The organism is Vibrio sp. QJM3NY_39, assembly GCF_057785895.1.
Genome location: NZ_CM173506.1, coordinates 1557131 through 1614801 on the forward strand (window position 1 = coordinate 1557131; position 57671 = coordinate 1614801).

Annotated in this window: 50 protein-coding genes and 1 pseudogene (1 of these 51 cut by a window edge); 33 read left to right on the forward strand and 18 right to left on the reverse strand. The window is 43.4% G+C overall.

Going from position 1 to position 57671, the window contains the following annotated elements; translation table 11 throughout:
- Positions 1 to 91 precede the first annotated feature (91 nt).
- The gene (locus AC3CHU_RS22820; RefSeq protein WP_017079269.1) at positions 92 to 427 is read left to right on the forward strand and encodes a winged helix-turn-helix domain-containing protein; all 336 of its coding nucleotides are present in this window, start codon (positions 92 to 94) and stop codon (positions 425 to 427) included.
- 158 nt (positions 428 to 585) lie between these two features.
- Here the strand turns inward: AC3CHU_RS22820 and AC3CHU_RS22825 are convergent, their stop codons facing one another.
- Together AC3CHU_RS22825 and AC3CHU_RS22830 are read right to left on the reverse strand one after the other, a co-directional pair.
- Positions 586 to 1737: an MFS transporter gene (locus AC3CHU_RS22825; RefSeq protein ID WP_017079268.1), complete on the reverse strand. Its 1152-nt coding sequence runs from the start codon at positions 1735 to 1737 to the stop codon at positions 586 to 588.
- A 270-nt stretch (positions 1738 to 2007) separates the two neighbouring features.
- The gene (locus AC3CHU_RS22830; RefSeq protein ID WP_488525754.1) at positions 2008 to 3033 is read right to left on the reverse strand and encodes an AraC family transcriptional regulator; all 1026 of its coding nucleotides are present in this window, start codon (positions 3031 to 3033) and stop codon (positions 2008 to 2010) included.
- A 303-nt stretch (positions 3034 to 3336) separates the two neighbouring features.
- Here AC3CHU_RS22830 and AC3CHU_RS22835 point away from each other — a divergent pair, with 303 nt between their 5' ends.
- Positions 3337 to 4941, forward strand: coding sequence for a long-chain-fatty-acid--CoA ligase (locus tag AC3CHU_RS22835; protein WP_488525755.1), 1605 nt, complete (start codon positions 3337 to 3339; stop codon positions 4939 to 4941).
- Positions 4934 to 6583 carry a GMC family oxidoreductase gene (locus tag AC3CHU_RS22840; protein ID WP_488519111.1) on the forward strand — a complete coding sequence of 550 codons (1650 nt, stop codon included), beginning with the start codon at positions 4934 to 4936 and terminating at the stop codon, positions 6581 to 6583. Before AC3CHU_RS22835 ends, AC3CHU_RS22840 begins: the two co-directional genes overlap by 8 nt.
- A gap of 145 nt (positions 6584 to 6728) precedes the next feature.
- On the opposite strand, the gene trxC is transcribed toward AC3CHU_RS22840, so the two are convergent.
- Complete coding sequence (gene trxC / locus AC3CHU_RS22845; protein ID WP_488525756.1) at positions 6729 to 7163, reverse strand: thioredoxin TrxC; 435 nt, start codon at positions 7161 to 7163, stop codon at positions 6729 to 6731.
- Between the two features lie 122 nt (positions 7164 to 7285).
- Between trxC and AC3CHU_RS22850 the strand changes: the two genes are divergently transcribed.
- From AC3CHU_RS22850 to AC3CHU_RS22870, 5 genes are all read left to right on the forward strand, one after another.
- Entirely contained in the window at positions 7286 to 8383 is a 1098-nt protein-coding gene (locus AC3CHU_RS22850; protein WP_114635312.1) for a ketoacyl-ACP synthase III, read from the forward strand.
- Positions 8384 to 8415: 32 nt separating this feature from the next.
- Positions 8416 to 8880, forward strand: a complete 465-nt coding sequence (locus tag AC3CHU_RS22855) for a GNAT family N-acetyltransferase (protein ID WP_488519112.1) — start codon at positions 8416 to 8418, stop codon at positions 8878 to 8880.
- Between the two features lie 99 nt (positions 8881 to 8979).
- Positions 8980 to 10212 (forward strand): glycosyltransferase, encoded by a 1233-nt coding sequence (locus AC3CHU_RS22860; RefSeq protein ID WP_488519113.1) that lies wholly within the window; start codon positions 8980 to 8982, stop codon positions 10210 to 10212.
- A 202-nt stretch (positions 10213 to 10414) separates the two neighbouring features.
- Positions 10415 to 10891: a YeeE/YedE family protein gene (locus AC3CHU_RS22865; RefSeq protein WP_488519656.1), complete on the forward strand. Its 477-nt coding sequence runs from the start codon at positions 10415 to 10417 to the stop codon at positions 10889 to 10891.
- A complete protein-coding gene (locus AC3CHU_RS22870) occupies positions 10891 to 11322 on the forward strand; it encodes a DUF6691 family protein (protein ID WP_488519114.1) in 432 nt (143 codons plus the stop codon). The genes AC3CHU_RS22865 and AC3CHU_RS22870 overlap by 1 nt, the downstream gene beginning before the upstream one ends.
- Before the next feature lie 159 nt (positions 11323 to 11481).
- Here the strand turns inward: AC3CHU_RS22870 and AC3CHU_RS22875 are convergent, their stop codons facing one another.
- Positions 11482 to 12357 carry an endonuclease/exonuclease/phosphatase family protein gene (locus AC3CHU_RS22875; protein ID WP_171312806.1) on the reverse strand — a complete coding sequence of 292 codons (876 nt, stop codon included), beginning with the start codon at positions 12355 to 12357 and terminating at the stop codon, positions 11482 to 11484.
- Positions 12358 to 12660: 303 nt separating this feature from the next.
- On the opposite strand from AC3CHU_RS22875, the gene nrdD reads away from it, so the two are divergent.
- On the forward strand, positions 12661 to 14781 hold the full coding sequence (gene nrdD, locus AC3CHU_RS22880; protein ID WP_017081069.1) for an anaerobic ribonucleoside-triphosphate reductase: 2121 nt from the start codon (positions 12661 to 12663) through the stop codon (positions 14779 to 14781).
- 172 nt (positions 14782 to 14953) lie between these two features.
- Positions 14954 to 15424: an anaerobic ribonucleoside-triphosphate reductase-activating protein gene (gene nrdG, locus AC3CHU_RS22885; RefSeq protein WP_108209193.1), complete on the forward strand. Its 471-nt coding sequence runs from the start codon at positions 14954 to 14956 to the stop codon at positions 15422 to 15424.
- 152 nt (positions 15425 to 15576) lie between these two features.
- Here the strand turns inward: nrdG and AC3CHU_RS22890 are convergent, their stop codons facing one another.
- Positions 15577 to 17004, reverse strand: a complete 1428-nt coding sequence (locus AC3CHU_RS22890; protein ID WP_488525757.1) for an MATE family efflux transporter — start codon at positions 17002 to 17004, stop codon at positions 15577 to 15579.
- Positions 17005 to 17124: 120 nt separating this feature from the next.
- Here AC3CHU_RS22890 and AC3CHU_RS22895 point away from each other — a divergent pair, with 120 nt between their 5' ends.
- From AC3CHU_RS22895 to AC3CHU_RS22910, 4 genes are all read left to right on the forward strand, one after another.
- Complete coding sequence (locus AC3CHU_RS22895) at positions 17125 to 17961, forward strand: AraC family transcriptional regulator (RefSeq protein WP_488525758.1); 837 nt, start codon at positions 17125 to 17127, stop codon at positions 17959 to 17961.
- Between the two features lie 210 nt (positions 17962 to 18171).
- Positions 18172 to 19356, forward strand: a complete 1185-nt coding sequence (locus AC3CHU_RS22900) for an amino acid aminotransferase (RefSeq protein WP_488525759.1) — start codon at positions 18172 to 18174, stop codon at positions 19354 to 19356.
- A gap of 11 nt (positions 19357 to 19367) precedes the next feature.
- Positions 19368 to 20054: a putative ATP-dependent zinc protease gene (locus AC3CHU_RS22905; RefSeq protein WP_054546836.1), complete on the forward strand. Its 687-nt coding sequence runs from the start codon at positions 19368 to 19370 to the stop codon at positions 20052 to 20054.
- Positions 20055 to 20378: 324 nt separating this feature from the next.
- Positions 20379 to 21986, forward strand: coding sequence for an ABC-F family ATPase (locus AC3CHU_RS22910; RefSeq protein WP_108209197.1), 1608 nt, complete (start codon positions 20379 to 20381; stop codon positions 21984 to 21986).
- Between the two features lie 205 nt (positions 21987 to 22191).
- Here the strand turns inward: AC3CHU_RS22910 and AC3CHU_RS22915 are convergent, their stop codons facing one another.
- Both AC3CHU_RS22915 and AC3CHU_RS22920 read right to left on the reverse strand, forming a co-directional pair.
- Positions 22192 to 22716: a hypothetical protein gene (locus AC3CHU_RS22915; RefSeq protein ID WP_017087055.1), complete on the reverse strand. Its 525-nt coding sequence runs from the start codon at positions 22714 to 22716 to the stop codon at positions 22192 to 22194.
- A gap of 99 nt (positions 22717 to 22815) precedes the next feature.
- Positions 22816 to 23214, reverse strand: a complete 399-nt coding sequence (locus AC3CHU_RS22920; protein ID WP_108209198.1) for a YgiW/YdeI family stress tolerance OB fold protein — start codon at positions 23212 to 23214, stop codon at positions 22816 to 22818.
- Positions 23215 to 23502: 288 nt separating this feature from the next.
- On the opposite strand from AC3CHU_RS22920, the gene AC3CHU_RS22925 reads away from it, so the two are divergent.
- From AC3CHU_RS22925 to modC, 4 genes are all read left to right on the forward strand, one after another.
- The gene (locus AC3CHU_RS22925; RefSeq protein WP_237298141.1) at positions 23503 to 24975 is read left to right on the forward strand and encodes a cobyric acid synthase; all 1473 of its coding nucleotides are present in this window, start codon (positions 23503 to 23505) and stop codon (positions 24973 to 24975) included.
- A gap of 208 nt (positions 24976 to 25183) precedes the next feature.
- Complete coding sequence (gene modA, locus AC3CHU_RS22930) at positions 25184 to 25942, forward strand: molybdate ABC transporter substrate-binding protein (protein WP_237298140.1); 759 nt, start codon at positions 25184 to 25186, stop codon at positions 25940 to 25942.
- A complete protein-coding gene (modB, locus tag AC3CHU_RS22935) occupies positions 25943 to 26641 on the forward strand; it encodes a molybdate ABC transporter permease subunit (RefSeq protein WP_004731040.1) in 699 nt (232 codons plus the stop codon).
- On the forward strand, positions 26638 to 27744 hold the full coding sequence (gene modC, locus AC3CHU_RS22940; RefSeq protein WP_004731038.1) for a molybdenum ABC transporter ATP-binding protein ModC: 1107 nt from the start codon (positions 26638 to 26640) through the stop codon (positions 27742 to 27744). The genes modB and modC overlap by 4 nt, the downstream gene beginning before the upstream one ends.
- A gap of 451 nt (positions 27745 to 28195) precedes the next feature.
- On the opposite strand, the gene AC3CHU_RS22945 is transcribed toward modC, so the two are convergent.
- The gene (locus AC3CHU_RS22945; RefSeq protein ID WP_004731036.1) at positions 28196 to 28633 is read right to left on the reverse strand and encodes a DUF3069 domain-containing protein; all 438 of its coding nucleotides are present in this window, start codon (positions 28631 to 28633) and stop codon (positions 28196 to 28198) included.
- A gap of 152 nt (positions 28634 to 28785) precedes the next feature.
- Between AC3CHU_RS22945 and AC3CHU_RS22950 the strand changes: the two genes are divergently transcribed.
- Both AC3CHU_RS22950 and AC3CHU_RS22955 read left to right on the forward strand, forming a co-directional pair.
- Positions 28786 to 29736 (forward strand): GGDEF domain-containing response regulator, encoded by a 951-nt coding sequence (locus tag AC3CHU_RS22950; protein WP_488525760.1) that lies wholly within the window; start codon positions 28786 to 28788, stop codon positions 29734 to 29736.
- 77 nt (positions 29737 to 29813) lie between these two features.
- Positions 29814 to 30824 carry a Solitary outer membrane autotransporter beta-barrel domain gene (locus tag AC3CHU_RS22955; RefSeq protein WP_171308634.1) on the forward strand — a complete coding sequence of 337 codons (1011 nt, stop codon included), beginning with the start codon at positions 29814 to 29816 and terminating at the stop codon, positions 30822 to 30824.
- 32 nt (positions 30825 to 30856) lie between these two features.
- Here the strand turns inward: AC3CHU_RS22955 and AC3CHU_RS22960 are convergent, their stop codons facing one another.
- Complete coding sequence (locus tag AC3CHU_RS22960) at positions 30857 to 32098, reverse strand: GGDEF domain-containing protein (protein ID WP_488525761.1); 1242 nt, start codon at positions 32096 to 32098, stop codon at positions 30857 to 30859.
- Positions 32099 to 32436: 338 nt separating this feature from the next.
- Here AC3CHU_RS22960 and AC3CHU_RS22965 point away from each other — a divergent pair, with 338 nt between their 5' ends.
- The 9 genes from AC3CHU_RS22965 to AC3CHU_RS23005 all read left to right on the forward strand — a co-directional run bounded on the left by AC3CHU_RS22965 (position 32437) and on the right by AC3CHU_RS23005 (position 41099).
- Positions 32437 to 32805 (forward strand): late competence development ComFB family protein, encoded by a 369-nt coding sequence (locus tag AC3CHU_RS22965; RefSeq protein WP_004731025.1) that lies wholly within the window; start codon positions 32437 to 32439, stop codon positions 32803 to 32805.
- 39 nt (positions 32806 to 32844) lie between these two features.
- Positions 32845 to 33126 carry an HlyU domain-containing protein gene (locus AC3CHU_RS22970; RefSeq protein ID WP_488525762.1) on the forward strand — a complete coding sequence of 94 codons (282 nt, stop codon included), beginning with the start codon at positions 32845 to 32847 and terminating at the stop codon, positions 33124 to 33126.
- A gap of 300 nt (positions 33127 to 33426) precedes the next feature.
- Positions 33427 to 34977: a Re/Si-specific NAD(P)(+) transhydrogenase subunit alpha gene (gene pntA / locus AC3CHU_RS22975; protein ID WP_004731020.1), complete on the forward strand. Its 1551-nt coding sequence runs from the start codon at positions 33427 to 33429 to the stop codon at positions 34975 to 34977.
- 10 nt (positions 34978 to 34987) lie between these two features.
- Positions 34988 to 36367: a Re/Si-specific NAD(P)(+) transhydrogenase subunit beta gene (pntB, locus tag AC3CHU_RS22980; protein WP_017079246.1), complete on the forward strand. Its 1380-nt coding sequence runs from the start codon at positions 34988 to 34990 to the stop codon at positions 36365 to 36367.
- Between the two features lie 345 nt (positions 36368 to 36712).
- Positions 36713 to 38185, forward strand: a complete 1473-nt coding sequence (gene vxrA, locus AC3CHU_RS22985) for a sensor histidine kinase VxrA (RefSeq protein WP_102462008.1) — start codon at positions 36713 to 36715, stop codon at positions 38183 to 38185.
- Positions 38160 to 38819: a response regulator transcription factor VxrB gene (gene vxrB / locus AC3CHU_RS22990; protein WP_488525763.1), complete on the forward strand. Its 660-nt coding sequence runs from the start codon at positions 38160 to 38162 to the stop codon at positions 38817 to 38819. The genes vxrA and vxrB overlap by 26 nt, the downstream gene beginning before the upstream one ends.
- Entirely contained in the window at positions 38819 to 39706 is an 888-nt protein-coding gene (locus tag AC3CHU_RS22995; RefSeq protein ID WP_488525764.1) for a DUF2861 family protein, read from the forward strand. The genes vxrB and AC3CHU_RS22995 overlap by 1 nt, the downstream gene beginning before the upstream one ends.
- Before the next feature lie 50 nt (positions 39707 to 39756).
- The gene (locus AC3CHU_RS23000; RefSeq protein ID WP_017079243.1) at positions 39757 to 40905 is read left to right on the forward strand and encodes a conjugal transfer protein TraF; all 1149 of its coding nucleotides are present in this window, start codon (positions 39757 to 39759) and stop codon (positions 40903 to 40905) included.
- 41 nt (positions 40906 to 40946) lie between these two features.
- Positions 40947 to 41099 (forward strand): YoaH family protein, encoded by a 153-nt coding sequence (locus AC3CHU_RS23005; protein ID WP_004731009.1) that lies wholly within the window; start codon positions 40947 to 40949, stop codon positions 41097 to 41099.
- Between the two features lie 793 nt (positions 41100 to 41892).
- Here the strand turns inward: AC3CHU_RS23005 and AC3CHU_RS23010 are convergent.
- A pseudogene (locus AC3CHU_RS23010) lies at positions 41893 to 42648 on the reverse strand (GGDEF domain-containing protein); the annotation flags it as partial.
- A gap of 1295 nt (positions 42649 to 43943) precedes the next feature.
- Between AC3CHU_RS23010 and AC3CHU_RS23015 the strand changes: the two are divergent.
- On the forward strand, positions 43944 to 44225 hold the full coding sequence (locus AC3CHU_RS23015) for a hypothetical protein (protein WP_488524360.1): 282 nt from the start codon (positions 43944 to 43946) through the stop codon (positions 44223 to 44225).
- A gap of 287 nt (positions 44226 to 44512) precedes the next feature.
- Here the strand turns inward: AC3CHU_RS23015 and yciH are convergent, their stop codons facing one another.
- Both yciH and AC3CHU_RS23025 read right to left on the reverse strand, forming a co-directional pair.
- Entirely contained in the window at positions 44513 to 44824 is a 312-nt protein-coding gene (yciH, locus tag AC3CHU_RS23020) for a stress response translation initiation inhibitor YciH (RefSeq protein ID WP_488525765.1), read from the reverse strand.
- 3 nt (positions 44825 to 44827) lie between these two features.
- Complete coding sequence (locus AC3CHU_RS23025) at positions 44828 to 45196, reverse strand: DUF3319 domain-containing protein (protein WP_108192982.1); 369 nt, start codon at positions 45194 to 45196, stop codon at positions 44828 to 44830.
- A gap of 100 nt (positions 45197 to 45296) precedes the next feature.
- On the opposite strand from AC3CHU_RS23025, the gene AC3CHU_RS23030 reads away from it, so the two are divergent.
- On the forward strand, positions 45297 to 46265 hold the full coding sequence (locus tag AC3CHU_RS23030) for a tyrosine-type recombinase/integrase (protein ID WP_237298130.1): 969 nt from the start codon (positions 45297 to 45299) through the stop codon (positions 46263 to 46265).
- A gap of 63 nt (positions 46266 to 46328) precedes the next feature.
- Here the strand turns inward: AC3CHU_RS23030 and AC3CHU_RS23035 are convergent, their stop codons facing one another.
- Positions 46329 to 47324, reverse strand: coding sequence for a D-alanine--D-alanine ligase (locus AC3CHU_RS23035; protein ID WP_488525766.1), 996 nt, complete (start codon positions 47322 to 47324; stop codon positions 46329 to 46331).
- 179 nt (positions 47325 to 47503) lie between these two features.
- Complete coding sequence (locus AC3CHU_RS23040) at positions 47504 to 48067, reverse strand: SPOR domain-containing protein (RefSeq protein ID WP_004730988.1); 564 nt, start codon at positions 48065 to 48067, stop codon at positions 47504 to 47506.
- A gap of 216 nt (positions 48068 to 48283) precedes the next feature.
- On the opposite strand from AC3CHU_RS23040, the gene AC3CHU_RS23045 reads away from it, so the two are divergent.
- Positions 48284 to 50965, forward strand: a complete 2682-nt coding sequence (locus tag AC3CHU_RS23045) for a bifunctional acetate--CoA ligase family protein/GNAT family N-acetyltransferase (protein ID WP_488525767.1) — start codon at positions 48284 to 48286, stop codon at positions 50963 to 50965.
- Here the strand turns inward: AC3CHU_RS23045 and AC3CHU_RS23050 are convergent.
- On the reverse strand, positions 50957 to 51844 hold the full coding sequence (locus AC3CHU_RS23050) for a LysR family transcriptional regulator (RefSeq protein WP_479275276.1): 888 nt from the start codon (positions 51842 to 51844) through the stop codon (positions 50957 to 50959). The genes AC3CHU_RS23045 and AC3CHU_RS23050 overlap by 9 nt on opposite strands.
- Positions 51845 to 52068: 224 nt before the next feature.
- Here AC3CHU_RS23050 and AC3CHU_RS23055 point away from each other — a divergent pair, with 224 nt between their 5' ends.
- Positions 52069 to 54204, forward strand: coding sequence for a TonB-dependent hemoglobin/transferrin/lactoferrin family receptor (locus AC3CHU_RS23055; protein ID WP_488525768.1), 2136 nt, complete (start codon positions 52069 to 52071; stop codon positions 54202 to 54204).
- A 355-nt stretch (positions 54205 to 54559) separates the two neighbouring features.
- Here AC3CHU_RS23055 and galE read toward each other — a convergent pair whose 3' ends face one another.
- From galE to AC3CHU_RS23070, 3 genes are all read right to left on the reverse strand, one after another.
- Positions 54560 to 55573 carry a UDP-glucose 4-epimerase GalE gene (gene galE / locus AC3CHU_RS23060; protein WP_171308644.1) on the reverse strand — a complete coding sequence of 338 codons (1014 nt, stop codon included), beginning with the start codon at positions 55571 to 55573 and terminating at the stop codon, positions 54560 to 54562.
- A gap of 85 nt (positions 55574 to 55658) precedes the next feature.
- Positions 55659 to 57632 carry a diguanylate cyclase domain-containing protein gene (locus tag AC3CHU_RS23065; RefSeq protein WP_488525769.1) on the reverse strand — a complete coding sequence of 658 codons (1974 nt, stop codon included), beginning with the start codon at positions 57630 to 57632 and terminating at the stop codon, positions 55659 to 55661.
- Positions 57632 to 57671 carry the 3' portion of a YfiR family protein gene (locus AC3CHU_RS23070; protein ID WP_488525770.1) on the reverse strand. The gene runs 497 nt beyond the window's last position, so 40 of the gene's 537 nt are visible here — the last part of the coding sequence; the start codon falls outside the window, past its right edge — the gene reads right to left on this strand; it ends in the stop codon at positions 57632 to 57634. Before AC3CHU_RS23070 ends, AC3CHU_RS23065 begins: the two co-directional genes overlap by 1 nt.

Sequence of the window (57671 nt, forward strand, 5' to 3'; positions counted from 1 at the left end):
AAATCTAAAACGTCCACTTATAAGCGACGTTATATAAATACGATCGAATCTGACTTTGTCGCTGGCTATATAGTAAGGGAATGATATAAAAATGGACTCTTATCCTGCAATAGAAACGAACCACTCTGAAAACAACGTAGTACTTGAACTAAACGGTAAAATTGTTGAACTCAACACCAAACTCATTCGCAATGTTGAAAATGGTTACGTACTGGCTACCATGCCTTTGGCGTACCGAAAGATCATTTTATTTATGAATCGACATCGAGGTGAACTGTTCAGTGTTGGCCAATTAAAGAAGATTGGCTGGGAAAGTGAGAAAGTGACCAACTCATCTGTGATTGTTGCGATATCCGAAATTAGATCATTATTCGGAGACGGATTAATCATCACGATTACTGGTGAAGGTTACGTATTTCAACCTTAACCTTTTGAAATAATAGATTTTATTGCTATTTGCTATTTGCTATTGGTTTTTTGTCGATCTTTCCTCCAGACGACATAAAACAAAAAGGGCTCTTAATTTAGATGGGAAGTCATAACTAAGAGCCCTAGTGATACAGTTCTTGTGCCTATCTATTTGATTTACTCGCCTGCAATCTGTAGAGGAGAACGCTTTAGGCTAGCAATTAGCATGTAGATGGTTGTAGCGAGTAGAGACGCGAACAGGTAAGTGAATAATCCTGCTTGTGAATCCATAAAGCTATCTGCAACCAATGGCCCTGCTACAGAGCCGATGCTGTAACACAACAACATAACTTGAGTCACTGAAACTAAGTAGCTCGGGTCTAAATTGCGACAACCCAAGTTAATCGCAATTGGGTAAAGTGCAAATGTCGCCATACCTAACACAAACAAGCTCATACCAAGAACGTAAAAATCATGGTTGATAGTGAGCACACCAATGCTTGCAACCCCTAGCAGGCAGAACAGAGCCATTAATAACACTTGTCCTATGTGATGAGATAACCACGTCACCATCGGTTGAACGGCCATACCACCCATAATCACTAACGCCATCAAACCGCCAATGTCTTGGTGTGCGATGTTGCGCTGAGCGAGTTCTACAGGCATCAATCCGTAAATAGACCCAAGTGTTAACCCAGAAACAATACAGCCAATCAAAGCGCTGTGACTTAGCTTGCTGATTTGTTTCAGTGATAAAGACTGCGCATCGTGAATTTGTGGTGCTGTTGCTTGTCCGTACATCAATACAATGATTGCTCCAAACAGCAAGGTGAACATTGCGATGAAAGGCACGCCACCCGTAATACCAAGGTATCCAATGCCAAGTTGACCAACGGCCGAACCGCCATACAACGAACACATGTAAACCCCTAAACGTTTCGCACGTTGAGATTCTTCACCGCTCATTAGCCAAGATTCCACAATCACAAAGATCCCAGCGACTGAGACACCCGCGACGAAACGAGCCAACAACCAAACTGATTGATGTGGCGCCAACGGTAATACAAGAATCGTGGCGATAAATACGCTAAGTGCAATGACGAACGCGTCTTTGTGACCAACGCGAGCGATCGCACGCTCAATCAATAACGTACCCGCTAAAAGACCTGCATAAAAGGCACTCGCCAACCAACTCGATAGATTACTGTCTAAGCCATACTCAGACAGCATTAATGGTAATGAACTCATTAAGTAGCCTGAAGCGATCGCGTAAAAAGACAATGCAATAACAGGAACAGTTATGCGAGTTGTTGGTTGGATGTTGTCCAATGCAGGAGCCTCTAAATAGTAAAAGAAACGATGAATTTTCCGCGACTATGGGGGAGAAACCGAATTGGGTAAAACGAATAAAAATGGTCGTTAAGATAAAAGAAATCTATCGTGTTTGTTGGCTAAAATACCGTTGTGATATTTCATGTTTTCGCGATATTTTCTGCGGTTAAATAGCCGATAAAGCGTTGTTCAAACGACTATTTAATTTGAAAGACGGAGAGAGATTCGTTGTATTCATCAGATTTTAATTTAGGGCGTTTAATCGTGTTAGACCACTTCTTTTCGGTATTGTCTGGGCGAGCTTCCACTCCACTTACGAAAGGCATGTCGAAAGTTCGCACTGTCTGAAAATCCGACTCTATCGGAGATCTCTTCAATACTCATATGCGTCGATGAAAGATAGTGCCTAGAGAGGTGAAATCGCACGTGATCCAATATTTTCTGATAGCTCGTGTCTGCAGCTTTGAGGTGTCTACGCAGTGTTCTAGAAGACATTCCCAATTCTGTGGATAGCGCTTCAATGGAAGGGTAACAGCCAGGCCTTTCAATAAACATCTGTGAGATCTTCTCTTTTAGGCTGGTGGGCGCGCTGACTCTAGCCAACATGTCGTCACAAGATTTTAAACACATTTGTAAGGTGATTGGGTTAGCCGTTGGTAAAGGTGAATATAGGCTTGTTGCATCGAACTGCCACTCAAGCTGCTCGCAATCAAACTCTACACGGCAACGGAAAATCTCCTGATAGAGATCTCCATAAGTTGGTTTAGGGTAAGGGAAGCGGATCACAAGAGAGGGAAACGGCTGTTGTAGCACTTCTTCACACAAACTTTGAATAGCGGAAAACCAATACTCACAACAGAAAGGCAACAAAGAGTCGAGCTCGATAAGTTGCTCAGCGCGAAAGTATCCGATTTGATGTTCAACGGACATGGTCTTCTTGAGAACAGGGCCCGCAAGACGCAGATATTTGAAGCCCATTAAAAGAGCGTCTAACAGTGTCTCACTGCTGAACACTGCGTAACCCAACACACCAAAATCACTGAATCGGGCTTCCTGTCCAACTTTTAGCCCTAACCCCTCTACGTTGGAACTCTCAAGCGCGTTACTGAACACCGCTAATTTTTGTGCGAGCGTGATGTGGGTATCGGGCGTATTAAGCTGGAACTCATCGATGTTACTGCCTTTCAATAACGTATCGACCGTCAAGGATGATGAAAAATAGCGAGACAATAGTTGAAGATCAAGAATACCAAATGCCTGCATATCCGGTTCGTAAACTGCGGTGTATTCCATAATATGCCTCTTGTTGAGTGTTCTTATTCTATCTTAACCACGAACATCTTTTCGTCGGCTGTGTTGCAATTATGTCCGAATATCACCGTTTTTTGTCTTTTTGCAACCTTTGCGGAATGTTATCGAAATGTTGTAATTTAATAAATAATACACGGACACGTGTGCATAGGGTCGAAATAACAATAGATTAGAAACGAAAGCAAAGAGTAAATGAACATAGGTTAAACACATATTCGAAACAAAACACAACAACGTCTACGGTGACCGTGACTAATAGGTCTAAGCCGAATAAGGAGATCATGGATGCACAATCTTGCTGTTAACTTGGAGCGCAGCGCTTCGCTTTTCCCAACTAAAGCCGCACTACGAATGGGGACGGATGAAGTCAGCTTCTCTCAGTTGGAACAACTTTCTGGAAACGTCGCCGCTAATTTAAAGAGGCTGGGGCTCAAGAAAGGAGATAAGGTCGCGTTGTCGTGTCCGAATGTCACGTATTTCCCGATTGCCTATTATGGAATCCTGAAAGCAGGCTGCGTCGTGGTGCCTTTAAACGTGTTATTTAAAGCAAGAGAGATCGCTTACCACCTTAATGACTCGGACGCGAAAGCCTATTTATGCTTTGAGGGCAGTGAAGAGCTGCCCATCGGTCGCTATGGCTTACAAGGTTTCGAACAGGCAAACCATTGTGAACACTTTGTCGAGATACCCATCCCAACCGGCGCAGACACGACTTCAGAAAGAAACGAGCAGCATGAATCAATCACTGACTGGTTAGAACAACCTTTGGCTTCGTTTGAGTCTGTGGCTTGCCATGGTGATGATACCGCTGTGATTCTTTATACTTCAGGTACGACAGGTCAGCCAAAAGGGGCTGAGCTTTCCCACACCAACATGCAAACCAATGCGATGTCGTCACAGTATCTAATGCGATTGGAGTACAGCGACACCACAATGGCCACACTGCCTTTATTCCATAGCTTCGGCCAAACGGTCATGATGAACGCGAGTGTGCTAACAGGGTCGACCATGGTGTTGATTCCGCGTTTCGAACCGTCACTGGTGATCGAACAGATCATTAACCATAAAGTCAGCGTGTTTGCGGGCGTTCCAACCATGTATATCGCGCTATTAAAGGCGGGAGAAGAGTCCTCTAGTAGTTTAGAAATAAGCAAACGCTCTGAACAGGTTAAACACAGCTTGAGGTTGGGTGTTTCTGGCGGTGCTTCTATGCCACTTGAGGTTATTCGACAGTTTGAGTCTCGCTTTGAGCTTCCAGTATTAGAAGGCTATGGTTTATCAGAAACAGCGCCAGTTGCGACCTTTAATCATATTGATGGTGACCGATTGTCTGGCAGTGTGGGTCAACCTTTGTGTGGTCACCTTATCAAGATCACTGATATACAAGGTAACTCTGTTGCAATGGGTGAATTGGGCGAAGTCTGCATCAAAAGTCCAAGTGTCATGAAAGGCTACTATCAAAGGCCAGAAGCTACGGCGGAAGCCATCAGAGACGGTGGTTGGTTCCTAACTGGAGATATTGGACGCACCGATGAGCACGGCAACTTGTTCATTGTCGATCGCGTTAAAGACATGATCATCCGCGGTGGTTACAACGTGTACCCGCGCGAAATCGAAGAAGTATTGATGTGTCATCCTGATGTCGAAATGGTCGCGGTGGTGGGTGAACATCATGATCGCCTAGGCGAGGAGATTCACGCCCATGTGGTGCTTCACGAACATACGCAATGTGATAGTGTAGCTCTGATAACATGGTGTCGTGAGCAATTGGCCGATTACAAATATCCGCGTAAGATATTCATTCGTAAAGCCTTACCCATGACAGCAACCGGAAAAATCTTGAAGCGCGAATTACACCCACTAGAAATAGCGGAGATGGCAAATGGATAGTTATGATTTTATTGTTGTTGGCGGTGGTTCGGCTGGGTGTGTGATGGCTTCTCGGCTGTCGGAAGATCCTAATGTCACTGTTTGCTTACTAGAAGCGGGCGGCAAAGATACGAGCCCATTCATTCATACACCGGTTGGCGTTGTGGCAATGATGCCAACCAAACTGAATAATTGGGCTTTTGAAACCGTTAAACAACCGGGTTTGAACGGCCGCAAAGGTTACCAACCGAGAGGTAAGACACTTGGCGGCTCTAGTTCTATCAATGCCATGATGTACGCTCGTGGGCACCGTTATGATTACGATATATGGGAAAGTTTGGGTAACACTGGGTGGGATTATGAATCGTGTCTGCCTTACTTTAAGAAAGCAGAAAATAACGAAGTTCACCAAGATGAGTATCACGGCCAAGGTGGTCCATTGAATGTGGCTAACCTTCGATCGCCAAGTCCAATGTTGGAACGCTATTTAACGGCGTGTGAGTCGATAGGGATTCCTCGTAATGACGACATCAACGGTGCGGCTCAGTTTGGGGCGATGCCGACTCAGGTGACTCAGATTAATGGTGAACGATGCAGTGCTGCTAAGGCTTATTTAACACCAAACCTTTCGAGACCAAATCTAACGGTCGTGACCAAGGCCACCACGCATAAGGTCTTGTTTGAAGGCAAGAAGGCGGTCGGGGTTGAATATGGCTCTAACGGGAAGCGTTATCAGATCAGAGCCAACAAAGAGGTGATTTTATCTGCGGGTGCATTTGGTTCTCCCCAATTGCTGTTACTGTCGGGTGTCGGCGTTAAAGCTGAACTAGAGACGCATGGCATCGAACAGGTTCATGAATTGCCTGGAGTAGGTAAGAACCTACAAGACCATATCGACTTAGTGCATTCGTACAAATGCAGTGAAAAGCGTGAAACCTTCGGTATCTCGTTGCAAATGGCCTCTGAAATGACCAAAGCTCTGCCGCTATGGCACAAAGAACGCCGTGGCAAGATGAGTAGCAACTTTGCTGAAGGGATAGGCTTTCTATGTTCAGAAGATCATATCGCCGTGCCGGATTTAGAGTTTGTATTTGTCGTCGCTGTGGTAGATGACCACGCCCGAAAAATACATACCAGTCATGGGTTTACCTCTCACGTCACCTTGCTACGACCGAAAAGCATAGGAACCGTAACGCTTAATAGTAGTGATCCTTATGATCCGCCTAAGATCGACCCTGCGTTTTTCAGCCATCCAGAAGACATGGAGATTATGATTAAGGGCTGGAAGAAGCAGTATCAAATGTTAGAGAGTTCGGCGTTTGATGACATCCGTGGCAATGCTTTCTACCCAGTGGACGCCAGTGATGACAAGGCTATCGAGCAAGACATTCGTAACCGTGCAGACACTCAGTATCACCCGGTCGGGACCTGTAAAATGGGCCCTAGTAGTGATTCATTAGCCGTGGTAGATAACGATCTTAAAGTTTATGGATTGGATAATTTGAGAGTCATTGATGCTTCTGTGATGCCGACATTGATTGGGGCAAACACCAACGCGCCAACCATTATGATTGCTGAAAAAATCGCAGATCAAATCAAAGAGGAATATGGGTTAGGTCAGCAAGAATCTAGTATTCAAGCGAAAGGCGAAGCTGTGGTTTAATTCAAGAAGCTAAGTGATAACCATAAATAAAACAGTAGGTTAGATAGTCTTGATTTGATAAGACTCTCTAACCTATTTTTGTGTGTTTACTTAGAACAAAGCAAAAGCTAATTCAATAGTTTAATCAATAGCTTAAACAATAGTGTTACTTGGTTAGAGCTTGATTAAGCCATTGATCAAATTGGCCTTTTGGTAACGCACCGTTAATCGTATCGACACGTTTACCGTCTTTAAAGACCATTACCGTCGGAATACTTCTGACTTGGTACATCGCGGCAAGCTGCTGCTGAGCTTCAGTATCAATCTTAACGAATCGAACATCTCCCGAGCGCTCTTTAGCAACGTCACTGAACACTGGCGCAAAACCCACACATGGGTTACACCATGTCGCCCAGAAATCGACAACCACAGGCTGTGAACTGTTCAATATAGATTGGAAATTAAGTGACGTTCCCTCGATAGGAGCGCCATCGAGCAATGCTGTTTTGCATTTACCACAAGTTGGGCTTTCTGAAATTCTTTCTGAAGGAACTCGGTTTACGCCATTACAAGAAGGGCATCGTGTGTTGAATGTAGACATAACTTTCTCTTTTTATTGTAACTCCGTTGCTAACGCGATTTACGAATCACGCACGGAGCGCTTATACTGTTTAAAACTAGAATACGATACTTAAATAGAAACAAACAATAAACAGGTAAATGATGACAAAATTTTACGCCGAAATTACTGGCTGGGGAAAGTGTCTACCACCAGCCGTGCTGTCCAATGATGATCTAAGCACTTTCATTGATACGTCTGACGAGTGGATTCGAACTCGAACTGGTATCGAAAACCGTCGTATCAGTCATGTAAATACCTCTGAGCTAGCGACTGTTGCAGCGAAACATGCCATGGCGTGTGCTGGCCTAACAGCCGAAGATATCGATCTCGTGATCATCGCGACGTGCAGCCCAGATTCCCTTATTCCAAATACCGCATCTAAGGTTCAACAGAACTTAGGCATTAAGAGTGCAGCGGCTTTCGACCTTAACGCAGCGTGTACTGGCTTCATTTACGGTGTCGAAACGGCGACTCGACTGATTCAAGCGGGTAACTACCGCAATGCGATCGTTGTAGGCGCAGAACGCCTGTCATTTTTCATTGATTGGACTAAGCGTGATACCGCGGTTCTTTTCGGTGATGGAGCCGGCGCTGTGGTTCTATCTCGCACTGAAGAACAAGTCGGCTTACAAGAAGCTCAAATCGGTTGTGACGCCGAAGGCCGCGATATTTTAGCGGTACCAAAATTCGGTACGTCTATGGATCGCTTTGCGGCTGATAACGGTTACTGGGACTTTGATTTCGTTGGTAAAGAAATCTTCAAACGCGCAGTGAAAGGCATGGGCGCAGCGGCGCACACAGTTTTGAGTCGCACAGGCATCTCAACCGACAACATTGACGTTGTGATTCCGCACCAAGCGAACATCCGAATTATTCAAACCCTTTGTGATATGGCGGGTATCGATCGCGAGAAAGCGTTTGTTAACATCCAAAATTACGGCAACACATCCGCAGCGACAGTACCAATCGCATTGTGTGAATCGCTAGAGCAAGGTTTCGTTAAGCCTAACGACAATATTCTTGTTGCAGCGTTTGGTGCGGGTTTAACGTGGGGTGCTGGCCACATTAAATGGGGTAACCGTGTTGAACCGCTAGGTCAATCAGATGCTAAGCTTCCAGAAGCTGATAAATCCGCTTTAGAGCTTCTAGAAAGAGCCATTTTACACTGTAAAACACACCCGAATTCAGCGAGCGAATAACGCTGATGGGTACAGTCGTCAAAGTACGTCTTATGACTAAAGCCGACCTTGATGAGGCGGCTTTAGTCCACCAAGCTGCATTTGTTCGACAACAGCACTCTAGAAGTTGGTTACAATGTAACTTAAATGCTGCACCGCGTTTTCTTAACTTTGTTGTGGAGAGTGAAGGCGAGATCTTGGGTTACATCATCTGGGTTCAGAAAAGCGGGTTTAGACCTGAAGCTGTTTTAGAACTAGAGCAACTTGCCGTGTTACCAAGCGTGCAAGGGCAAGGATTGGGAAAAACGCTGATTCTAGATTCCCTGCCGCAGGTAAAACAGCATTTGGCGGATCAAGGCTCGACGCTCAAACACGTGCTAGTGACCACCAGAGCAGACAACTTTGCACAAAAGCTTTATCAATCTACGTTGGGTGCAGAAGTCGAAACCACGATTTCAAACCTGTATTCTGCTGATGAAGTACTTATGATCGCTCGCAATATAGGTGAGCGAATCTGATCGCTGAGTTTTTAGAACTAATTATAATCAGCGGTATAAATCGACTTACGTTTAATTAGGGACTTCTACAGTCCCTTTTGTTATTTCTTAGGAAGTGTTTTGAAGAAAGTTTTAGCAATTGGCTACGTTTGGCCAGAACCGAATTCATCGGCGGCGGGTAGCCATATGATGTCACTTTTACGCCTGTTCAAGAGACAAGGTTGGTCAGTTGAATTTGCAACGCCAGCTCAAGAAACCGAGCACATGATCGATCTTTCTGAAGAGGGCATCACAAGCCAATCTATACAGTTGAATTGCGACAGCTTTGACCAATACATTGAAGAGCTGCAACCCGATGTCGTGATGTTCGACCGTTTTATGATGGAAGAGCAGTTTGGTTGGCGTGTTGAGAAAGTATGCCCGAATGCATTTAAGTTACTGGATACTGAAGATTTACAGTTCCTACGTAACGCGCGCCATGAAGCTGTTAAGAAAGAGACTGAACTGACCAAAGCGCATTTGTACAGTGACTTAGCGAAACGTGAAATTGCCGCGATTCTACGCTGTGATCTTTCGTTGATCATTTCAAGTTACGAGATGGAACTTCTTCAATCTGAGTTCAATATCGATCCAAAACTGCTTCATCATCTGCCTTTCATGGTTGATCTTAATACGCTACCTGAAAGCACGAAAAGCTTTGAAGAACGTAAGAATTTCATGACGATAGGCAATTTTAGACACGCACCTAACTGGGATGCTGTGCTGCAGTTACAGAAGATTTGGCCGAAGATTCGCAAACAGCTACCTGACACTGAACTTCATATTTATGGATCGTATCCGCCGCCAAAAGCGACCGCATTACACAACCCTAAAACCGGTTTCCATATCAAAGGTTGGGCTAAAGATGCTCAAGAAGTGATGGAAGATGCGCGTGTTTGTGTTGCTCCATTACGTTTTGGCGCTGGCATTAAAGGTAAGTTGCTTGATGCGATGAAGCTGCAAACTCCGAATGTAACCAGCGAGATCGGCAGTGAAGGCATGCTACCGCAAGGTGAACTGCAATGGCCGGGTGCGGTTGCTGATGATATCGACGAGTTTGTTGAACAAGCTGTCGGTCTATACAAAGATGAAGAGAAGTGGCTTAAGGCACAAAGCCAGTGTCATTCAATCCTTGAAGCGCACTACGAGCAGAATCAACTCGGCGACGCATTGATTGAGCGATTAACGGCGTTAGAGTCTGAACTTGAATCTCATCGACTAGATAACTTCTTTGGTTCGATGCTCAAGCACCACAGCATGGCGAGCACCAAGTACATGTCGCAGTGGATAGCTGAAAAGAACAAGACTAAGTAGCTGATAAAATATAACCGAATCAAATAATAAGCCCTTAGGTTAACGCCTAGGGGCTTTTTTCATGCGGGACGCTTTCTATTCCAGACTTACAAAACGAAACATACTAGCTCTACATTAGCATTGACTAATTTACATTTATTAGTAAACTCTAATTTATAGTTTGTTATGAGTTTATGATGTTTGTGGATAGGAGAGGTCGGTGATGGGTTTAATACCTTGGGATGCATTGTTCGGTGGCATGTTGTTAGGTGCTTCGGCAATTATACTTATGTTAGGCATAGGGCGAGTAGCAGGAATCAGCGGTATTGTTAGCCGACTATTGCCATCAGGTTCGAACAATAGTGCAAGCAAGGCTTCTCAATCAGGTACGGACAACAACGTTGAGAAGACCGAAAAGCACTGGCGCATCGCCTTTGTTGTGGGAATGGTCATAAGTGGTTGGCTATTAATCCCGACAGGCTATCAACTTCCACAGTTAGAAGAGATGAATTTCGTTTTAGTCATTATTGCTGGTCTTTTGGTTGGCTTTGGTACTAAAACAGCAAATGGTTGTACTAGCGGCCATGGCATTGTGGGAATGGCTCGTTTATCTAAACGTTCTATTGTTGCGACCTGCGTATTTATGGGCGTGGCAATCGTAACCGTGTTTATCAAGAATCTGATTGGCTTGGGGGCATAATGAAAAACGCTTCATTTACTATCGTTGTCGGTTTGGTCGCAGGTATTCTGTTTGGGTCAGGAATGATTATCTCAGGCATGGTTTATCCTGAGAAGGTACTCGGCTTCTTAGACATTACCGGTAACTGGGACATTAGTTTGGCATTCGTTATGGGTGGCGCGCTATTGGTCTTTGCACCGTTTTATCATTTGGTCATTAAAAAGCGCGCTAAAGCGATTAATGGCGAGCCGTTAGATAGCCGTAACAATCCGTTGATAGACAGAAAGCTGATTCTTGGCTCTACAGCGTTTGGCTTAGGCTGGGGGATTGCAGGCTTTTGCCCGGGGCCTGCAGTAACCAGCCTTAGTGGCGGTAACCCTACGGTATGGCTGTTCGTCTTAAGTATGCTGGTGGGGATGTGGCTAGCGGGTCGAACCAATAAAGGTTGCTAGCAGTACGCCTACCATTTATTGCATGGCTGAGAGGATTCGATCTTATCTGACCAAACAGAGAGGCTGGCCCGCTTTCAGTAAAAGCCAGTCAGCCTCTTTCTATATCTACTGTTTTCTATTATTTGCACTTATCTACAATCTGCCGTTATCTAAAATCTACTATTTAATAGTCGTTGAAACAGGGCAGTGGTCACTGAGTTTGTAGTCCAGAACATCTTGCGTTTCAAATACCTTTTGCTTCGCAGGAGAGGCATCCAAGGACTTGCTCACAACAATATGATCAATCACCGAACGGAACTGGTGTGTGCGATGATTGTTGCGGTTTGAGCGCACCTTACAATCTGCTCGAGTTTTTCTTGTTGCCAACTGGGCATCGGTATTTTGCGTCATATCTTTCCACATCCAATCTCTTGAATAGGATAGGTTGTGGTTGAAATCGCCTAGAATCGCGTAGTCTTCACCATTACGTTCTCTTTGCTGTATCCACTTATTCAGTTGCTTAGCTTGGTCTTTAAGTATTGAACAGTCACGGTTCGACTTGTAAGCGCCGCTGCAACCCGCCTTTAAGTGCACTGACAACATGTGAATTGGATTTGAATCCGTTTCCACAACCATATAACTGGCAAATCTGAGCTTGCTGTTAGCACTCGTTTCCAGAGGAAAGTCAGCGTAGTCAGTGAGAGCGATTCCTTTACGAACCGCGAAGCCCGTATATTGGTTCACTTCTTTGAATTGTCGGTTACTGTTTTTGGGCAATGAACGATCAGACATCAATATTTTGTATTGAGCGCCGGCGATGCGTTGAATGGCATTGATGTCATCGACTTCTTGAAAAGCGACCACATCCGCATTTAAGGATTGGAAATACTGTTCGAGTTTATCGAAATCTGCTTGGTTTCGTTTGGAAGAAAACTTATTCACAGCCTCGTTGGTTGATAACCATTCGATATTCCAACTGGATATGGTCAAAGGTTCAGCAAATGTCTGGCTACTGAGTAAGCAAGCTAACATTATCCACTTTTGAAGTCGTTTCATCCCAAATATCCCTAATTTTGGTGTCCAATATAGTTGAGCCGTTATCCTACAACACTTACCAAAAATTCAACTCTTTTTAGCAGTTTTTTTATTGTTACATTGTTTCTTTTCGACTTGAGAACTCACGTAATAATATTGGATTTATCTTGTTCAGCGTGCGCGTTTTATTGATCCAAATCAATACTCAAAGTTGGTGGTTCTCGTTAAATACGCCACAATATCTAGTGTTAGTTAAACGATAAATCGCTCTATATAGTGTGTTTGTGGATAAGTCTGTGAATACCTCAAGAGTAAGGAGAAGTGGTGAAATCAATCGTAATCAAGCGTGATGGCTCAAGAGCTCCATTCAGTAGAGATCGTATCCAAGCTGCAGTGGAAGCAGCATCAGACAAAGCCGATAAGGAAATTGCTATTTATGCTCTGAATGTGGCATTAGCAGTTGAGTTGAAGCTCGAAGACTACGATGAAGTTCATATTTCTGAAATTCAGACTTTGGTCGAGAATGAGCTAATGCAGGGACCGTATAAGTCTCTGGCTCGTGCCTACATTGAATATCGTCATGACCGAGACATCGCACGTGAAAAGCAAAGCGCTTTAACTCGTGAGATCGAAGGTTTGATCGAAGAAAGCAATGTTGATCTGATCAATGAGAATGCCAACAAAGACGGTAAAGTAATCCCAACTCAGCGTGATTTGCTGGCGGGTATCGTGGCTAAACACTATGCAAAAACTCACATTTTGCCGCGTGACATCGTACAAGCTCACGAGTGTGGTGACATTCATTACCACGATCTAGACTACGCACCGTTCTTCCCAATGTTTAACTGTATGCTTATCGACTTGAAAGGCATGTTAACGCATGGCTTCAAGATGGGTAACGCGGAGATCGACACGCCTAAGTCTATTTCTACAGCAACAGCGGTAACCGCGCAGATCATCGCGCAAGTCGCGAGCCACATCTATGGCGGTACTACGATTAACCGTATCGATGAGGTTCTAGAGCCTTACGTTATGGCGAGCTACGAGAAGCATTTATCACTAGCGAAAGAGTGGGACATTCATAGCCCAGAAGCTTTTGCTATCTCTCGTACCGAGAAAGAGTGTTACGACGCGTTCCAATCTCTGGAATACGAAGTAAACACGCTACACACGGCTAATGGCCAAACTCCATTCGTTACGTTTGGTTTTGGTCTAGGCGAAAGCTGGGGTTCGAAACTTATCCAGCAATCTATTTTGAAAAACCGCATTGCAGGTTTGGGTAAGAACCGCAAAACAGCGGTATTCCCTAAACTGGTGTTTGCAATCAAAGATGGTTTGAACCACCAGAAGCAAGATCCAAACTACGACATCAAGCAATTGGCGCTTGAGTGTGCGTCTAAGCGTATGTACCCAGACATTCTTAACTACGACAAAGTAGTAGAAGTGACAGGGTCATTTAAAACGCCTATGGGTTGCCGTAGCTTCTTGAATACTTACGAAGAAAATGGTGAGTTGATTCACGAAGGCCGTAACAACTTAGGTGTAGTTAGCCTCAACTTGCCACGTATCGCGATTAACGCGAAGCAAGATATGGTTAAGTTCTACGAACTGCTTGATGAAAAATTGAAGCTGGCTCGTCGTGCTCTAGAGACTCGTATCTCTCGTCTAGAAAACGTCAAAGCACGTGTTGCTCCAATCCTATATATGGAAGGTGCATGTGGTGTTCGCTTGAAAGCGGACGACTCTATTGCCGATATCTTCAAGAACGGCCGTGCTTCTGTTTCTCTCGGCTACATTGGTATCCACGAAGCAATGACTGCGCTTTACGGCACAGATGTTCACCTGTATGACGACGGCGAAATGCGTGCTAAAGCGCTTGAGTTAGTGGAGTACATGAAGCGTGAAGTGGAATCTTGGACCAAAGAAACAGGTTACGCGTTCAGCCTATACGGCACACCAAGTGAAAACCTATGCAGCCGTTTCTGCAGCATTGATACCAAAGAGTTTGGTGTGATTGATGGCGTGACAGACCGTGGTTACTACACAAACAGCTTCCACTTAGACGTGCAGAAGAAAGTGAACCCATACGACAAGATCGATTTCGAGATGCCTTATCCTGAAATCTCTAGTGGTGGTTTTATCTGTTACGGCGAATTCCCGAACATGCAGAAGAACATCGAAGCACTAGAAAACGTATGGGATTACAGCTACACACGTGTTCCTTACTACGGCACCAACACGCCGATTGATGAATGTTACGAGTGTGGATACAACGGAGAGTTTGACTGTACAAGTAAGGGCTTTACGTGTCCTAAGTGTGGCAACCATGACTCAACCAAAGTGTCGGTAACACGCCGTGTATGTGGTTACCTTGGTAGCCCAGATGCACGACCATTTAACTTCGGTAAGCAAGAAGAAGTTAAACGCCGCGTGAAGCATCTTTAATCTAACGAAGGATCTTAGTTAAGATCTGCGATCTTTGGCTAGCTCACTTAGAAGAGCTACGTTTCAAGACATAAGATTGGTATCGGCGCTATGTCGATACCAATTCTTTCGTTTCAGTTCTTACAGCACTTCCTTCAAACTATTAAGCAATACGAGTTTTCAATACTGCCTTATGAATTATCATCAATATCACCCAATCGACGTTGTAAACGGCCCAGGAACACGATGCACTTTGTTTGTGTCGGGTTGTGTGCACCAGTGTCGCGGGTGTTATAACCAGTCGACGCAACGATTGGACTCTGGGCATTTGTTTACTCAAGAACTGCAAGACCAAATTATTTCTGACCTCAATGATCCGAGAATTAAGCGTCGTGGTTTATCGCTTTCTGGTGGCGATCCTCTGCATCCGGCAAACGTGTCTGAAGTGCTGAGGCTTGTTCAGCGTGTAAAAGCGGAATGTGAAGGTAAAGATATTTGGATGTGGACGGGTTATGAGTTAGATGAGCTGGATGACAAACAGAAGCAAGTGCTTGAATACGTTGATACCTTGATTGACGGCCGCTTCGAGCAAGACAAAGCGGACCCAATGTTAGATTGGCGTGGTAGTTCAAACCAAATCATCCATCGATTTACTGACTTATAAACTTATAAGGTTTGTTCTGATTCAGTATTCTCGTGAACAGAAAAAGAAACAGAAAAAAGGGCTTCATCGTTAGCGTAATGCTACAAATCAGCCCTTGGGTGTGAGTTCTTTTGAATCTATCGCCCGAACGTAAGTATCGGTTTGGCGCCTGTTTAAATAGGAATGTGCTCAGGCTCATCAATTAGGTTGTTTATCCATTTCTTGGATTGAATCCTCTTACTGGTTAGAACGATTTTGGCTAGTTCTTCCAGCAGCACAATCATCAAAACCCATTCTAGCGGCCACCTCAACACCAGAGCAGTATAGTAGGCGAGGGGAATACCGATTGCCCATTGGCCAAACAGGTCGATGAAGATGCTGTAGTTGATATCGCCACCACTTTTCAGCACTCCGCCTATTCCAACCATATTGAAGACTCTTAATATCATGCCGAGTGCCATTACTAAGGTAACGTTAACTGCCGTATCTTTGAGCTCTAAGTGCGTAAGACCGATCATGTATACGATCGCGGGTTTAGCAAACCAGCACAATAAGGCTAACAGAACCGCAAGCCCACAGCTGACCAATACATATCCCCAAGCGGTATTCTCAACACGTTGATAGTTCTTTGCGCCGATCTCGTTGCCTAAAATGATCGAAGCAGCGACGGCAAAGCCCATGAACGCCGAGATCAAGATGCTTTCTACTGGTGATAATAATGAGATTATCGCAAGCTCGCCAACACCCATCTGACCAACAATAACGTTATAAATCAGAATGCCACCCGCCCAAGCCGTGTCATGAATCAACATCGGAATCGCTATCTTGAAATACTTCTTTCTATGCTTCGGTAATATCGCATCGCGCCAATTGCTTAGTGTTGGGAATAGGTGGGCGTAGTGTTTCTTTGCCATAACAAACAGGGTAATCGTTTGAAAAAATCGAGACACCGTAGTACCGATTGCCGCGCCAACCACCCCCAGTTCTGGAAATCCAAACAAGCCAAAGATCAATAAGGCATTGAGGATCGCATTGACGATGATCGCCCAGATGCTGATCTTGGTGGGCAGCCTAGCTTCGTCGACCGATCGCAGTGCGCTTTCTAGTGGCACTACGATCGCGGTACCAAAAAGGCTGGCTCCTGTTATCCAAAGGTAATCCGTTGCCAAGCGGACGTAATCAGGGTCTGAGGCCACCACAGACACCACTGATTCAGGAGCCAATGTATAAATCAACACAAACGGGATAATGGCGACAATCGACAATGCCCACGATTGCGCTAGTGTGCGTCTAATCCCGTTGAAATTACCCGCACCAAAATATTGCGAAGCTAGCACGCTGACGGCGCCGCTAATCCCCGACACCATGATCAAATTGAAGAAGAAGATGCGGTTGCCAACGCCCACAGCGGCGGTTGCAGAATCACCAAGCTGATTGACCATAAAAATATCGACCACGCCTAGTAATGAAAACAACATGGTTTGCAGTGAGACAGGTAAACCAATGTGTAATAGTTTTTGCCAAAACTCTTTGTCCAAATGACGATATGTCGAGAGCATCGCATTTCTCCTGTGGTTAATATGTGAGAAGTTTATCGGCATTTGTTTTGCCTGTATTGTTCCTGTTCATCACAAACTTTTGCCAAACTCTCTATTTTCCAAAACTATCGAACTACTTACAGGCGACTCAGTTGCAGGCAAACCCAATGAGTGAAAAGAGAAATGAGTGAGAAGCAAGAACGGTATGAGATTTCTGAAAACACGCATCAAGAGTTTGTCGACCAAAGCCATGTATTGGCATTCGAAGAGCTAGGTATCGTTCAGTGTGGGACGGCGTCGTGTCGTGATTTCTTTTCGGTGTATCGGAAAAACCAACAAAAACACATGTTGCTGTATACCGTGAGAGGAAAGGGTTGGTTAGAAAGTGGGGCGTGTCGCTACATTCTAGAGCCAGGGTCGTGTATTACCGTGCCTGCGGGCATTGAGAATGGATTCGGGATTGAAGAAGAAACATGGCAAATCGCATGGATCTTTCTCTCACCCGATAAACAATGGGAAAATGTCGTCAGTGATGAAGTGAGTTATACGCTGTCTCCCGCAGCAGAAGTCGTCTCGTCGTGCATTCATACTCTGTTGAGAAGCATTGCCTTACCGATCGATTTGGGTGGAGCAATTGCTAATCATAGTGTGGCTCAAATAGAACACATGATTAATGCTCCGGTACCTCAGCAACAATCACGCAATTTGATTCGTTTAAGACGAGTGTTCGACAACGTACAAAAGCAGCTCCACAAGGAATGGAACGTTCATGAGCTGGCAGGCTTATTCCCGTGCTCAGAGCCCCATTTCCATCGTTTGTGCCAACGTTATTATTCACATAGCCCTATGACTCATATCATGCGCATGAGGATGGAGTACGCAGCACGCTTGCTGAAGTCGAGTGATTGGTCGATTCAACATATTGGCGAGATAGTGGGTTATCCCAATGCCGCTAACTTTAGTACTCGGTTTAAGGCGTGGTCTGGAATGACACCGAGGCAATTCAAACAGAACACTTAATTGAAGTCGTCACAAAAGACTTAACAATAAGCCCGTTTATTTTGTGATTGGTCATTAAACACCCGAAATATTCACTTTATCTTGGCTTAAAATGACCAATCTCTGATTACTTATGGTAACTAAGCTCTTCTATTAAAAAATGTTTCTGATTTTAGTACGAAAATGTTAACGTGAAATTCAATACTTGAATTTCAAAGGGTTGTGACTTTCATGTTTTCACATCTACCAAAACCAACTTTAGATCCAATTTTATCTCTTTCTGTCGCTTACCGCGGCGATCCTCGTACTGACAAAGTCGATTTAGGCATTGGCGTTTACAAAAACGACCAAGGCGAAACACCGATCATGAAAGCCGTTTCTATGGCTCAAGACATTGTTGTCGATACTCAGAAAACCAAAGCTTACGTTGGCCTAGCAGGCTGTGAAGAGTTTAACCAGAGCATGGTTGATCTGCTGCTTAAAGGGACTTCTGCAATGGATCGTGTTGCCGCGATTCAAACACCGGGTGCAAGTGGTGCACTTCGTATGTTGGGTGACTTAATGAAAGTTTCTCAACCAGACACCACGGTTTGGATTTCAAACCCAAGCTACGTTAACCACAAACCGGTAATGGAAGCGGCAGGCTTAAAAGTTCGATACTACAATTACTTCAGTCCTGAAACGAAGCAAGTTGATGTTGCAAGAATGATGGAAGACCTATCAACAGCGGGTCCATCAGACGTTGTACTACTTCACGGTTGCTGCCATAACCCAACGGGTGCTGATATCAACTTTGAAGCGTGGCAGGAAATCACCAAACTATCTCAGAAAAATGGTTTCTTACCGTTCGTTGATATTGCCTATCAAGGCTTTGGTGACGGCCTAGAAGAAGATGCAAAAGGTCTTCAACACATGGCTAACAACGTTGAAGAAATGCTGATCACAACATCTTGCTCGAAGAACTTCGGTTTGTATCGTGAAAGAACGGGTGCTGCGATCGTTATCGGTAAGAACAGCGAACACGTTGGCAACGCAAGAGGCAAGCTTCTTACGCTGGCTCGTTCAACTTACACTATGCCGCCTGATCACGGTGCTGCTCTGGTTAAAACAATTCTTCAGAATCAAGAGCTAACGAAGATTTGGAAGCAAGAGTTGAGTGAAATGCAGCAACGTTTGTTAAATCTGCGCCAAAGTTTATGTGATGAATTGCGAAATACTTACAACACGTCACACTTTGACTTCATTGAAAGCCATAAAGGTATGTTTAGTGTACTAGGCTTTAAAGAAACTCAAATGAATCAATTACGTGAAGAATATGGAGTCTATGGTGTTGGTGACGGACGCATCAATATCGCAGGCCTTTCTGAATCCCATATTCTTTATGTAGCTAAAGCGATAGCTAACGTTTCGAAATAGAAGGTGACTGAATGTATAATTGGAAAGCGATTGTAGTTTTAATGCTCAGTGGTGGCCTGTTTGCTTGTTCGACGACGACTCAAGTTCCTGTCGAGCCAGAGCAAAAGCCTCAAGTAGAACAACCTGTTGTGGATGACTCTTCAAAGACTGAAGCAACTGAAGGCGAGAAAGTAACGGAACCTACAGAGAAGCCTGAAGAAGTAAAACCAACTGAGCCAGAAGTTAAACCTGAGCCAGTTGAAAAGCCACCAGCAAAACCGTTAAAAACGGATGATGGAAAACTGATTCTTGGTGAAGAAGAGTGGGTGTTTGTTCCTGGTTTGAAAGAAGCATTTAAAGCTCGTATTGATACAGGTGCAACAACATCTTCGATCAGTGCTGTAGATATCGTTGATTTTGAGCGTGACGGAAAAGACTGGGTTAAGTTTAAAATTGAGCATGACGGTATCACAACCAAAGAGATCAGTTTACCGGTAGAGCGTTGGGTTAAGATCAAGCAGTCGAGCGCGGAAGGCACACAACGACGTGCTGTTGTCGTAGCTTCAATTCAAATCGGCGATCTGAAAGACAAAACTGAGTTTACGCTAGCAGACCGAACGCATCTTTCTTTCCCTATTCTATTGGGTAGAAGCTTCTTTAGAGATGTTGCGGTAGTGGATGTAAGTCAAAAGTACGTTCAAAAGAAAATTACTAAATAACGGTTCTTCTCATAATCAAGGCTTTTAGACTTGAAGAGAGATAGCTTTAAAAGCGATCAGATTAGAACATTTTTAGTATCGATAAATTGAATCCCTGTCAGTTCAACTGGTGGGGATTTTTCTATTTACACGTTAATAACGTATGAAAAGCATCTAAATGGTCTATGTTTACGATTCGTTTACTGTTTGGCCTCGACAACGTGATCGAGATCTCTATATAATCCGCGCTTCGATTTTTGTTTAATCCATACTTTCGTACTTCTTATTTAGGTTCTTGAAATAGCCTAATAATTATCTGTCAGTACACGCTTAGGAATTAGTTCTTTGATATCTACCGCGAACATCACAATGCAATTTGGCGCAGAGCCGTTGTTTGAAAACATCTCTGCTAAATTTGGTAACGGCAACCGCTATGGTTTGATCGGCGCCAATGGTTGCGGCAAGTCAACGTTCATGAAAATCCTAAGTGGTGCATTAACGCCAAGCTCGGGCAACGTTTCTATCACTCCAGGAGAGAAACTGGGTGTGCTAAGCCAAGATCAGTTCGCTTTTGAACAATACAGCGTTATCGACGTTGTGATCATGGGTGACAGAAAACTGTGGGAAGTAAAACAAGAACGTGACCGTATTTACTCTTTGCCAGAAATGAGCGAAGACGATGGTATGAAAGTCGCTGAACTTGAAAGTGAATTCGCTGAAATGGATGGCTACACAGCAGAAAGCCGTGCAGGTGACATCCTAATTCAAGCGGGTATCGAAGAAGAGTTCCATTTCGGCCTGATGCAGCAAGTTGCTCCAGGTTGGAAACTGCGTGTGCTTCTGGCACAGGCTCTATTTGCAAACCCAGATATTCTGCTTCTTGATGAACCGACCAACAACTTGGACATTCATACGATCAACTGGCTTGCTGAAGAGCTAAACCAGCGTAAATGTACAATGATCATCATTTCGCATGATAGACACTTCCTGAACTCTGTGTGTACGCACATGGCTGATATCGACTACGGTGAGCTACGTGTTTACCCTGGCAACTACGAATACTTCCTAGAAGCGTCTGGTTTGATTCGCGAGCAACTTCTAGCAAACAACGCTAAGAAAGCGGCTGAAATTAGCGAACTTCAAGATTTCGTTAACCGTTTTGGTGCAAACGCATCTAAAGCGAAGCAAGCAAGTTCACGTGCTAAGAAAATGGACAAAATCACGCTTGATGAAGTGAAATCATCGAGCCGTATGAGCCCATCAATTGATTTTGGTGAGGGCAAGAAATTACACCGTCAAGCGCTTGAACTTAAAGAGCTTAGTCACGGCTTCGATGGCGAAACACTGTTTGCTGGTGGTAACTTGCTGCTTGAAGCGGGTACACGCCTTGCTGTTATCGGTGAGAACGGTGTGGGTAAAACCACGCTGCTACGTTGCCTAGTTCAAGAACTAGAGCAAAACGAAGGTATCGTTAAATGGTCTGAAAACGCATCGGTAGGCTACTGCCCACAAGATAGCACGACTGACTTTGACAACGACCTGAGCATCTTCGATTGGATCTCTCAATGGCGTACAGTGAAGCACGATGACCTTATGGTACGTGGCATTCTAGGTCGTTTATTGTTTACCGCTGATGACGCGAACAAGAAAGCGCGTAATTGTTCAGGTGGTGAGAAGAACCGTCTGTTATTCGGCAAGCTAATGATGCAAGACATCAACGTGCTTGTAATGGACGAACCAACGAACCACATGGACATGGAAGCAATTCAAGCGCTTAACGATGCGTTGAAGGTTTACACTGGCACACTTATCTTCGTAAGCCATGACCGTGAGTTCGTTTCTTCTTTGGCGACACACGTTATTGATGTGAAAGACAAGCAATTGGTTAGTTTCCAAGGTACTTATGAAGAGTACTTAGATCATCAGAAAAAGATGCTGATGGTTGCTCTATAGATGCAAATTGCTCGCGAAGCCTTAATGTGGCTAAAGCGAGCGATAACAGCGAATAATAAAAAGCCCCGAGCATGATTGTGCTCGGGGCTTTTTAAATAGTATCTCTGTATCACTACTTAGAAAGGGAATTTAGCTTAAAAGTCGACCCTAGCTTAGAAACAGAACTTAACTAAGGCAACTAATTCAGTTTAGCAGCCGATTCAGTTTAGAAGCCGAATCGAGCAGACATTAAGATTTGGTGGCCATAAGTACCATTGTTCCGCAGATCTACACCAACAGAAAGTTGATCGGTTGAGTGAAAACGAGCACCAAAACCAACAATTGAGTTGCTGTTATCGTTATCAATCAGTTGACCAAGGCGAGCGTTGACTTCAACATTTGCAATGATCCAGGCTTTTACGCCGATGTTTACTTCCGTTTTAATGTCGTTTTCATCGTTTCGCTCGATGTTGTGTAATAGCATCTGGCCATAGATATCGGCAAACTGTCCAATCGGACCATTAAAGCCAACACCAGCTGCAGCATCCCAGTCACTTTCGAAACCACTATCAATACGACCGATAAAATGAGCATTTTGAGTAAATAGTGTTGTGAACTCACCACCAAACGTACTAGGGCTAGCCCCCATGCGTAGCTCGAATGTGTTGTAGTTAAAGTTGTTTGCAGACGCAGAGAATGAACACAGTGCAGCTAGTCCTAAAAGGACAGTCTTATTCGTGCAACCTAGCATGGTGACTCCATATAAATTGTATTTTTCGGCAGTATAATACAAAAAAGCCTGCAATATGCAGGCCAATTACTTGAAGTCAGTATGTTTTGTATTTATCGCTTATAGAACTTGGATATGATCCACTTCGATTTCCGGTGTCTTGCCGCCTTCATATTCGCCGAAGATGCGTACTTTAGTATCAGCAGTTAGCGGTTGTGCTAGGCGGATATCATCATCCAATTCGATTTGAATTTCACTCTGCCCATCAGAGAAGACAAATGTATCATTCTTTAGTTGACGAACAATCTTGCCATCTACAATCGCTTCTTGCTCTGCGAACATGCTTGTGTCGGCAAGTAGTGTCGCAACAGAAACGGTTTCAATCGGCCCTGTGTAAGCGATAGCGCTCTCGTGCTTGCTATTGCTGTTGTGGGTATTGCTGCTGTTGTGGTCACTAGCCATTGCGAAAGTAGGGGCAAGGATAATAGTAGATGCGATAGCTAATACAGTTTTTTTCATGGTGAATCCCTTAATGTTGTTTTTAGTAGAAACGTTTTTCTGAATTTGAAACGTTTCTTTTCGTTAGTACGTTTTATTTGTTGATGCGCTGCTTATTGTTCATAAGCTTCGTTTCGATGGAGCCATTAAACAACACCGGGGTTGAATCCAGAGTGAGTAACACATTCATTTTCCATTCATTTTATTGAGCATCTACTCGGCAATGACGTTAAGATGGAGGCAGAGAAATATTGCGTACAGCTATAAATTGAACATTAAGAAATTAAGAAATTAAGGATTTAAGTACAGATGCGATCACCGTTAAACGCCCTTATGGTTCAAGGGACAACGTCAGATGCCGGAAAAAGTGTTTTGGTGGCAGGTTTATGCCGTGTTTTGGCAAGGAAAGGAATCAAAGTGGCACCTTTTAAGCCACAAAACATGGCGTTAAACAGTGCGGTGACAAAAGATGGCGGCGAAATTGGTCGCGCTCAAGCCGTTCAGGCGCAAGCTTGTAACATTGAACCCACTGTTCACATGAATCCGGTATTGCTAAAACCCAATTCAGATACTGGCGCACAAGTGATTCTGCAAGGCCGAGCGATCAGTAACATGGAAGCTACGGGCTATCACGATTACAAGAAAGTGGCGATGGATACCGTTATTGACTCATTTGACCGACTTTCTGACGAATACGAAAGCGTGATGATTGAAGGGGCGGGTAGCCCAGCAGAAATTAACCTCCGCGAAAATGATATTGCGAACATGGGATTTGCTGAAAAGGCGGATATCCCTGTGATCATTGTTGCTGACATTGACCGTGGTGGCGTTTTTGCACACCTCTACGGCACATTAGAGTTGTTATCTGAATCTGAACAAGCTCGCGTAAAAGGCTTTGTGATAAACCGCTTTAGAGGCGATATCGCGCTACTTCAATCTGGACTTGATTGGCTAGAAGAGAAAACCGGCAAGCCAGTGATTGGTGTATTGCCATATCTCCATGGTTTTAACCTAGAAGCGGAAGATGCCATTACCTCAGCTCAAGAGTCTGACGGAGAAGCTAAGCTTAAGGTGGTGGTGCCAGTGCTAACCCGAATCAGCAACCATACGGACTTCGACGCGTTAAGACTTAATCCTTCCATTGATTTACGTTATGTCGGTAAAGGTGAACGTATAAACAATGCAGATTTGATTATCTTGCCGGGTACAAAATCGGTAAGAGCTGATTTGGATTACCTAAAACAACAAGGCTGGGATAAAGATATTCAGCGTCATTTACGCTTGGGCGGCAAAGTGATGGGTATTTGTGGTGGTTACCAGATGCTAGGAAATATCATCCACGATCCAGATGGCGTTGAAGGTGAGCCAGGAAGCAGCGAAGGGTTAGGATATCTCGATACTGAAACGACGCTAACACAACAGAAAACCTTAACAAACATGCGCGGCACCATGACACTTGATGGTAAAACAGCACAAGTAAAAGGGTATGAGATCCACGTAGGTAGGACTGATGTCAAAGAAATAGCATTACCGGTTCAGTTAGAATCAGGCAGCCTTGATGGCGCTGTGAATCAAGATAACTCAATTTTTGGTACTTACCTGCATGGCGTATTCGATAACAGCGATGCGTTGTCGCTTATTTGCGAATGGGCAGGAGCCAACGATGTAACAGCGATTGACCATGAACAGCTTAAAGAGCTGGGTATTAATCGAATCGCTGATGCCATCGAAGAGCATTTAAATCTTGATTTGCTTTGGCCGGAATTAACCATTTCGGTCTGAATTAAAAGCTTTAGCCTGAATTCAAAAGCTTATGTCTGACTCATTAGCTTATGTCTGACCTAATAGCTTCAAGCTTTAGCTTGCGTTAATAGCTTTAGCTTTCGTTAATAGCTTTAGCTTTCGTTAATAGCTTTAGCTTTCGTTAAACCGTTGAGTCTGTCTTAAAACGAGCTCAAGAACTGAAACGAACAATAGATAAGTGATCACAATGAAAAAGCGAGTCATCCTTTTAACCATCGCCTTAACTTCGGCATTGAGTTCTAGTCATCTTTTGGCTGCGGAAAAGCTACGAGTTTACGCTGCATCGTCGATGACGAATGCGGTTAACTTGTTGGTCGAAGAGTTTGAGAAAGATCATTCTGTCGATGTTATTCCAGTCTATGCGAGCACGTCATCTTTGGTACGCCAAATCGAAAGAGGCGCGCCAGCAGACATATTTATCTCGGCAAACGAAAAATGGATGACGCATTTAGTCGATCGTCAATTGGTTTCTAGTGACAATGTCACAAACTTGTGCGAAAACGAATTGGTGCTAATTTCCCCGAAAGAGACGCCAATATCGTTGGATCTCTCAAACGGTGACCAATGGGCTAAACTACTAACGAATGAAAGACTTGCGGTTGGTAACACCATGTCGGTTCCTGCGGGTATCTATGCGAAAGAAGCGCTAGAAACGTTAGGTGTATGGGACGATGTGAAGACTCGATTGGCACTAAGTAACAATGTTCGTATGGCATTGGCTTTGGTAGAGCGTAGTGAAGCTAAGCTTGGCATTGTCTACAAAACAGATGCGTTGCTTTCTAAAGAAGTGAACCTAGTGTCGACGTTCCCATCAAATTTACATACGCCAATACGTTACCCTGTAGCGAAATTGAGCGATAAAGTCGTCGCAGAAGAGTTTTATACTTTCCTAAATAGCGGAAAAGCGAAGGACACCTTGAACAGTTTTGGATTTGAAGTGCGTTAAATGATGTATTTATCGGAATACGAATACCAAGCCTTAATGCTGAGCTTGAAAGTCGCTGGTTTTGCCATCTTGTGGCTTATTCCTATCGGCATCGGCTTAGCATGGTTGCTTGCTAAGAAACAATTTGTGGGTAAAAGCATTGTAGAAAGTATTGTCCATTTGCCTTTGGTACTTCCACCTGTGGTCATCGGTTATTTGCTGCTAGTGATGATGGGCAGGCAAGGCGTTATTGGCTCTTGGCTTAATGACGTGTTTGGTATCGTATTCAGTTTTAGCTGGAAGGGCGCGGCACTCGCGTGTGTTGTTGTCGCGCTGCCATTGATGGTTCGCTCTATTCGCCTGAGCCTAGAAACCGTAGACAGTAAACTGGAAGAGGCCGCAGCCACATTGGGCGCTTCACCTCTTCGTGTGTTTTTCACCATCACTTTACCTTTAATGATCCCAGGGATCATTACTGGCACCATGCTTTCATTCGCAAGAAGCCTAGGTGAGTTTGGTGCGACCATCAGCTTCGTTTCAAATATTCCCGGTGAAACTCAAACCATTCCATTGGCCATGTATACCTTTATTGAAACCCCTGGCGCGGAAATGGAAGCGGCGCGTTTGTGTGTCATTTCAATTGTGATAGCGCTTGGTTCATTAATGCTATCTGAGTGGCTCAACAAAAAGTCAGCAAAACGCTTGGGAGGAAATGCATGAGTGCTTTGATCCTTCAATATCAGCAGCAGCTTGGTGAAACCTTTTTTGATATCGATTTAGAGTTACCGAGTAGCGGGATTACGGCGATTTTTGGTCGTTCTGGTGCGGGTAAAACTTCCCTTATCAATGCGATCAGTGGCCTTAAACAGCCAGACAAAGGCTTGATCAGCGTATCTGGAACCACTCTGTTTGATAGTCGTAATGGCATTAATTTGCCAACCCATAAACGCAACGTTGGTTATGTGTTCCAAGAATCGCGATTGTTCCCGCACATGAAAGTCGCGGCGAATCTTAAGTACGGTATGAAAGGTGCGGACAAAGCGCACTTTGAGCAAATAGTTTCGCTATTGTCTTTGGACTCATTGCTTGATCGCTATCCAGCTCGCCTGTCTGGCGGTGAGAAGCAACGTGTGGCAATTGGACGTGCTTTGTTGTCTAAGCCGAGTATTTTGTTGATGGATGAGCCATTGGCCTCTCTCGACTTACCTCGTAAGCGTGAAGTGATGCCGTTTCTGGAAAACCTTTCTGAAACAGTGAATATTCCAATCATCTACGTTACGCACAGCCTTAATGAGATCCTACGCTTGGCCAATCACCTAGTGATCATAGAGCAAGGCAAAGTCATTTCGTCGGGTGTGACAGAAGAAGTGTGGGCTTCAAGAGCCATGCAACCGTGGCAATCATTCTCAGAACAAAGTTCATTGTTTGAGGGGACGCTGGCTGAGCACAATGACGATTACGCGTTATCTCGACTGAAGCTTGGTAAATCGACATCGTTGTGGGTTCAGAAGGTGTCGAGCGACATTGGAGCTGCGGTAAGGTTACAAGTTAGGGCAAATGATGTCTCTATCACGCTAGAACAGCCGCAAGGCACTTCTATACGTAATATCCTCCCTGTGACCATTAAAAGCGTAGAGACGCACCAGCAAGGCTCAAACAAGCAGAGTGTTGCAGTAGAACTGGAGCTAGAGCCTGGTTGTTACTTGTGGGCCACCATAACCTTGTGGGCTCTGGACGAGTTGAGTTTGGAAATCGGTCAGCAAGTCTACGCTCAAATTAAAGGCGTGAGTGTCGCCCAGCGAGATATTGCCGTCACGCACTGATTCAGGCGCGACTTTTGAGGCAATGAGTGAGATAAGTTCGATCATTGTCTTTTCTATGTTTACTGCTTTTCAGCGGGTTTAACGTTTGTCAGTGATGCTTACTGCTTGTTTGCGATACTTACTGTTTGTCTGCAATATGAATACTTGTCCGCGATATGAATATTGATCTTGATTCCATGAATGGATACATGCGTCATTTTTTTACGGTATAACTGCCAGCTTTACGCCACACTGTATGAGTGTTAAGGCATATTACTTATTTGTAGAATGTCAAAAGCGACACTGACAAGAGCTTCAGTGGCAAAAAACACAAAGATATTGTGAGCGAAGCTCTCAAGCAACGAACAGAAAAAGCTGCAGGCACAAAAAAGCCGCATGTTTTAAATAACATACGGCTTAATCATTAAGTTTTCGTTAAACATTCAACCTAAATTTAGGTGCGATGAATAGCTTAGCGGATGAAAACTTCTTTGAAATCACGCTTCAAGATAGCATCACGGCGCGCTTTCTTGATTTGCTTAGCCATGTCTTTTACACAGTTATGTAAAATTTGGTCAAGCAGTTGAGCTCGGTACTCTTCTTTTTCTTCATCAGACATGCCTTCTGGAAGTTTAAGAGTAGGGAACTCCTCCATCATGTTTACGCCAGCGAAAGCTTGGCTAACAGAGATTAGAGCGTGGAATTGCTCAAAGTTGTCTAAAACATTTTGTGCGCTTGCTGGAAGGCTGCTCCAAGTTTCACGCACTGCTTCTTCAGACACTTCATGAATAGAAGTAACCATGTTGTGCATCTCTTTAGGCACTTCATCAAATTCGATAACTTGGCGAAGCTCTGGTGAGATAGTGGTTAAATCGATTTCTTGTACTTCGTTGTTTGTAGCGTCTGACATAGTATTTCTCTTTAAAAAGAAACAATGCTAAAAAGATCTGTAAAAAAGTCAATATAATATAGAGATTAGGGCATGATTTAAGCCCAAATTTGAGCTACTTTGAATATTCAACACTAGATAAAGGTGATGTGATGATAGAAAAGGGATCTTCGATGCGCATATTGCTGGTTGATGATGTTCAACTCGACCGGATGCAACTTGCTATTCGACTTAAGCAATTAGGTCATATTGTTGAAGCTGTTGGCAGCGGAAAGGAAGCCCTGAATGTTTATTCTGATTTTGATCCTGAACTCGTATTGCTCGATATCAGCATGCCAGACATGGATGGTTTTGAAGTAGCTAATGAGGTTCGCAGTCGATTCCCTGAATGGGTTCCTATCATCTTTTTGAGTGGTCACGAAGAGCCAGCAATGATCGCTAAGGCGATTGATGCGGGCGGTGACGATTACCTGATTAAGCCAGTTAACAAAGTTGTTTTGAATTCCAAGCTGATCGCAATGCAGCGTATCGCGCACATGCGACGAGAATTAAAGCAGAGTACTGCCAAACTCGAAGAACTCAACATACTCCTACAGCAACAAGCAAACGAAGACGGTCTCACCAAACTGTATAATCGTCGATATATGGACACTAAGCTTGAAGAAAGTATTGCATGGCATGGAAGGCGTAATATACCCATGACAGTCATTTTATTAGATGTAGACTTCTTTAAGCCTTACAACGATAATTACGGGCATATTCAAGGGGATACCTGCTTGCAAGGCCTTGCCTCAACCTTAAAGCAACTCTTCGTTCGTGCGGGTGAGTATGTAGGGCGTTATGGCGGTGAAGAGTTTGTTTTGATTCTGAGTGATACCGACAGTGAAACGGCTAAGTTACAAGCTATCCGAGTCAAAGAAGCGCTGCATGAAATGAATTATGCACACGATCATTCAACGGCATCTGATAGGGTGACAGTGTCACAAGGTGTGTTGTCATTTGTACCCGGAGGTGATGAATCTACGGCCTCTATTTACGACAAGGTTGACCAGGCGCTTTATCAAGCAAAGCAAAGTGGTAGAAATACCTTTATACAGCGAACTATTTTGGAGCTTGCACGTTAGTTGGTGAGCTCTTTTAGATAATTGAATTTATACTTCTAATAGCATTGAGCTAGGAAGCCGATTTAGTGATAAAAGAAATGCCACATTCAAAGTTATGCTCTAGGGTTAATATAAATAGGGCAGCCATACTTCCACTGCTTTGTTTTATCTTTCCTACAATAGGTAATGCAAATTCGTTGACAGATGCATTCAGAAAGGACATCGAACGAACATTCGCGACGAGCGTACTGCTTAACGACACCGACGTGTTTACCTTTGGTATTAATAATTTTGATCCAAACAAAGTCTTTAGTTTAGATAACGAAGATATTGGTTCAAAAGACTCTGTAAGTCGCAGAAAAGATATTACTTCAATCAGCCTTCCGTATACGTTTGAACTACCTGAATATATTGAAGATAATCATCAAGAGATAACATTGCGTTTGTCTGCACTGCGTATTGAGAAGGACATTTCGTACGCGTCTACGGTGAAAAGCGATTTTCAAAAAGAATCAGTCATTTCTGGCTATGTAGAATTTGCGAATGTATCCCAATTAGATGAGCACTGGAGTTTCAGTTCTGCTATTGGTAACCACATTTCTTATTACCGTAACGACTTCGAATATCGTTCATCATTGCTTGAGACTATTAAAGATCAATTGGATAACGTTTATCTCAATACCGATGCATGGGCTTACATCATTGAACCTAAAATTAAAATGACCTTTGAAGACAAGAATGACTGGGGAAAATACAAGTTAAGTACTAGTTGGCATTACTTCAATGGTATAGGTTGGGGAGAGGCTAATAATGGCAACGTTGGATATCCCGAAGGTTGGTATATCGCCAATGAAGCCAAGATTTTCTATGACTTAATACGCTGGGATAAGAACATTACTTCTATGTACTCCAGTATAAGAAGAATTGATATCGGTGGTGATACCGTTGCTTCTATGGGTACAACGTCATACTACGAAGGCAGTGTAGGTTGGCTACTCAACCCAAATCTATTTAACGACTGGGTCGATAATGTGGGAATAGGGTTTACGATCAATTACGGAAGTAGTCTGAAAGGAGGGAGCTTAGTTATCTTCTTCAACCAAGATTAATCTCACTCTAGTCTAGTTATCGACACTTACGTTTAGCTATCAACACACAGCTTGTTTCGGCCGGTTTCTTTCGCTTTGTAGAGTGCCTTGTCAGCAAGCTTCAATACTTCTTCAGGATGCTTGGTGGTTGTGCTATCAGACAGTCCAATACTTACCGTCACGTTTACCACTTCCGATGGTTTCACGTTCTGACCACGATTTTTGATACCCACTTCATGGTCATCAGGGCGCTCGAGGCTATTTCGAATGGTCATGTCGTAGTTTTGGATCTCTGAAATCAGAACTTGAAGGTGCTCTTTCACCTGTTCCGTGTATTTGCCTTTAAAAATAATCGTGAACTCTTCTCCACCATAGCGATACGCTTTCGCACCACCGGTGGTTTCTCTAAGAATACGAGCCACCAGTTTCAGCACATCGTCGCCAATGTCGTGGCCATAGGTATCGTTAAATTTCTTGAAGTGGTCGATATCAACCATAGCCATCGAATATTTACGACCTAAGTGCTTCATATCGACTTCTAAGGCGTGTCGACCTGGGATGTTAGTCAGTTGGTCATTAAACGCCATATCGTGGCTAGCAGACATCACATAGACGATGATCAACGTGCCTGATAAGGAGAACATAGTGTTAGAGATGTACTGCACGTCAAAGAAGATGAACGTACAAGAAGACAGCAAGATAGTGCTATAAACGACAACATCAATAGAACGGTTGTACACCAGCACTAGGATGGCTGTAAGGCCAAGCAAGCAAAGGCTATACAACACCAAAACAAAAGGCAGTTTGGAGAAGTCTCTAACAATGAACAGTAGGCCTTCACTCCATGATTCAAAACCGCCAGCATGGAAATGAGAAACGATCAATTGCGCCCAAACCATAAACAGCACGAGAACGATGGCGTAGAGGAGCATCGACTTTGAATTGACACCGTTATCCGGGAAGGCATACACCAATAAGCAAGTAACCGGTACTAATGCCGCAAGTAACGACAGCTCTAATAAGGTGGTTCCGGTGTTTAAAGGGGTTTGTAAGCGAACTTGGATGATCAAATAGGCTACTAGCATGGTTAATGACACCATGGCCATGCGCCCTTGTCTGAATGTATGGCATAGCAAAACGGCAACGCTCAATAAGATATATGGAAGGTTGCTAGCAAACCCTAGGTTTGAATCCGTCACAAGAATGACGTTGTTCATACCAGCGAGTAAAATTGCCAATAAAAATAGAGGGAAGCAAAATCGAAACATGCTCGACGTTACAAAAGAAGATGCCATTTACGTGGTGAGCCTAATTATACTGATGATCTTATAATTTAATTTTATACGTAGGATACGGTTAAACAAGCGAATGCCAAGCTTTTTACTTAAATTAGAGCAAAAACATAGTCATAGGCCGCTAATGGTGCAACCATTTTTATATGTATTTGAGTTGCTATTAACCATAGAACCAACTACACAGTATATATGAGAAATTAATTAGTCGTTATAGTTAGTTAACATGCAGTTAGTAAATCTGTAGTAATGAGTAGGGTATAGTAAGGTAACAATATGTAGGTCGTTGCCAATCAGGCTAGAACTCGATCTGTCGTGATAGCTACAAATGGAGGTGTGGTATGCAAATTAGTGTTGATGTTCACAACTATATGGAAACGCTGGTGGGTCAGGTCTTGGCTACCGAGGAGTATGTGTCTAGTTATAACAACGAACAGTTGGCTGATCTCGCGTGTTTGGCTTTAGGTCAACTTAAGCCCATCTATATTCGTTTCGATATCGATTTTCTTTCGGCATTGCCAGAAGACAAATTGGTACTCTATAAACGAAATAGTGAGATCGCGGTCAAGAATGCAGAAAGTATGATCATTGACGATAGAAGACGCGAACGTGACGACAATGTGCCCGTTATCTTTAGTCAACACAATTTTGATGATGACGTAGAATTGCAGTGGTATGAAAAGCCATTGTTGAACCGTAAACAGTCGTGATAGTTTAGGGTTAATACGGTCATTTAAGGAGTAAAAAACGTGGGATTCTTTTCTAGATTATTTGGTGGCAAAGAAAAAACCGAACAAAAAGTAGAGATTGAGCCAGTCGAATATAAAGGTTTCAATATCTATCAAGATGCCATTGCAGAATCTGGTCAATACCGTGTTGCTGGGCGAATCGAGAAAGAATTCGACGGTGAAATCAAAACTCATCGTTTTATTCGTTCAGATGTTGTTTCAAACAAACAAGATGCCGATGAATTCATGCTAAAAAAATCGCAGATGTTCATCGACCAAATGGGCGACAATATATTTAGCTAACCAAATAGGGTTAGAATTGATGTTGGTCATAATTTAGAGAGCTTTCAGTGTATATGCTGAAAGCTCTTTTTAGTTTTAGGGACAAAGAACAGCTAGTAAGTTGTTATTTAAAGGATTATTTGCAAGTGGTTTGACCTCTTCGTTCGAGATGGTCGTCATTTCTTTAAATGAAGCGCTCAAATTCCATCCAAATCGTTATAAGTAATAACTTTTCCTGTTCTTTGAACAAAACGCTTGAAGTATTAGTTGTCGTTAGATACAAACGAATAAGTCATTCGTGCCAATAGTCAAGGAATAGCTATGCAAATTGGTGTACCAAGAGAAACACTCGCAGGTGAAACGCGAGTCGCTGCTTCGCCGAAATCGGTAGAACAGCTTCTAAAATTAGGATTTGAAGTTTGTGTTGAATCACAAGCAGGTGCGTTAGCAAGTTTTGAAGATGCAGCTTATGAACAAGCTGGAGCAAAAGTTGTTACCGCAGATGAAGCTTGGAAATCTGATATTATCTTTAAAGTTAACGCTCCGATCGTTGACGAGTCTAAAAACGAAATCGATCTACTTAAAGATGGCGCAACATTGGTCAGCTTTATTTGGCCTGCTCAAAATCCAGAATTAATGGAACAATTGTCCACTCGTAGCATCAACGTGATGGCGATGGATTCTGTTCCACGAATTTCGAGAGCTCAGGCGCTAGATGCATTGAGTTCTATGGCAAACATCGCCGGTTATCGTGCTGTTGTTGAAGCGGCACATGAGTTTGGTCGATTCTTCACGGGTCAAATTACGGCGGCAGGTAAAGTTCCACCAGCTAAAGTATTGGTTGCTGGTGCGGGTGTTGCTGGCCTAGCAGCGATTGGTGCTGCAGGTAGTTTGGGTGCGATCGTTCGTTCGTTCGATGTTCGTCCTGAAGTAAAAGAGCAAGTCGAATCTATGGGCGCTGAATTCTTGGAAGTTGATTTCAAGGAAGATACCAGCGCGGGTGATGGCTACGCAAAAGAGATGTCTGAAGCATTCAACAAGAAAGCGGAAGAGCTTTATGCGGCTCAAGCAAAAGATGTCGATATCATTATTACAACGGCACTGATCCCAGGTCGCCCGGCACCTAAGCTGATTACCAAAGAGATGGTAGACAGCATGAGTGCAGGTAGCGTCATTGTGGATCTTGCCGCTGCGAATGGCGGTAACTGTGAATACACGGTTGCAGACCAAGTGATCACAACCGCTAATGGCGTGAAAGTGGTAGGTTACACCGATATGGTTGGTCGACTGCCGACTCAATCATCTCAGCTATACGCGACTAACTTAGTTAACCTGCTGAAACTGCTTTGCAAAGAGAAAGATGGCAACATCAATATCGACTTTGAAGATGTTGTCTTACGTGGTGTAACGGTGGTTAAAGAGGGCGAAGTGACTTGGCCAGCTCCACCAATTCAAGTTTCTGCTCAACCACAACAACAAGCTAAGCCTAAAGCGGTGAGACCTGAACCAAAAGTTCAAGAACCTGTCTCTCCAATTAAGAAAGCGGCGGGTATGGCGGTTGCTGTTGGTGCTTTCGCTTGGATAGCTTCGGTTGCTCCTGCTGCGTTCTTATCTCACTTTACCGTTTTTGTTCTCGCTTGTGTGGTGGGTTATTACGTAGTTTGGAATGTAAGCCATTCTCTGCATACACCTCTGATGTCCGTAACTAACGCGATTTCAGGGATCATTGTAGTAGGCGCACTGTTACAGATAGGACAAGGAAGTGGCGTCGTCACATTCTTATCATTTATTGCCGTATTAATTGCAAGTATCAATATCTTTGGTGGCTTTACCGTGACCAAACGTATGCTTGAAATGTTCCGTAAAGACTAAGGAGTAACAGATGTCTGAAGGATTAGTACAAGCAGCTTATATTGTTGCTGCTGTATTCTTTATAATGAGCTTGGCCGGGTTATCGAAACAGGAATCTGCACGTGCAGGTAACTATTACGGTATCACGGGTATGGCAATCGCGTTGATCGCGACGATCTTTGGCCCTCATTCTGCAGGAATTGTGTGGATCATCATTGCTATGGTGATCGGTGGTGGTATTGGTATCCACTTCGCGAAGAAAGTAGAAATGACCGAAATGCCAGAGCTGGTAGCAATTCTGCACAGCTTCGTAGGTATGGCGGCGGTACTTGTTGGTTACAACAGCTACATTGATGCACCAGAAGCGGCAACGCATGCAGAGCACGTTATCCACTTAGTGGAAGTGTTCCTAGGCGTGTTTATCGGTGCGGTAACCTTCACCGGTTCTATTGTTGCATTTGGTAAGCTTCGCGGCGTTATCTCTTCGTCGGCACTGAACATCCCTCATAAGCACAAGTGGAACCTAGCGGCTATCGTTGCTTCTACATTGCTCATGATCATGTTCGTTAAAGCTGACGGCAGCATGTTCGCGTTAATGGTGATGACTCTTATCGCATTCGCATTCGGTTACCACCTAGTGGCATCGATTGGCGGCGCAGATATGCCAGTGGTTGTTTCTATGCTGAACTCGTACTCTGGTTGGGCAGCGGCGGCAGCAGGTTTCATGCTTGCGAACGATCTGCTTATCGTAACGGGTGCGTTAGTCGGTTCGTCAGGTGCGATTCTGTCTTACATCATGTGTAAGGCGATGAACCGTTCGTTCATTAGTGTTATCGCTGGTGGATTCGGCCAAGACGTGGTTGTGTCTGATGGCGATGAAGAGCAGGGTGAACACCGCGAAACATCAGCTGAAGATGTGGCAGACATGCTGAAAAACTCAAAGTCAGTCATTATCACTCCAGGGTACGGCATGGCAGTAGCTCAAGCTCAATACCCAGTGCATGAAATCACTGACAAGCTAAGAGCGCAGGGTATCAAAGTTCGATTTGGTATCCACCCAGTTGCTGGTAGGTTACCGGGTCACATGAATGTACTACTTGCTGAAGCAAAAGTGCCTTACGATATCGTTCTTGAAATGGACGAAATCAATGATGACTTCGATGAGACAGATACTGTATTGGTTATTGGTGCAAATGACACCGTGAACCCTGCAGCACTTGAAGATCCAAACAGCCCAATTGCTGGTATGCCAGTACTTGAAGTTTGGAATGCTCAGAATGTTATCGTATTCAAACGTTCGATGAACACAGGTTACGCCGGTGTGCAAAACCCACTGTTCTTCAAAGAGAATACGCAGATGCTGTTTGGTGATGCTAAACAGAGCTGTCTAGGCATTCTAGAACATCTATAGAAAGCACTTTCTAATCTCTTGCTAAGAAGTTTTTTAAGAAGATTTCTAAGAGTTTTCTGAGGGGTTTTCTAATAGTTTTCTAAGCACCATGTAATAATCAGACTTGGAGCTCATTTGAGCTCCTTTTTTTGATCCTCAGAACTAGTCTTAACCCAAACCCACAACAAACAGGGCAAGGAAACCCATTCGAATGATGGCTGGATTCATCAATCAGCTAGCGAGTACGCCTGTGCAACACAATCCTAATATGATGGAATTTATCGCTATAACTCACCATTCCCACTGTTTTTCATGCGGTTAAAAATTTATCTTTGATAGCGAATGGTATATATTTGTTTGATCTATATGAATTTGCGTTGGTTTGTGATCATCAAAAGAACATTTACTCTTCTTATCGCTACGTTATCTGTGTCTGCAAACGCGCTTGCTGACTCTTTACCTGAGCGTATCGATAATTTCACCAAACTCTTTGATCATGAAACCGCAATCGAATCTTATGATATTCGATTGTTGCAGGCTGATTATCCAACACGTTTGATCATGCCGTCTTCTATGCTGCCACAAACCGCAGAGTACCCATTAAAAGACATACAGCGCTTATACCAGTTATCAAAAACATGTAGCGGGAAATTACCGTTAAGCCCGTTGATCACTGAGCCTTTGGTCTTTACTCGTGCAATGTGTAAAGGAACCAAGCTTTCTGATCGTTGGTTCAGCCGCAGTGGCTTAATTCACCCTGGTGGTGGTTCCTATGCGGCGCGATACGTAGAGAAGTACCCTGACAAGTTCGACTCTTTGAAACGCTTTATGCATATTCAAGAGCGTCCAAACACTGAGCATGATGAACTGTTATCTCGTTTACAAAACATGGACAGTGAGGCCATCACGGCACTGTTAGCCGGTTCGAGCATGTTTGTCGAGCTTGACGAAATGTGGGTAAAACGCGGCGACAGATATTACCTGTACAAAGAATCAGACTGGAATGAAAACGCGACACTTGCCGGCTTATCGTTCAGTTTATCTTCAGAAGGCAAAAGCTGTTTTGTTCAGCGCGGTAATGTATGTTGGGAAATAGAAGATCATTCAGAGCTTCTGCAAGTCGCCATGTTTATCTTGGTGCTCGCCAACATCATGCTTGTTTTGGGGTGGGCGGTTTACCGTTGGAATAGCAAGAAACAAGAGATGAAGAGCCGCATGCTGGTGCTTCAAATCCTAACGCACGAATTAAGAACGCCGATTGCAAGTTTGTCATTGACGGTTGAAGGGTTCAGACGTGAGTTCGAACACTTACCAGAGTCGGTATATGATGAGTTTCGTAGGCTGTGTGAAGATACACGCCGTTTAAGACAGTTGGCAGAAGCAAGTAAAGACTATTTGCAATCAGACAACCAACCGCTCGCAACAGAGTGGGTACCAAGCGTAGAAGAGTGGCTTCAATACAAAGTTGAAGAAGAATTTGCACCGGGCATTGAACTCCGTGTAAACAAAGATATTGCTGCAAAAATAAACGTATATTGGTTAGGAACGTGCATCGACAACCTGATCAGGAACGCCGTGAAATACGGTGTCGCACCAGTGATACTAGAACTGAATACTTCTGACAAGAAGCTGACATTCAAAGTTATAGATAATGGAGACTTGTCCCGCAAAGATTGGGGGCAACTAAGAAAGCCATTCGTAAGTAAGAGTGGACTCGGTTTAGGCCTGACGATAGTGGAATCTATGGTCGGAAAAATGGGCGGTCACATGACGCTGATAGGCCCCCCAACAACATTTATTTTGGAGATACCTTGTGAAACAGACATTGCTTCTCGTTGAAGATGATAAAAATTTAGCTGACGGTTTATTAGTTAGCCTTGAGCAAGCTGGATATGAATGTTTGCATGCAGAACTGATCTCTGAAGTTGAAGGCTACTGGGAACAAGCGGACCTAGTGATTCTAGACCGTCAACTTCCGGATGGTGACTCAGTAGATTCACTTCCAGGTTGGAAGAAAAAGAAAGACATCCCAGTGATTTTGCTAACGGCTCTCGTAACAGTAAAAGACAAAGTTGCGGGCCTAGACTCAGGTGCAAACGACTACCTAACTAAGCCTTTTGCTGAAGCTGAATTGTTTGCTCGAATTCGCGCGCAGTTACGCCTGCCTGATGCTGAAGATCAAGACGCATCAAAAGTGATGGCTCAAAATCTGGTTATCGATAAAGCGACACGTGAAGTGTTTTTCAATGAACTGGAAGTCACGTTAACGCGAACTGAGTTCGACCTACTGCTATTTTTGGCAAGCAATCTTGGCCGTGTTTTCACGCGTGATGAGCTGCTTGACCATGTATGGGGTTACAACCATTTCCCAACAACACGTACGGTAGACACGCACGTTCTGCAACTAAGACAGAAACTGCTGGGTCTAGAAATCGAAACGCTGCGTGGCGTTGGTTACAAGATGAAAGCGTAATGAAAAAAGCCTTACTTCCACTATTAATGTTGTCTTGCGTGGTGAATACCGTGCAAGCTGCAGATTGGTTTAAGAGTAGCGATACTCTAACTCAAGTTCATAAACACCTGCTGGATAATGACTTACCTCAGATGTTTGATTCACTAGTGGAAGTTTGGCAAATCAACTCTTCTCAATCACGAGAAGACCACCTCAATGAGCTGTTCGATCAAGCATTGAACAAAGATTGTGGTAAAACCCTCACCAGAAAAACACTCCCAGATTGGATCAGTTCAGTCGTCGTTAAAAGACACATCATTCAAAGCCCTGGCCGAGATACTTTTCGCGTATCAATTGATGTTGAATCCGAAAACAACATTCAAGATATTACCTTCGAGAAGTGGGTCGATAAGATTGTTTCATCGGACAGTGAGCTAACCAAAGACAGTGAAGTGGTAAACAACGCATCGGTGAGCCTATACCGCAAGCGTTACAATTTAGCATCTCAACTTGAGTCAGGCCTGTATCGTTTAAGTGTGAAAGGCGATGGCGGTAATTCATGGAGTACTTGGATTATTCTTGGTGACGTTGCTTTTCGCCAGCAAGTTCGTTGGGCATCAAAAGACACGTGGCGCATCGATAAAAAAGAACTGCTGAATCCTTATTGTCCGCTTCCTAAGCTCGAAATTGGTTTGTACGATTACGTCGATGAACACTATGAGCAGGTGTGGGGCAAGAGCTATGAATCTGATTATCCAATGAACCTAACTGGCGAAGAACTTCCAAATGATCGCTACGTTTTGGCGGTTTCAATGGTGCATTCACGCTGGCAAGGTGACATAGCGATAGAACAAGCACAAACTATCAGTAAAACTTATGATATTTCTAGCGAAGAAGAGTTAAAGTAATTTAGAATTGAGCCGTTAACTATGTAAGGGATCTAACAAAGATAAACGGCATGAAAAATACGACTAAACTACTCGCAGCATCAATTGCATTCGCCAGTCTTCCTCTTTCAGCAGCAAACTACGCCATTGAAGCGCGTGGTGATGCGATGGGTGGTGTTGGTGTTGTTTCAGCAAACTTCCTAACCGCTCCATTCTATAACCCAGCACTTGTTGCCATTTATCGTCGTAACGATGATATGGGAATGATCACGCCAAGTTTTGGTGGTAGCTATAACGACCCCAACGACATGAAATCGAACATCGATAGTGTTGTTGATGCATCAAATACTGCAGAACTCGATGCGGCGCTGAATAAATTGGATGGCAACCAAGCCAATGTTGAACTGGGTGGTGTAGTCGCCTTTGCTCTTCCTAATCAGTTTATCGCGGCAAACCTTTTCGCTAAAGCCTACACAGAATCATTTGCAACACCTAACGTTTACACAACAGGTTCAGATGCAGATAAAGTGGAACTGTCTACCGTTGAAGCGGTTTCAATCGGTGTCGCAGAAGTCGGCCTTTCTTTAGCAAAATACCAAACCTTTATGGGCCAACACATCTCATTTGGTATCACACCTAAAATCCAACGTATTTACACGTACAACTATGTTGCATCGGTTGATGATTACGATTTATCTGATGTAAGAGAAAACAGTGACGGCGAAACTGCATTTAACATGGATGCTGGTGCGCTTTGGTTCTTCGGCCCATTCCGAGTGGGTGTTGCTGCAACTAACTTAATCTCTCGAGACATCGAAACCAAAGATACGACGAGAACGCTAAACAGCAGCACAAGTAGTGCGACACACCAAGTTGGCGGTAAATACACTTACCAACTTGAACCGGTATACACAGTGGGTGCCGGCATCGTATCGGATTACTTTTCTTTCAGTGTTGATTACGACCTAAACGAGACTGAGAAGTTTACTTCGTTTGCTGATAACGAACAGATGATTCGTGTTGGTACCGAAGTCGATCTTCTGCGTCAGCTTAAGTTAAGAGGAGGGTACTACAAGAACCTAGCTTACTCTGATTCGGAAGGAACAGTCACAGCCGGTATTGGTATCTCGCCACTCAACTTGTTCCAGTTAGATCTAAGTGCAAACTACACAAACGAAAATGCAATGGGTGCTTCAATCAATTTCCTTGCTAGTTACTAACAGTCCTTATATAGTTCTGCTCCTAAATAAAGGAGCAGAGCATGCTAAACGACTTACCAACCCTTTCTCACGAAGAACAACAGAAAGCTGTTGAACGAATTCAAGAAATGATGACTCAGGGCATCAGCACAGCACAAGCTATCAAAATCGTTGCTGAGCAAATTCGTGAAGAAATGAGTAATAAAGAAGAGTAGGGCATCAGCCCTTCTTTTTTAACCCCTTAGTGCACTATAACTAAATATTGTTACCCTTCGTACATCCGAACTCTTTAGTTACCCTAAATCCCAACCTACCCAAAACCCTTAAATTAAGCTTATTCAGTAAGTTACAGTGAAATAATCCACTTTATAGGCTTTTCTCGGTTTCTATTTGTAATTAAATTACATCAAGATCTGAAAGTAAAACAATTGCCACTTTAGGTGTCAGCATTTATGTCACCATACCTAAGTAGTTCAATGTGTGGCGTTTTTTAAGGCTAGTGACGTTGTGACTTCTGTTTTTAGCGGATACGAGTGAATGTTCAGAAGCAGACAAATGAGGATTTCATCTAAGAACAGTGCGAGATAAGTGACGACGGTAATGTTCAAAACCGATACCGCGAGTGACTTACCGCCGCTTAGAGCAAGCTTTACTCGCCAAATATGTGAACTTAAGAACAAGTGCTAAGGAGAAGCTTAGAGGCGTAAGGAAGAGCTGTTTATAGAGCGATTCAGGTACGATACGTATCAACCGGAGAATGCCATTGATGACGTTATTACAGATGGTTTTCTAGCAAACGGTGTTATAGCAGATGGCGACAGCGCGCTTATAGGCATACGAATCGATTTGAGTTCTGATGAGACAGCAAAGCTTATGGGCTTGTTTAGTCAGCGGTTAAAAATTTGATGGGTGCTTAAGTGGAGAGCAGATATCGACTGGGTATTAATGGCTTGTTGATTGAGTAGTGGCCTGAGTTGAATGTGTAGCTGCGGTCCAGTCTAGCGAGCCTTAGTAAAACGTAACGACTTGGTTTCGTCCGTTGTTTTTCGCTTGGTAGAGTGCTTTGTCTGCACGTTTGATGGCGGTACGTATCGATTCATGTTCCTTAAGCTGCGTTACTCCGGTCGAAGTCGTTACTTTAAGCGCTTTAGGCCAAAGGCTTTGGTCCATTGCTAGGTAAAAATTATCGATAGATTCGTTACACTGTAGCGCAGTTTGCTCGAGGCAAACGAGTAGAAACTCCTCACCACCCCAGCGATAAAGCAAGTACTGCTCACCAAGGCTCTCGTTCGCCGTTGCGACAAACTGAATAAGTACTTTGTCACCCACTTCATGGCCATGTTGATCATTGATCTGCTTAAAATGGTCTAAATCAAACAACGCGATGTGAATGGTTTTTCCTTGTTGCGCCAGCCATTCGAAATCATAGAAGGTATCTAACGCTTCGGTTCGGTTTCTACATCCGGTCAACGGATCGGTTGTTGCCTTTACCTTGAGCTCTTCAATTTCTTCGGTCAAATGGCGTTGTTGCTCTGCTGCACGCGTTCTGCTTCGCTGTGCGATGTGTAACGCACAACCTACATAACAGATGGCATACGTCACCCATAATCCAATTAAGAGTTCGCCTAACAAAGCTTTGTTGATGATTTTACCGTGGAAAACAATGCTCGAGATCTTAAGTGAATGGTGTCCATCTAGCGTGCTGGATCCAAGCCCGAGCTCAACAGACACCGCGTTTGTAATGTCTACCGCACTACTCGTAATATAAACTTTAGAGCGAGCTGTAAAGTTTGGTTTAAAAAACTCAGCATGGAAATTTACAGACGAGTTCACACGAGAAAAATTAACTGGCTTAGTGGATAACACAAAACAGAATTCAACGTGTGTAGCCAACAAGAAACACGGTGGCGTGTGTAAAATCTAAAAAAGAAACGACAGCAATGCACACAAGGTTTACACACAGCGCGGTGAATTATGAGTACAAGAAGATGTAAGTCAGACAGACGGAACAAATGTTCTCGTTGTTCGGCTTTGTGTAAACGAATCATGTAGATGTTGGCCACGCGTATAATGATTGGATTAAAAGAATGCTGGTGAACTCAATATGCTTGAGGCGCCAGTTGTATTAAGGGTTTAAGAGGAAACGATGATAAGGATAACTTTGGAAAATAGTGACATTACTATCTGGGGTTTACACACACTCAGTGCGTATTATGGGTCTAAATTATGTTGAGTGGTTTGCTTTGCTTAACTGAATAAGAACGTGGGTGAGTAACATGCTCAATGAGGAGGTCAGCTTGTCTGGCCTTTTTGATGCCCGTTAGGAAAATCGTTGTTAGAAGTTAACCCGTAACATAATTTGCACAATGCGCACTAACATTCTGAGTTTGTTATTGCATGACATACCAGTATGTTAAAAAATGACATACCACTAGTTTTTAAAATCTCTCCTTGCTTACGTTCCTAGCTTCATTAGATTCAGTTTCTCTTTTTATCTAACAGCTGTGCGCGTTTTGGGAGGGGCCCGTTTCGTCGGGAGGGACCCAAAACGCGCACAGCGTTTTGGATGGAGAGTACACTATCTTTAATAGTGTACTCTTGTACCATTTCGGTATTAACGCTTTGCATTCCTTTTATTATCAATAAGTTAGATTTCTTCGTTTTTGCCTGAAAAAAGCATTTGCGAATCTCTTGTAATTGCAAATGTCGTCTGTTATTCTTTTTGTGATTTCAATGCAATTGCAATAGGGTGCTTTATGTCAGATATACCTAGTCCTTGGGACACCAAGAAAGTGCGCCAAATTAATGAGGATAGAAACAAGTCTTACTCTGATGATTTGGATTCGAATTTTAACTTTCGTTGTAACTCTGAGCTTAAGGAGGATTTTAAAAAGCTATGTAAGCGCGATCAGTCTTCTCCGACAGTTGCTTTGAAGAGATATATGCTGTCTTGCCTAAGGAAAGGTCGTATAGATTGATTTTTTTGCTGTGAGCATTCAGGGACGTTACAGCGTCCCTGAATGTATGAAACCCCAACCACGAAAATTAGGAATAAACATATGAATACAATTATTGTAAACACTGAAAGCAATAGCAATAGCTCGGATATTTTAGAGCTATCTATGGATAAGAAAAAATCATGCGATAAATTCACTCTGGATGATATTTCAGACCAGGTTAACCGTCTGCATAGTATTTCTATGTTTTTGGAGTCTGGGGCTTATACAGATGATATTCGTGCAGGGATTACGGAGCATTTGCTTAATGAAATAGAAAGCCTGCAAGGCGTTCTTATGCATGCTCGCGTATTTTCGTTGGCTTCTGGTACTCATGATAGTTAGATTAAGCTCGCTTTCTGCTGCTATAAGCTTGCTTGTAGAGCATAAAGGAGCAACAAACGTAGTTTGTACTGTCTCACTTAATAACACGCTTAGTGCGTATTATGTACGTTATGTTAAATTGATTTTGGTGTTTATAAGGCAGGTATCTCTATGTGATGCCCTGCCTTTATTTGGTGTCGATATTCTCTGAATTATACTGTGTATTTAACCATATTGGCTATTTACCATAAAATACCTAATAACCAGTGATAATAATCTTCGATTTTACCCCTGGCATTAGTTAGAGCTTAACCGCCAGCAAATTTAACTTTGTAGCCTTTCTTTTCAAGATGCGCTTTGAGCTTGTCACGAGCGTCGCCTTGAATCTCGATGTTGCCATCTTTTACTGAGCCGCCGCAGCCACACACTTTTTTGAGTTCCGCTGCCATTAGTTTTAATGGTGCGTCATCTAGCTCTAAGCCCGTTACGATAGAAACGCCTTTGCCTTTACGGCCTTTGGTTTCTTTTTGGATTCGAACGATACCATCGCCTTTAGGACGTTGGACTTTCTCTTCTTCAGGTTTAATGCGACCTGTTTCTGTTGAATATACTAGGCTCATAAATTACTTCTTTTGTTGCTCTGCTTTTTGTTTTGCGAGTAAGTAAGCTTCTATATGACGCTGGATTGCAATCTTGCCGCCTTTGATAAGACGCCCGTTAAACATGCAATACCACGCGTTAGGCTCACCGGTGTCATTCTTGATCTGATAGCCGTTGAAGTTTTCAGTTAGGCCACCAGTTCCTCTCGACTTATTTAATGCAGTGAACTCTTTAGGGTCAATAATAGACGCCGTGTCAATCCACCAATCAATACTCTTCTTCACGGCAGCTAGGTTGCCCTGAATCACATTGTTTTTTAACTTAGCACGCCAAATGGTGTTATTCGTATCCATCGATTGCAGATGGACGCTACGGTAAATTGAATTAGCCATATCTATTAATCATCTTTTTGTTTTCACTGTATTAATCATAAGTATACTTATAATGATATCAAGCATAATATGGTAAAAACACCTGTCGAGGTACGGTAATTTGCGAAAAAAAGTCCCTATTTTAACCGACTCTGTGACAATTAATTCATTTGTTGAAAAATTGAACAGGCACGCGACAATTGAAATTATAGATGAGTTAACAGGATACCAGTACTCTCGTAACTCACTGCTGGGTATCTACAGTGATTGGAATCGCTACCATGCGTTCTGTACTAAAAACCGTATCAACACTCTCCCAGCCTCTATTACTGCTGTTCGTCGTTTTCTAGAGACGGAATCCAGTGACAGAAAATACGCATCTTTAAAACGTTACACTGCAACGCTTAGTTTGTTGCATACTGTGTTGAGCTTTGCCAACCCAATCAAGCATAGACAAGTTCGTTTTGCCCTGCTCCACTTGCAAGCTCAAATGGCTGGCGACGCTAAGCAAACCAATGCCATGACATCTGCACACCTCGCTGAGTTAAACACGTTACTTTCAAATGAGAAATCGAGCTTAAAAGAGATCAGAGACATCGCCATTTATAATGTGATGTTTGAGTGTGCTTTAAAACGATCAGAACTTAAGGCGTTATCAATGGGTAATGTCGAGTGCGTTGAAACTGATTACCTGATTACAGTAAAAGATTCAGCGTATCGGCTGTCGCAAGTAGCCAGTGCTGCACTTCAGCGTTGGTTTGCGTTTACTGGAACACAAGATGAGTTACCCGTGTTTCGAGCGATAGACAAGCATGAGAATATCAGCCTGCAACCTTTAGATGATTCGTCGATCTATAGGATACTAAGAAGTGCAAGCGACTTACTTCAACTCGCAGAAAACCACCATTTTTCAGGGAATTCGATTCGTGTGGGTGCCGCACAAGAGTTGTCAAAACAAGGTCTTAAGGTGAGGGAGATTCAGGATTTTGGTCGTTGGCTCAGCCCTGCAATGCCTGCGCAATATGTGGGTTACTCGGGGACGGCTGAGACTGAGAAGATGAAGTTTAAAACACTAGTGCCTTGGCAATAAGCTCAAGGCACTATTATGTTCTTTAGCCAGTGGTGTAAGACTCGCTAAGATATTTTGAAACAACTAAGAAATGCTTGTTCTCACACAGTTCTCTAGGAACTGGCTGAATTTGTGGCCATCATGTTCAACCATTTTAGGGAACATGGAAATTGGTGTCATACCTGGGAAGGTGTTGACTTCATTCAGGTAGATCTCGTTGTCTTGTGTTAAGAAGAAATCGATACGAGACAAGTGACGAAGCTTCATTTGGGTGAATACTTTGCGAGCACTGTCTGCAATTAACTCTAGTTGTTCATCTGTTAAGTTATTTGCTTCAACTTCTGTAATTGAGTGGCTGTCTGAGCTGTATTTCTCTTCGTAAGAGTAAAATGCGCCATTAGGTGCAATCACCTCGCCCGGTTTGCTGATGTGTAGCTCACCATCGATTTCATAAGCGGCAACTTCTAGCTCTCTAGGCACAACTGATTTCTCAACCAGCACTTGATCAGAGAAGGTAAACGCCTTATTGATCGCTTCGCTTAAGTCTTCCACTTGGTTAACTTGGTAACAACCTACAGAAGAACCTTGACGAGCCGCCTTCACGAACACTTTACCCCAATTTTCAAAAGCTTGAGTCGCTTGTGAATGAGCTTGGTCGTTGTTGTCTGATAAAAACAGATACGGCGTGTTTGGGATGCCAAGTGCGTCGTACCAAAGCTTTGAAGTGATTTTGTTGAAGCTGTTGTTGCTCGCTTCAGAACCACAACCTAAGTACGGAATCTTAGCCATTTCAAATAATGATTGAATGTCACCAGTTTCACCCGGGAAGCCGTGAATACAAGGCACAATGAAATCGACTTTAGATTCTAGGTTGTCGCCACGTAAGGTTTGATTAGTGATATCTAGATAAACCAATTCACCTGAATCAAGACACCAGCCTTCGTTTTTAATTTCAACTCTGACAACGTTAAAATCTGCAACGCTATTCAGTTGTTCAAAAAGGTAATTGGCTGAAACTAAAGATACTTCATGCTCTGAAGATCCACCGCCACAAAGTAGAAGGATGTTAATGGTGTTCATGGGTAAATTCGGTCCTTGAAACTAGGAATACTGACTTCAATGATAAACAAAAGTCGAAATAGGTACAGTGTTTTGAACGTTAAAATTGTGTTCGAAAGAACGAGCGATTAACTATTAAACAAAACTGCTGGTCTTAAAACAAAAGAAGGAGCATTTGCTCCCTCTTTATGAATTAAAACTTAGTTCAACTTGTTAAGCGTTGGGTATTCAGAGTTCTTGATGTCATCAATGCTCTTAACAAACGGCTTCAAGTTTTGGAAAGTGGTTGGCAGCGTTGAGATTGCCTTTTTAGCTTCTAAGCGTGTTGCGTAATCACCGTAAAGTACGGTAAACCACTTAGTGCCGTTAACCATTTTGTAGTTTTCCCAAACTGGTTGAGAAGTCGTAGGTAGCATTTTCACGAAAGAATCGACTTTACTCTGGCTGCCAACAGCAACAACTTGAACCGTGTAACCAAAACGCTGGTTCATATCTTGTTGTTTCTTCGTTGGGCCTGTTACTACTGCAACTGGCTTAGCTTTAGTCGTTTGAGTGACTTTCTGCTCAACAGGTTCGGTTCTGATCACGTTGACAACGTTTTCTTCAACAACGCCTGTTTGCTCAGATTGAGATACAACTGGAGCTTCAACTTTTGCCGTTTTGTACTCTTCTTGATAACTATCTGAAGTTACATTTGTAACGTAGTCGTCAGATACACATGCAGCCAAGAGCAGTGGCAAAGTCACAATTGCAAATTTTTTCATGGAAAGCTCTATATCCTTAATAATAATTACTATAAATCATGCCGATACGTCGGTTTAGAATCAAGTTAACTTTGAGATTATACACCATTAGTGGGTGACCTATTTCACAAACTTTATGCAGTGTTTGCTTATTCATCTGAATTCGGTGAATTTGCCATCAACCCGTGAGTGAAAAGTAAGTTACGATGAACTTACGTGCATTGCTAGGATATGTCTATGAATCATCTTGATCCCCTCCTTAAACCCCGTTCAATCGCTGTTGTTGGTGCTTCTCAACGAGAAACGCGCGCGGGATATATCGTCATGAACAATTTGTTGCACGGGGATTTTAAAGGTGCGGTGATGCCCGTTACGCCAAAATATGACTCGGTGGCAGGCGTACTCTCATACAAGAACATTTTGTCACTGCCTATCGTGCCTGACCTTGCGATTCTCTGTACCAATGCGACCCGTAATGTGGCCATTTTTGAAGAGCTGGCCGAGAAAGGCATAGCCTCTGTCATTGTGCTTTCTTCCGACATGCAGCAACAAAGCGATAATGGCGAAACGTATGATGCACGATGCCTAGCGATTGCTAAAAAACACAACATTCGGGTGCTTGGCTCCAATAGCTTGGGGATTATTGTCCCTTGGTTAAATTTGAATGCCTCTTTTTCTCCGGTAACTGCGCTGCCAGGTAAAATCGCCTTTGTTTCTCAGTCGGCTGCAGTGTGTACCACGATTCTCGATTGGGCGAACGACAAAGAGATTGGCTTCTCAGCGTTTATCTCGATAGGCAATGGCAGTGACATTGAATTCTCGGAACTCTTGGATTATCTGAGTACCGATTCTCACACCGAAGCGATATTGCTTTATGTCGATAGCATTACTGATGCGAGGCGCTTTATCTCAGCAGCGCGTGCAGCGTCACGCAACCGACGAATTCTAGTGCTCAAAGGCGGACGAACAGCGAAAGGCCGAGCAGCGGCCATGGCACATACTGGTGGTGCCGATACCTTAGACATTATCTATGACTCTGCGATCCGACGTAGCGGTATGTTGCGAGTTAAGAACTTACATGAACTGTTTGCTGCGGTAGAGACACTGACTCATTCAGTGCCCTTGCGTGGCGAGCGCTTGGCTATTGTTACCAATGGTGGCGGCCCTGCAATTATGGCCGTGGACACCCTATTTGACCGCGGCGGTAAGCTCGCAGAATTATCTGAAGATACGCTCGATAAACTCAGTAAGGTTTTGCCATCGAGTTGGTCTCATAGCAATCCTATCGACATTGTTGGCGATGCCGGCGATCAACGCTATATCGACACCATAAACATCTTGCTCGATGGTGATGAAGCGGATGCCATTCTTATCATGCACAGCCCTTCTGCGGTCGCACATTCAGCCAAAACAGCAGAGCGAATTACTGAGGCGATTAAAAAGCATCCTCGCCACAAGCGCTTTAATATCTTAACGAATTGGTCTGGTGAGTTAACCGCAAGGCCAGCGAGAAAGCTGTTTACGGAAGCGGGTTTCCCAACCTATCGAACGCCTGAAAGTTCAGTGGTCGCATTCATGCACCTGGTCGAGTACAGACGCAACCAACGTCAGTTAATGGAAACGCCGACCACGGCAGAAAAAGTGCACATTGAAGACTTAGCAGATGCCAAAAATTGGATAGAGCGCCAACTACTGGATAAAGATACAGTTAGTCTTGATACCCATCAAAACAGTCAGTTTTTCAAGCACTTCAATCTTGATGTGTTGCCAACTTGGATTGCTTCTGACCCAAGTGAAGCGGTGCACATTGCTGAAACGATCGGTTACCCGGTCGCCGTAAAACTTCGCTCACCAGACATTGCGCATAAGTCGGATGTTCAAGGTGTGATGCTCAATTTACGAAACAGTAGTGAAGTCGCGAATGCCGCTCAGGCAATTCTCGATCGATCTCAATTGTCGTTCCCTACTGCTCATATCCATGGCTTGTTGATTCAAGGTATGGCCAAGCTTGCAGGCGGCCAAGAACTGCGAGTTAAGGTTACAACGGATGAAACCTTTGGCCCTATCATTTTACTTGGCCAAGGTGGCTCTGAGTGGGACGAATCAATTGATGCCGCTGCTGCTTTCCCACCGCTTAACATGACACTGGCGCGTTACTTGATCATTAGGGCGATAAAAAGTGGCAAGATTCGCCTGCAAAAACTGCCTAACCCGATCGACATTGAAGGGCTCTCTGAGTTGCTGGTTCGTATATCGCAAATGGTAGTGGATTGCCCTGAAATACATGATTTGGATATCCACCCAGTACTAGCCAATGGTGACAAGTTCACGATATTAGATGCCGATATCATCTTGAAAGCGTACGAAGGCGATCCACAAGAACGTCTTGCGATTCGCCCTTATCCGGTCGAGCTTGAAGAGAATATCGTACTCAAGGACGGCACCGAAGTGTTGCTACGCCCTATTCTTCCTGAAGATGAACCGCTTCATGCTGACTTTATTAATCGCGTATCTAAAGAGGATCTTTATAAGCGTTTCTTTAGTGATGTTGGTGAATTCAATCATGAGGCGTTGGCGAACTTTACTCAGATTGATTTTGATAGAGAAATCGCGTTTGTGGTGGTTCGTAAGGAACAAGGTGTGCCTGCGATTATTGGTGTATCGAGAGCGCTAATTAACCCAGAGAACACCGATGCCGAGTTCGCGATTCTGATACGTTCCGATCTGAAAGGTGTCGGCTTAGGTCGTATTCTTATGACTAAGGTTATTGATTACTGCCGTGCGAAGCAGACTAAACAGATGTCGGGCATGACGATGCCAACGAATAGAGGGATGCTGACACTAGCTCAAAAGCTCGGCTTCGAGCTAGATATCAGTTTTGAAGATGGTACTGCAGATATGGTGTTACCGTTACTTTAACGCCCATGTCTTTTTAAGATGTTGGATACACCAAGACTTGGCGTCGCCCATTTTGTTGCGTCGCCAAGCCATGACGATATCGATCGGCTGTGGTTCTGTACCCGAAATCTGCTGTAGAACGCCAGATTCAATCAGCGGCTTAGCAATACTACTCGGCAAGGTGCCAATCCCTAATCCAGTTGTCAGGGCCTCCACCTTTGCAGGGAAGCTTGTTACGGTTAAACGAGGTTGTTTCTCGAGAATGTTGCGACTTAACGCTGGTTGATCGCGTGCAGTATCCGCAATTGCAACAACCCTGTAACTTTCCCTCGCTTTTTGATCGAAATCGCCAGAGCGCTTATGAACGTAGTGGTTTGTTGCAGCGACCCATACCATTTCCATCTTACCAATGATGTCACTTTTCATATCGTTTGGAATCGTGTCGAGCTTGGGACATACCAATAAATCGGCTCGGCCATCTGTCAGGGATTCCCAACATCCGGCTAAGATCTCTTCTTGTAAGCGAACACGTGTTTTGCTGATTTTCCCTAGTTCGTCGACCAACGGGAAGAAATTGGCAATAGGAATGATGCCATCAAAGGCAATGGTTAAATCTAGCTCCCAGCCATTAGCAAGAATACTCGCATCGTTAACGAGTTGTTCAGTGGCACCAAGAATGATTCTACCTTGCTCTAAGATTAACTGCCCCGCTTCCGTGAAATTTGCACGGTGGCCTGAGCGATCAAAAATCATGATATCTAAGTCTTGCTCTAACTTCTGGATTTGATAACTCAATGAAGAAGGCGCTCGGTCTAGTTCATTCGCTGCAGCTGCGAAACTCCCACGACGATCAATGGCATCTAATATGTGTAATGCTTCAAGTGTTATTGGACTATGCATAGCTTTCCTACTTTATAAATGAGACTTGAATCACAAAAACAGAAGCATTCAGGCTATGAATGGAACTGTAAAAGTCTTTTTAATACAGATATTTAAGATTGTTAATTATGAATTAGTTGATAATATTGAAAATTATTTAAATGCAAATAATAGTAATTATCATTTAGATCCAATATTATCTTTCGCAAATCAAGATAATACTATGGAACTAAGGTAACTATCAGATGTATAAGCAATCCCTACTCTCTGCTTCAATCGTTTTGGCGCTTTCATCAACATCAGCTTTTGCTGACGATTATGCCCTATTTGATGAGGTTGTTGTATCTTCGACTCGTACTAATCAACAACTTGAAGATGTTGCTGCATCGGTAACTGTGATTAACGATAAAGATATCGAAAAAAACATGGTAACGGATGTAAACGATTTATTTAAGTACACACCAGGTGTCACCGTCACTACGAATTCTCGCCAGGGGATTCAAGGTATTAATATTCGTGGTATGGAAGGTAACCGAGTAAAGGTTATCGTTGATGGAGTATCACAAACTAGCCAATTTACCCCGAGTGGTACTCAGTCATATAACTTCATCAACTCTTCGCGCGTTGATATTGATACGGACATGTTGAAGTCTGTAGAGATAGTTAAAGGTGCGGCTTCTTCTCTTTACGGTTCAGACGCTATTGGTGGTATTGCTGCGTTTGAAACAAAAGACCCAAGTGACTTTTTAAAAGGCAAAGATTTCGGGGGGCACGCGAAGTTCAACTACTCTTCATCTGATAACACATTTAGCGAATCTGTTGCCTTAGCGAATCGTATTGGAGATCTTGAAACGCTAGTTGCTTATACTCGCAGGGATGGTGAGCAAACTGAAAACTTCGGTACACCTGATGAACAAGATAATCAAAACAACAACTTACTGGTTAAGCTTCAATATCAATTCAATGAACAACATCGTTTAGAATTCTCAGGTAATTTTATCGAGAATTCAGGTGATACCGATTTAAATAGCTCAAGCTACACCGGTTACACTGGCGAAGATTCGACTAGCCAACAGCAAATTGGTATCAAACATATTTGGGATGCTAACTTAGCGTTTGCCGACACCGTTACTTGGCAAGCTGACTGGCTGAGCAAAGAAGAAAACGGTATAACTAATCGTACATCTAAGGGTGGTAGTATGTTCTTACCGCCAGCTGGTAACGTTCAGAAAAAAGACTATATCTACGAAGATGAAGGCTATCAGCTTGATGTGCAATTCGATAAGTTCTTCATGACAGGTAATGTAGAAAATTACTTTATCTATGGTGCTTCATATTCGGACAAAGATATTAAAAACGTTAATAACGAATATAACTCTATCAGTGCAGACCAAGTTATCTTCTATATTCCTTCAGCATCAGAAAGAAAGTATGGATTCTTTGCACAAAATGAAATGACGATCGGAAATTGGATGATTACTCCGGGGGTTCGTTTTGACGGCTTTGAAACGGATCCTGGTGATACAAGCCAAAACCCAAGTGGAAACCCTGAAGGAGCTTATGCAAAATATTCAGACTCAGCTGTAACTGGACGCTTAGGTACAACTTACACGCTTAATGACGAAAATAAGCTCTTCGGTCAAATTAGCCAAGGATTCAGAGCTCCTGATTTCCAAGAGCTTTACTATTCATTTGGTAATCCAGCTCACGGTTATGTTAATGCCCCTAACCCAGATTTAGAAGCTGAAGAAAGTATTTCATACGAGCTAGGTTGGCGCCACAACACAAATTATTCATCAAGTGAAATCGCTATCTTCTACAGCGACTATGATAACTTTATTGATAATGTAGCTGTTAGTGGTTCAGCGACTCCTATTGATCCAACAGTATATAAGAATGTAAATATTGATGAAGCAGTAATCAAAGGTATCGAGGCTTCAAACACGTTGTCTTGGAATAGCTTCATGCCGGTACAAGGTGTGAGTACCCGTGTTGCAGCTACGTACACAGAAGGTGAAGACGGTAAAGGTAACCCTCTTAACAGCGTGAACCCTTGGAATGCTGTAGTTGGATTTAACTATGATGCTCCTTCAGCGTTATGGGGTACATCGCTTAACATTAGTTATACAGCTGGCAAGAAGTCTAGTGATATAAATAGCGCGGGTCTAAAAGACGAAATTCTACCGACTGATTCTGCAACAGTAGTTGACCTAACTGCATACTACTTGCCGATGAAGGATCTTACGCTTAGAGCTGGTCTTTTCAACGTTACGGATGAAGAGTACTATTCGTGGAATGATGTTCGTGGGTTCTCACAAGAAGATAAAGATTACACGCAAGCTGGTCGTAACTGGTCAGTCACCGCTAAATACGAATTCTAATTCGTTAGTAAGCTGAACCACAGAAACGTATACAACAGATACTAAAAAGCCAGCTAAACGCTGGCTTTTATTATTTCACTAAAAATTGTATCAAAAAGGGATAAAGTGAAATTACTTCTCTGCCATCTCTTTCTTAACCATAACTGCAGCAGCAATGATGAAAGTGATAATTAGGCCTAGTTCCATGATTAACTCCAAAGAAAATTAACATTAAACATATAATTCGCGAGCATGATAACAACAACCGATACAGAATGATACTTTTTAACCACTAATTCACTTTTTATTCGATTTAGATCAAAAAAGATGCCCTAAAGCATCTTTTTGTATATTAATCATTCATGAAACTACTAGATCAGCCAGGGAAACCATTAGGATTCGTTGACTGCCAGCGCCATGTATCTTCCGTCATTTCAGTCAATGTACGCGTCGCATTCCAGCCGAGCTCTTTCTGAGCTTTAGCAGGGTCTGCCCAACATTCTGCGATATCACCTGGGCGACGATCGACCAGTTTATAAGGGACTTGTTTACCGCTCGCTTTCTCGAACGCTTTAACCATATCTAATACACTCGAACCGTTACCAGTGCCAAGGTTGTAGATATGAAGACCGTCTTTACGCCCTACTTTCTCAAGCGCCGCGATATGACCATCAGACAGATCCATGACGTGGATGTAATCACGAACACCAGTCCCATCTTTTGTTGGATAATCGCTACCAAATACCGATAGGAATTCACGGCGGCCCACGGCTACTTGAGATACAAATGGCATTAGGTTATTTGGAATACCTTGCGGGTCTTCACCTAGCTCACCACTTGGGTGTGAACCTACTGGGTTAAAGTAACGCAGCAGTGTAATGCTCCAATCTGGATTGGCTTTTTGGAAATCGGTTAAGCACTCTTCAACCATTAGCTTACTACGACCGTAAGGATTGGTTGCGCTTGTTGGAAAATCTTCTGTGATAGGCACACTCGCAGGATCGCCGTAGACCGTTGCTGAAGAGCTGAATACTAAGGTTTTCACACCAGCGTCACGCATTGCATCAACAAGAACTAACGTACCGTTCACGTTATTGTCATAGTATTCAAGTGGCTTAGCCACAGATTCACCAACCGCCTTTAGACCAGCGAAATGAATAACGGCTTCAATGTTGTGTTGCTTCATGGTTTCAGTCAAAAGCGCTTTATCACGAACGTCACCTTCAATGAAATTAGGGCGAACACCAGATACTTTTTCGATACGCTCTAGAACGCTTGGTTTACTGTTATACAAGCTATCAAAAAGTACAGGTGTCATTCCTGCTTTGATCATCTGGATACTTGTATGGCTACCGATGTAACCCATGCCACCTGTAACTAAAACATTCATGTTTAGCAGACCTTTTAATTAAAAATATTCAACCTATCACTTATGATACAACAACTTAGGTAGAGGTCACAAACGCCTACGGCTATTAACTATCACGAGAGAACACAAATTGACCTTTTCCTTTGCGTTTTGCTTGGTACATCGCCTCATCGGCAACCTTTAGGATCACGTCTATATCACGCTCTGAACCATCAACTAAGTGTATGCCCAAGCTCGCTCCAACATGAAGCGAGCGCTGTTTATGGGTCACTTCTTGCCCGATCAGCTCCAACAGTCGCTCCGCTAACTTTGCTAACAAGACTTTGTTGGTTTGTTTAATAATAAGAACAAATTCATCACCCGACAAACGTGCTACCAAATCTCCTGCACGAACTTGAGATAACAACCGGCTCGATACTGCTTTGAGGATTTCGTCGCCCGCATCGTGTCCATAGTTATCATTAACGTGTTTAAAGCCATCGAGATCCAAATAGATAACCGCGAAGTGTTGATTAGAATAATGGCTAGACGTGACTACATCATCCATCACTTTATACAGCTGAGCTCTGTTGGCCAAACCCGTTAATGCGTCGTGATGAGCCAAGTGTTCGAGCCTTTCCATCTCTTTGACATTAGATAAATCAGACAATGTGAGTACCATATCAAACTCGTCTTTCTCGTTGTCTGACGAAACTCGATTCACTTTTACAAACATTGGAACCAAAGTGCCGGATGCACTCTTCTCCCATACCTCGCCTTGCCACTGCCCATAATTTTCCAATGAACTGCGAATTGTCGGCATTAGGGATGAAAATTGTTGCCAAGAAAACACGTCAAATGGTGTTTTGCCCACCAGCAGATCGGCGTGATAACCGAGAAGTTGGGTGACAGCTGGGTTAACCATGGTAATTACATTGGATGAATTCAGTACGATTAAGCCGTCTTTGCTGTTCTCAAAAACACCCGCAGCTATACGTTGGCGACTCATGGCCGTTTCCATCCCCGTGACATCTTGGATTGCATAAAGAATACGACCGTGCTTTGGCAACGAACGGCTACTCACACGAAGCCAGCGTTTTGAGTGAAAGAGATCGGTGGTTTCGAGTAGTTCGTCATTGAGCTCAATCTTAGCGTCGATAACCTCTTGTAAGAGCCCAGTTTGCTTTGTCGCGATCAACTCTTGGATCAACAAATTTTCAAGAAACGCTTCGGTACATTTAAAAATGTCATGAGTAGCAGCGTTCGCATGAACGATGAACCCTTTTTCATCGGCTACCAACAACGAGTGCTGAACAGTTTCAATTACCTCATTTGCAAACGACTTTTCTTCTTGTAGTTTATCGAGCGTAAAATTGATTTGGTTGTCACGATGTTGAAGTCTTTCGAGCATGGTATTAAAAGCTCGAACCAGATCCCCTATCTCATCGTGGTTCGTTGCGACTAATTTTTGTTGTTCTGAACGACGTTCAACAAAGGCTTGCATCGCCTCATTAAGGTCAAACATCGGTTCGATAATCAAGCGTTGAACCAATTTGACCAGTACCCCGCCTAAGATTACCAGAAACAGCAAGTAGACGGCCGCAACCTTGAAAATATTCGTTAAGATCGTATTAAACGTCTCTTTTGATATTGTCACTCTCAAGTTAGCGATCACAGCGTCATCCAGCGTCACCGGAACAAGCAAAAAGATGAAATTCTCGGAGATGGCAAATTGGTGATCCGCGATGTCATTTAATTCATCTGTATTCGGCCTAGGAACCAGCGTATTACTCACTTGATAACTCGCAAAAAGCTGTTCATTAATGTCATAGAGCTTCACCCTGACGATATCTTTATCCGCAACGAAGGCTGACAAAATCTCCTGAGCCGAGGATTTATCCTCAAATAGAATCGCGGCTTGCAGGTTATAAGCAACACCTTGTGCCAACACTTTAACTCGCTGAATAAGACTCTCTTTTTCTCGCTCAAAAGTGACAGTGTAATTAACTGATTGAATCGTCACAAAAGTAACCGAGATGAAGATGACAATCGGTAATATCAGCTTGTTTTTAATCGATAAATTATTAATGAAAGACAACATTATTGGCCCTCCACTATAGCGATTCGTAACAGGTTTGAG

Excerpts from the sequence above, each read along its gene's own strand:
- AC3CHU_RS22835 (WP_488525755.1), top strand. The coding sequence starts at position 3,337 with ATGCACAATCTTGCTGTTAACTTGGAGCGCAGCGCTTCGCTTTTCCCA.
- modB (WP_004731040.1), top strand. The coding sequence starts at position 25,943 with ATGATGTATTTATCGGAATACGAATACCAAGCCTTAATGCTGAGCTTG.
- AC3CHU_RS22950 (WP_488525760.1), top strand. The coding sequence starts at position 28,786 with ATGCGCATATTGCTGGTTGATGATGTTCAACTCGACCGGATGCAACTT.
- vxrA (WP_102462008.1), top strand. The coding sequence starts at position 36,713 with ATGAATTTGCGTTGGTTTGTGATCATCAAAAGAACATTTACTCTTCTT.
- AC3CHU_RS23035 (WP_488525766.1), bottom strand. The coding sequence starts at position 47,324 with ATGAACACCATTAACATCCTTCTACTTTGTGGCGGTGGATCTTCAGAG.
- AC3CHU_RS23050 (WP_479275276.1), bottom strand. The coding sequence starts at position 51,844 with ATGCATAGTCCAATAACACTTGAAGCATTACACATATTAGATGCCATT.
- AC3CHU_RS22840 (WP_488519111.1), top strand. The coding sequence starts at position 4,934 with ATGGATAGTTATGATTTTATTGTTGTTGGCGGTGGTTCGGCTGGGTGT.
- AC3CHU_RS22960 (WP_488525761.1), bottom strand. The coding sequence starts at position 32,098 with ATGGCATCTTCTTTTGTAACGTCGAGCATGTTTCGATTTTGCTTCCCT.
- AC3CHU_RS22875 (WP_171312806.1), bottom strand. The coding sequence starts at position 12,357 with ATGAAACGACTTCAAAAGTGGATAATGTTAGCTTGCTTACTCAGTAGC.
- AC3CHU_RS22830 (WP_488525754.1), bottom strand. The coding sequence starts at position 3,033 with ATGGAATACACCGCAGTTTACGAACCGGATATGCAGGCATTTGGTATT.
- AC3CHU_RS23065 (WP_488525769.1), bottom strand. The coding sequence starts at position 57,632 with ATGTTGTCTTTCATTAATAATTTATCGATTAAAAACAAGCTGATATTA.
- AC3CHU_RS22965 (WP_004731025.1), top strand. The coding sequence starts at position 32,437 with ATGCAAATTAGTGTTGATGTTCACAACTATATGGAAACGCTGGTGGGT.
- AC3CHU_RS22895 (WP_488525758.1), top strand. The coding sequence starts at position 17,125 with ATGAGTGAGAAGCAAGAACGGTATGAGATTTCTGAAAACACGCATCAA.
- AC3CHU_RS23015 (WP_488524360.1), top strand. The coding sequence starts at position 43,944 with ATGAATACAATTATTGTAAACACTGAAAGCAATAGCAATAGCTCGGAT.
- AC3CHU_RS22870 (WP_488519114.1), top strand. The coding sequence starts at position 10,891 with ATGAAAAACGCTTCATTTACTATCGTTGTCGGTTTGGTCGCAGGTATT.
- AC3CHU_RS23005 (WP_004731009.1), top strand. The coding sequence starts at position 40,947 with ATGCTAAACGACTTACCAACCCTTTCTCACGAAGAACAACAGAAAGCT.
- galE (WP_171308644.1), bottom strand. The coding sequence starts at position 55,573 with ATGAATGTTTTAGTTACAGGTGGCATGGGTTACATCGGTAGCCATACA.
- yciH (WP_488525765.1), bottom strand. The coding sequence starts at position 44,824 with ATGAGCCTAGTATATTCAACAGAAACAGGTCGCATTAAACCTGAAGAA.
- AC3CHU_RS22900 (WP_488525759.1), top strand. The coding sequence starts at position 18,172 with ATGTTTTCACATCTACCAAAACCAACTTTAGATCCAATTTTATCTCTT.
- AC3CHU_RS22890 (WP_488525757.1), bottom strand. The coding sequence starts at position 17,004 with ATGCCGATAAACTTCTCACATATTAACCACAGGAGAAATGCGATGCTC.
- trxC (WP_488525756.1), bottom strand. The coding sequence starts at position 7,163 with ATGTCTACATTCAACACACGATGCCCTTCTTGTAATGGCGTAAACCGA.
- AC3CHU_RS22905 (WP_054546836.1), top strand. The coding sequence starts at position 19,368 with ATGTATAATTGGAAAGCGATTGTAGTTTTAATGCTCAGTGGTGGCCTG.
- modC (WP_004731038.1), top strand. The coding sequence starts at position 26,638 with ATGAGTGCTTTGATCCTTCAATATCAGCAGCAGCTTGGTGAAACCTTT.
- modA (WP_237298140.1), top strand. The coding sequence starts at position 25,184 with ATGAAAAAGCGAGTCATCCTTTTAACCATCGCCTTAACTTCGGCATTG.
- AC3CHU_RS23045 (WP_488525767.1), top strand. The coding sequence starts at position 48,284 with ATGAATCATCTTGATCCCCTCCTTAAACCCCGTTCAATCGCTGTTGTT.
- AC3CHU_RS22850 (WP_114635312.1), top strand. The coding sequence starts at position 7,286 with ATGACAAAATTTTACGCCGAAATTACTGGCTGGGGAAAGTGTCTACCA.
- AC3CHU_RS22925 (WP_237298141.1), top strand. The coding sequence starts at position 23,503 with ATGCGATCACCGTTAAACGCCCTTATGGTTCAAGGGACAACGTCAGAT.
- AC3CHU_RS22955 (WP_171308634.1), top strand. The coding sequence starts at position 29,814 with ATGCCACATTCAAAGTTATGCTCTAGGGTTAATATAAATAGGGCAGCC.
- AC3CHU_RS22855 (WP_488519112.1), top strand. The coding sequence starts at position 8,416 with ATGACTAAAGCCGACCTTGATGAGGCGGCTTTAGTCCACCAAGCTGCA.
- AC3CHU_RS22820 (WP_017079269.1), top strand. The coding sequence starts at position 92 with ATGGACTCTTATCCTGCAATAGAAACGAACCACTCTGAAAACAACGTA.
- AC3CHU_RS23000 (WP_017079243.1), top strand. The coding sequence starts at position 39,757 with ATGAAAAATACGACTAAACTACTCGCAGCATCAATTGCATTCGCCAGT.
- AC3CHU_RS22995 (WP_488525764.1), top strand. The coding sequence starts at position 38,819 with ATGAAAAAAGCCTTACTTCCACTATTAATGTTGTCTTGCGTGGTGAAT.
- AC3CHU_RS22920 (WP_108209198.1), bottom strand. The coding sequence starts at position 23,214 with ATGAAAAAAACTGTATTAGCTATCGCATCTACTATTATCCTTGCCCCT.
- AC3CHU_RS22945 (WP_004731036.1), bottom strand. The coding sequence starts at position 28,633 with ATGTCAGACGCTACAAACAACGAAGTACAAGAAATCGATTTAACCACT.
- nrdG (WP_108209193.1), top strand. The coding sequence starts at position 14,954 with ATGAATTATCATCAATATCACCCAATCGACGTTGTAAACGGCCCAGGA.
- AC3CHU_RS23055 (WP_488525768.1), top strand. The coding sequence starts at position 52,069 with ATGTATAAGCAATCCCTACTCTCTGCTTCAATCGTTTTGGCGCTTTCA.
- AC3CHU_RS23040 (WP_004730988.1), bottom strand. The coding sequence starts at position 48,067 with ATGAAAAAATTTGCAATTGTGACTTTGCCACTGCTCTTGGCTGCATGT.
- AC3CHU_RS22915 (WP_017087055.1), bottom strand. The coding sequence starts at position 22,716 with ATGCTAGGTTGCACGAATAAGACTGTCCTTTTAGGACTAGCTGCACTG.
- AC3CHU_RS22865 (WP_488519656.1), top strand. The coding sequence starts at position 10,415 with ATGGGTTTAATACCTTGGGATGCATTGTTCGGTGGCATGTTGTTAGGT.
- pntA (WP_004731020.1), top strand. The coding sequence starts at position 33,427 with ATGCAAATTGGTGTACCAAGAGAAACACTCGCAGGTGAAACGCGAGTC.
- AC3CHU_RS23025 (WP_108192982.1), bottom strand. The coding sequence starts at position 45,196 with ATGGCTAATTCAATTTACCGTAGCGTCCATCTGCAATCGATGGATACG.
- pntB (WP_017079246.1), top strand. The coding sequence starts at position 34,988 with ATGTCTGAAGGATTAGTACAAGCAGCTTATATTGTTGCTGCTGTATTC.